Below are 55,457 nucleotides of genomic sequence, written 5' to 3'. Positions count from 1 at the left end.
GCGCGCCGAGCTCGCCCCGCGCGCGCTCCCCGCGCCGCCGCCACGCAGTCGCGGCCCGCCCCTGGCGATCTGAATCCGCCCCTGACCGCTGCGCCTTCCGCCCACGCCTGAACGCCTTCTTGAAGCGCAGGCGCGGCGCCTGGCGCGCGCTCGACCGATTCCAGATTTCCAGAGAAACACCATGACTCATCCTCCGCTGCGCGTGCTCGCGCTGTCCCTGTCGCTCGCCTATCCGCTGCTGCACGCCCTGCCCGCACGCGCCGACGACGCCACGCCCTCCTCTTCCACCGCGACCGCCGACGCGGCCTCGGCCGCCGCCGGCCAGGCGCTGCCCACGGTCCAGGTCCAGGGCGCGCGCAGTCGCCTCGACGCCGCGCGCAATGGCCTGTCGCCCGACACCGGCAGCACGATCTACAAGTTCAGCAAGGCCGACATCGGCCGCCTGCCGCAAGGCGACGACACGCCGCTGAACCAGGTCCTGCTGCAGGCGCCCGGCGTGGTGCAGGACTCCTACGGCGGCCTGCATGTGCGTGGCGACCATGCCAACCTGCAGTACCGCATCAACGGCGTCGTCATTCCGGAGGCGATCAGCGGCTTCGGCCAGACCCTGGAGACCCGCTTCGCCAACAGCATCAGCCTGCTCACCGGCGCCTTGCCGGCCCAATACGGCTACCGGACCGCCGGCATCGTCGACATCACCACCCAGGGCGTCGGCGACGACGACAAGCCCTTCGCCGGCAGCGCCGGGATCACGCTGGGCACCCAGCGCTCGCGCGAACTCGACCTCTCGGTCCACGGCACGCAGGGACGGCTCAGCTATGAGTTCAGCGGCTCCTTCCTCGGCAACGACCTGGGCATCGAGAACCCGACACCTTCGCGCGACGCGCTCCACGACCGCACGCACCAGGGCAAGGCCTTCGGCCTGGTCTCGTACCTGCTGGGCGACGACAGCCGCATCACCGCGATGGCCGGCGTCACCAACAACCGGTTCCAGATTCCCGACTCGCCGGGGCAGTCGACCGCCTTCGCGCTGGACGGCACGCCGGACAAGGACTCGAGCACGCTCGACGCGCACCAGCGCGAGCGCAATCGCTTCGCGGTCGTGAGCTACCAGAGCGCGATCGGCGACACGGTGGACTACCAGGTCTCGCTGTTCCACCGCTATACCGACGTGCATTACTCGCCCGACACGGTCGGCGACCTGCAGTACCTGGGCGTCGCCGCAGACATCCTGCGCCGCAACGAGGCCAACGGCGTGCAGGCCGACTTGAGCTGGCGCCTGGACAGCGCGCACACGCTGCGCAGCGGCCTCTTCGCCCAGCGCGAGCACGCCAGCACGCGCAACGACGCGCTGGTCTTCCCCGCCGACGACGACGGCAACCCGACCAGCACCACGCCGATCAGCATCGCCGACAGCGGCCGGCTCGGCGGCCACCTGTGGGGCGCCTACCTGCAGGACGAATGGAAGCTGGACCGCACGCTGACCTTGAACTACGGCGCGCGCTACGACCAGGTCGACACGGTCACGAAGGAACATCAGCTCAGCCCACGCGTGGGTCTGGTCTGGGACGCGACCCCGGCGCTGCGCCTGCATGCCGGCTATGCGCGCTACTTCACGCCGCCGCCGACGGAGAAGATCGACACCACCTCGGTCAGCGCCTTCGCCGGCACGACCAACGCGCTGCCGTCGGATGCCAACACCGCGGTGCGCTCGGAGCGTTCGAACTACTACGATGCCGGCGCGGTCTGGCAGGTCACGCCCAAGCTCACCCTGGGCGTGGATGGCTACTACCGCGCGGTGCAGCACCTGCAGGACGAGGGCCAGTTCGGCAACGCGCTGATCTACTCCGCCTTCAATTACGCGCATGGCCGCATCTACGGCGTGGACCTGACGGCGAACTACAAGGAGAAGGACTGGTCCGCCTACGCCAACCTCGGCACCACGCACGCGCGGGCCAGGCAGGTCGAGACGGGCCAGTTCAACTTCGAGCAGGACGAGCTCGACTTCATCGCCAACCACTGGGTGCACCTGGACCACGAGCAGAAGCTGAGCGCCTCGGCCGGGGTCAACGTCCGCGTCGGCGATGGCTATGCGGTCGGTGCCAGCGCGCTGTTCGGATCCGGCCTGCGCAACGGCTTCGCCAACACCACGCACCTGCCGTCGTACACCACGCTCAATGCCGACCTCAGCAAGCGCCTGGACCTCGGTGGCGGCGGTCCGGTGGAGGCGCGGCTGTCGGTGGTGAACCTGTTCGACAAGGTCTACCAGCTGCGTGATGGCTCGGGCATCGGCGTCGGCGCGCCGCAGTACGGCCAGCGCCGCACGGTCTACGTCAGCCTGACGAAGGAGTTCTGAGCACGCGCGAGGGATGACGCCGCCGGCGCCGGCCCTGTCGCCTGGATCGGGCGAAGGTGGTCCGGCGCACGGCGGAGCGATCGTCATCGCGGTACGCTGCGGCGCATGACTGCACCGCCGCCCGATCACACAGACCGCACGGACCAAGACCCGCCACGAACGGAAGCCGGCTCACCGCAAATCGACGAGCCGCCCTCCGCCGTGTGGGACCGCCGCTACGCCGCCCATCCGTTGAGCCGCCAGGAGGCATGGCTCAGCGGCTGGCAGCACCGCCTGCCGGGCGTGCGTCGCGCGCTGGACATCGGCTGCGGCGATGGTTGGGAGACGGCGGCCCTGCTGGAACTGGGCGTCGACGTCACCGGCATCGACATTTCGGCCGAGGCGCTGGCGCGCTGCCGCCGACAGTCGCCGCGGGCACGTCACCTGCTGGCGGACGTGCGAACGATGCCAATGCTGCGCGATGGCGAGTTTGACCTGGCTGTCGCGCAGCTGTCGCTGCATTACTTCGATCGCGAGGACACGCGCCGCGCGCTGTGCGAGATCGCCCGCGTGCTGGCCCCGGACGGCAAGCTGATCGGCTGCGTGAACGCGGAGGACGACTGGCACTACGGCGCGCCGGACGATGCCTCGAGCTGGGCGCTGACGCCGGTGGACGGCGTCGCCAAGCAGTTCTTCACCCGCGCGAAGCTGGAGGAGGTGCTCAGCGCCTGCTTCGAGATCGAGCACCTCGACAAGCGCACGCTGAGCCGCTACGGCAAGCCCAAGTCGGTGTGGGAGTTCTTCTGCCGCCGCAAGCGCGATCACGGCGAGGCGGATCCGCTGCCCTCGCCCGCGATCGGCCCCTGACGGCGCGGCGGCCCCCCCGGGTCACTCAGGGTCGCGGCGAGCCCGCCGACGCGCCGAACCACTCCAGCCGATAGGTCTCGCGGTAGGACAAGGCGTCGTCGATGCCGGCCGATGCGGACAGCCCCTGCAGCAGCGCGGTCGTCACCGCGATCGGCTGCGCGACGCGACCACTGGCGGGCTGACCGGCGAAGGCCCGCCGCAGTTCGTCCGCCAGTTGCCAGCCTTGCAGCCCGGTCGGCTCGGCGATCGTGGCGAACTGCATCGACCGGCCCGATCGGATGCGGCTGAGCGCGGTCCGCGAGCCATCCCCGGCCGCGATGCCGACGATGTCGGGGCGCCCCATCGCGCGCAGCGGAAAGCTCAGCGAATCCATGTAGACGTCGTTGATCGCCAGCACATGGGTCCAGCGCGCGCCGTGGCGTTGCTGCAGCCGCGTCAATGCCGCGGGCATCGCGCGCGAGGCATCGGAGATCGGCAGGTCCTCGACGCCGAGCACCTCGCACCGCGCGCAGCGCTGCAACACCTCGACCATGCGCCGCGTCTTGACGTTGGCGATCTCGAAGCGGCTGTCGCTGAAGATCACCACGCCCACGCGCGCGCGCTCGGACTGGATCACCAGTTCCACCGCCTTCTCGGCGACGGCCGCCGGTTCCGTCGTGACGTTGGCGCGGAGCAGCGGCGTGACGCCCGGGCGGGCGGCCGCATGCCAGCCGACCAGCATCGGCCTGGCGGCGCCGGCCTCGGTCGGCATCAGGTCGGTGATGTCGGTTTCGTTGAAGCCGCCCAGCACGATGCCCTCGGCATCACCGGCGACCGCGCGCTCGAAATGCGCCCGCACCTGGGCGCGCTCACCGCTGCCGTTGCTGACGGTGAGCGTCCAGCCCAGTTCCCGGCAGGCCTCCTCGAATCCGCGGAAGACGGCGGCGATGCCGCCGTTGCGGAAGTCCTGCGCGATGAAGGTCACCCGACGCGGCGCTTCCTTGTTCCCTACCGGCGAGGCGGTCGGGCCCGACGACGCCTGCGCCACGGCGGCCAGCGCGAGGCCGGCCCCCCACGCGATCGACATGGCGCGACGGCGCAACCCGGCGAAGCGGCGGACATTCATCGATGCTGTCTCCTCGGGGGGCGATCTTGCTCCCGTCGACGCCGTCGCGCCATCGGGCAAGCGCGGGGGGCCGCGCGCCCCTCGAGCGAGGCCCGGTCACCGTGCCAAGGGCCGCGCCGCGACCTCGTTCCGGACCGGACTCAGGCCGGAACTTCCGCGCGGCGCTTGTACAGCGCCAGCAGGCCGTCGACGAAGTCCCGCCCCAGGAATTCCGAGACTGCCACCGCATAGCCGTTGAAGCTGGAGGTGACGCGGAAGTGGGCCTCGATGTCCAGCCGCGTGCGGCCGGCCGACAGCGGCGTCAGGATGAAGCGCGCATCAACAGCCCGTACAGCGCGCCCAGCAGCACCGCCAACCAGCCGCTGAGGCCCCAGGTGCGCGGGTTGCGCGTGACCGTGGCCATCGTCGGGGCCGGTGGAGATCCGCCGGCGTCGGGCGCCGGGGACTCGTGCCTGTCTTGCATCGTTCATTTCCTCCCGCGGCGCATTCTGCCCAGCCGAAGCCCCTGCAGCCGACTCCGGCAAATCTTTTTGCTTGCCATTAATTCGCACACAAAGTAAATTTCGTTCCCATGGCACGCACCTCCACCTCCAAGCGACAGACCGCGACCGGCACGCCCGCCGTCTGCGTCCCGCAGCAGATCGACGAGCAGCTCTGCTTCGCGATCTACTCGACGATGCTGGGACTGAACAAGGTCTACCGCGATCTGTTGAAGGACCTCGAGATCACCTATCCGCAATACCTGGTCATGTTGGTGCTGTGGGAACGTGATGGCCTGACCGTCGGCGAGATCGCGGAGCGGGTCTTCCTCGACTCCCCGACGGTGACGCCGCTGCTCAAGCGCCTCGAGGCGGCCGGCTTGGTCAGCCGCGATCGTTCCCCGCAGGACGAGCGTCAGGTGCTGATCACGCTGACCGCCGCGGGCCGTGCCCTGCGCCAGCGCGCGAGCCACCTGCCCCAATGCATCGTCGATGCCTCGGACACCGACCTGGCCGAACTCATCGACCTGCGCGACCGCCTGCTCGCACTGCGCGAGCGGATGGCGCGCAAATCCGGCTGAAGCCGCCCTTGTCACTGCCATCCCTCCCATCAACACGCCTGTCATTTAATTCGTACACAAACTATTAGCAAGCAATCAGACCTCGATCGCTTGCCCCTGCTTCCCCACCACCCCATCGCGCCTGTCGCAATACCCTCAAGGAGCCCCACCATGAATGCCTTCTCCACCCTCGCCCGCCAATCGCGCCGTCAGCTGCTCGCGCTCTCGACGCTGGCCATCGCCGCCGCTGGCGCGGTCGCCACGCCCGCGCTCGCCGCTGGCGCCAAAGTGGCACCCGCTCCGGTCGCGAGCGCTCAGCCGTCCGGCAGCTTCATCACGACCAAGGACGGCGTGCAGCTGTATTACAAGGATTGGGGCCCGAAGAACGGCCAGCCCATCGTCTTCAGCCACGGCTGGCCGCTGAACTCGGACAGCTGGGAGTCGCAGATGATCTTCCTGGCGGACCAGGGCTATCGCGTGATCGCCCATGACCGCCGTGGCCACGGCCGCTCCAGCCAGCCCTGGGACGGCAACGACATGGACCACTATGCCGACGACCTGGCCGCGGTGATCGAGACGCTGGACCTGAAGAACGCGGTGCTGGTGGGCTTCTCCACCGGCGGCGGCGAGGTCGCCCGCTACATCGGCCGCCATGGCACCGCGCGCGTGGCCAAGGCGGTGCTGGTCTCGGCCGTGCCGCCGATCATGGTCAAGTCCGACAAGAACCCGAACGGCGTGCCCAAGGAGGTGTTCGACGGCATCCGCGCGGCGCAACTGGCCAACCGCTCGCAGCTCTACAAGGACATTCCCTCGGGCCCGTTCTACGGCTTCAACCGCCCCGGCGCCAAGGTCTCGCAGGGCCTGATCGACAACTGGTGGTTCCAGGGCATGCAAGGCGGCCACAAGAACACCTTTGACTCGATCAAGGCCTTCTCCGAGACCGACTTCACCGAGGACCTGAAGAAGTTCGACAAGCCCACGCTGGTCATCCATGGCGACGACGACCAGATCGTGCCGATCGACATCTCCGGCCGCGCGTCGGCGAAGCTGATCAAGGGTGCGAAGCTGATCGTCTACCCGGGCGCGCCGCATGGCTTGACCGACACGCACAAGGAGCGCGTCAACGCCGATCTGCTGGCCTTCATCCGCCAGTGAGCACCGTCGCGGCCTGAGCGGCCGCCGCCCTTCCCCCACCTTCGGGGGAAGGGCCACGCGGGATTTCGGCTCGCGTGACGTTTGGTACGCTCGGTGATCTTTCCGATGGACGGCGCCGCAAGGCGCCGGCTCGTGGACCTCGCCGATGCCGATCCCCCCTCCCCCCTCCTTGTCGCTGCCGCGCGTTCACGTGCTCGAACTCCAGGCCAGCGACGAGGACCTGCTGCAGCGGTTCTATGAACGGAACCCGCTCTACTTCGAGCAGGTCAACGGCGCCCCACCCCGTCCCGACGAGGCCCGCGAGGAGATCCGCGACCTCCCCCCCGAAGGCTGGAGCTTCAGCGCCAAACGGTTGCTGGGTTACGCGAACGACCAGGGCGAGCTGGTCGCGATGGCTTCGCTGGTGTCCGACCTGATGGCGCCGCGGGTCTGGCTGGTGGGGCTGTTCATCGTCGCCACCGAGTTGCATGGCTCGCCGGCCGCGCGCGAGATCTACGCCGAACTCGAACGCTGGATGCGGCGCCGCGGCGCCGCCTGGGTGCGTCTGGGGGTGGTCGTGGGGAATGGCCGCGCCGAGCGCTTCTGGGAGCGCCAGGGCTTTTCCGAGGTGCGCCGGCGCGACGGCATCAGCATGGGCCAGCGCGTCAACTCGCTGCGGGTGATGGTCAAGCCGCTGGATGGCGGCCGCATCGCCGACTACCTCGAGATGGTGCCCCGCGACCGCCCCGGCGAAGCCTGAGGCGCGGCGGCGATCGCAATGAAACAGGGCCCCAGCGGGGCCCTGTGCCGTTGATGGCGGCGAGACGGGCTCGCCGCGATGCCGTTCACTCGCCGAGGTAGGCGGCGCGCACCTTCGGATCGTTGAGCAGCGCCTTGCCGTCGCCCTTCATCGTGATCGCGCCCGACTCCATCACATAGCCGCGGGTGGCCAGTTCCAGCGCGCGGCTGGCGTTCTGCTCCACCAGCAGCACCGTCACGCCCTGCTGGTGGATGTCGTTCACCACCTCGAAGATCTTGTCGACCATGATCGGCGACAGGCCCATCGACGGCTCGTCCAGCAGCAGCAGCTTGGGACGCGCCATCAGCGCGCGGCCCATCGCCAGCATCTGCTGCTCGCCGCCGGACATCGTGCCGGCGAGCTGGTTGCGACGCTCCTTCAGCCGCGGGAACAGGCCGAAGACCTTCTCGATGTCGGCCTGGATCTCGTTGTCGTTGCGGATGAACGCGCCCATCTGCAGGTTCTCGGTGATGGTCATGCGCGTGAACGTGCCACGGCCTTCCGGGACCATCACCAGGCCCTGCTTGGCCAGGTTCCATGCGCCCTGGCCCTTGATGGACTGGCCCATGAACTTGACGTCGCCGACCGCCAGCGGCTGCAGGCCGGTGATGGCCTTGAGCGTCGTGGTCTTGCCCGCGCCGTTGGCGCCGATCAGCGAGACCAGCTCGCCCTGGCGCACGTCGAAGTCCACGCCCTTGACCGCCTGGATCCCGCCGTACGCGACCTTGAGGCCCTCGACCTGGAGGAGGATGTTGTCTGCCATCTTTTCGATCTCTTTCGTCGGTCGATCAGGGCGCCGCGTGGGCGTCGTGCGCCGCATGGGCGCCCAGGTAGGCCTCGATGACCTTCGGGTTGCGCTGCACCTCGGCGGGCGTGCCCTCGGCGATCTGCTTGCCGTAGTCCAGCACCGTGACGCGGTCGCACAGGCCCATCACCAGCTTCACGTCGTGCTCGATCAGCAGGATCGTGCGGCCATCGTTGCGGATGCGGTCGATCAGCTCGCGCAGCACGACCTTCTCGGTCGCGTTCATGCCCGCGGCGGGCTCGTCCAGCGCGATCAGCTTGGGATCGGTCGCCAGGGCGCGGGCGATCTCCAGCCGGCGCTGGTCGCCGTAGGACAGCGTGCGGGCCTTGAAGTCGGCGTGACGCTCGATGCCGACATAGGCCAGCAGTTCGCGGGCGCGGGCGGTGATCTCGGCCTCTTCCTTCTTGAAGCCGGGCGTGCGGAACACGGCGCCCATCAGGCCCGAATGGGTGCGCACATGGCGGCCGACCATCACGTTCTCCAGCGCGGTCATCTCGGCGAACAGCCGGATGTTCTGGAAGGTGCGCGCGATGCCGGTCTTTGCCACCTGGTGCACGGCCTGCGGCTTGTAGGCCTGGCCACCCAGCTCGAAGGTGCCGCCATCGGGCACGTACAGGCCGGTGATCACATTGAAGAAGGTCGTCTTGCCGGCGCCGTTGGGACCGATCAGGCCATAGACCTGGCCCTTCTTGATCTCGATGCCCACATCCGACAGCGCCTGCAGGCCGCCGAAGCGCTTGGACGCGCCGGCCACTTTCAGTACGGTTTCAGTCATTCTTTCTGGCTCCTGGCACGGATCAGGCGTTGATGGCGCTGCCGGTGTTCGCGGGCGGCTGTGCCCCCGGGGGCAGCGGCCGCGACTTGCCGTGCTCCGGCGACGGCCACAGGCCGCGCGGACGCATGAGCATGATCACGATCATCGCCAGCGCGATCAGCAGCTGGCGCAGGATGGCCGCGTCCAGGCGGCCGTCGGTCATCTCCTGCAGCGGACCGGCCACGTAGCGCAGCACTTCCGGCAGCGCGGCCAGCAGCAGCGCGCCCAGGATCACGCCCGGGATGTGGCCGATGCCGCCCAGCACGACCATCGCGACGATCATCACCGACTCCTGCAGGCTGAACGATTCCGGCGAGACGAAGCCCTGGAACGCGCCGAACATCGAGCCGGCCACGCCGCCGAAGGTCGCGCCCATGCCGAAGGCCAGCAGCTTCATGTTGCGGGTGTTGATGCCCATGGCCTTGGCGGCGATCTCGTCCTCGCGGATGGCCATCCAGGCGCGGCCGATGCGGGAGTTCTCGAGCCGGTAGCAGATCACCACCGAAGCGATCACCAGCGCCAGGAACAGGTAGTAGTACATCGACACCGAGTTGACCTCGATCCCGAAGAAGGTGTGGTTCTGGCTGAACTGGAAGCCCAGGAAGTGCACGCCGTCGATCTGGCCGATGCCGCGCGGGCCGTTGGTGATGTTCAGCGGGTACTCCATGTTGTTCAGGAACACCCGGATGATCTCGCCGAAGCCCAGCGTCACGATGGCCAGGTAGTCGCCGCGCAGCTTCAGCGTCGGCGCACCCAGCAACACGCCGAACAGCCCCGCCAGCAGCGCCGCCAGCGCGATCGCCAGCAGCAGCGGCAGATGCAGCCCGTTGGGGAAGGCCGCGGCGATGTGCTCGAAGTTCTCCGCCAGGTGCGGGCTGTTGAGCAGCGCGAAGAGATAGGCACCCACCGCGTAGAACGCGACGTAGCCCAGGTCCAGCAGGCCGGCATAGCCCACGACGATGTTCAGGCCCAGCGCCAGCAGCACGTACAGCAGCGCCAGGTCGATGATGCGCACCGGCCCGTTGCCGAAGGACTGCGCGAACAGCGGCAGCACCAGCAGCAGCACGCCGGCGATCAGGAAGGTGATCAGCTTGGATTTGTTGTGCATGTGAGGCTCCTCAGGCGCGATCGGCGACGCGTTCGCCCAGCAGGCCCGACGGACGCAGCGTCAGCACCAGGATCAGCGCGATGAAGGCGAAGATGTCGGCGTAATGGCTGCCCAGCACGCCGCCGGTCAGGTCGCCGAGGTAGCCGGCGCCGATGGCTTCGATCAGGCCCAGCAGCACGCCGCCGACCATCGCGCCGGCGAGGTTGCCGATGCCGCCCAGCACCGCGGCGGTGAAGGCCTTCAGCCCGGGCATGAAGCCCATCGAGTGCTGCACGGTGCCGTAGTTGGCCGCCCACATCAGGCCGGCCACCGCGGCCAGCGCGGCGCCGATGATGAAGGTCAGCGAGATGACCGCGTCAGGCTTGACGCCCATCAGCGCGGCCACCCGCGGGTTCTCGGCGGTGGCGCGCATCGCGCGTCCCATCTTGGTGTGGTTCACCAGGAACAGCAGGCCACCCAGGATCACGACCGTGGTGACCAGGATCAGCACCTGCGTCACCGTGATCACCGCGCCGCCGATCTGGATCGGATCGGTGGGCAGCAGCTGCGGGAAGGGCTTGGGATTGGGTTTCCAGATGATCATGGCCAGCGTCTGCAGCAGCAGCGACATGCCCATGGCGGTGATCAGCGGCGCGAGTCTGGGCGCGTTGCGCAGCGGCCGGTAGGCGATCTTCTCGATCGCGAAGTTGAGCAGCGTGCAGACGACGATCGCACAGGCCAGCGCGATGATCATCAGCAGCCAGCCCGGCAGGCCCAGGCCGGCCAGCGCCGTGACGACGGTCCAGCTCACCAGGGCGCCTGCCATCAGCACCTCGCCGTGCGCGAAGTTGATGAGGTTGATGATCCCGTAAACCATCGTGTAGCCCAGCGCGACGAGGGCATACATGCTCCCGAGCACCAGCCCGTTGATGATCTGCTGAAAAAGTATCTCCATAAGGCCCCAGCATGTTGTTGGACACGGCTCGCGCCGCGTGACGGCGCTTGCGGGTGCAACCCGCGTGCCAATCCGTCCGTTTCAAGGGTATTCACCGACGCGGGCGCCCCTGTGCGCACCCGCCGGGCGTGTCTCCCCAGTCTCGGCGACGCAACGAAGTGCGGAAATCCGCACAAACCGCCTAGCCAGCCGGGCGAATCCTCGCCAGTCACAAAAAAGCCGGTGCGCCGGGTGCAAGGCGCGCGCCAACTTGGGCACACTGGGCGGCGATTTTTCGTCTCCCATGGAACCGGTCGTCACCTCCTCCTTCGCCACCTCCTCCGCCCGCCAGCGGCTGGCGCACTTCCTGGGCCGGCCGACCTTCTATCTCTATCTGACCGGCGTGCTGATGCTGCTGGGGCTGCTGCTGGGCCACCGCCTCAGCGAGCGCGCCAGCCTCGACCAGCTCAGCGCCCTGGCCACCGAGCGGCTGGAGCTCTACGCCTCCAACCTGCAGACCGAGCTGGGCCGCCATGCCTACCTGCCCAGCCTGCTGGCCATCGACAGCGACGTCACCCAGCTGGTCGAGCATCCCGACGACGAGGCGCTGCGCAAGTCGGCCAGCCTGGTGCTGGCGCGGGTGAACGTGCGCGCGGGCACGACGCAGATCTTCGTCGCCGACCCCGAGGGCCGCGTGCTCGCCTCCAGCGAACCGCTGACGCCGCCGCTGCGCCTGCAGCAGGCCATCGAGCAGGACCGCCACCACTTCTTCGCCTCCGACGCGGGTCAGGCGGGGCTGAGCGGTTCGACCAACTTCTTCCTGCTGCATCCGCTGCGCCGCAACCAGCAGCTGCAGGGCGTGATCGTGGTCAAGCTGAACCTGGCGCCGCTGGAATCGACCTGGGTCGACCTGGGGCTGCGCTCGCAGGGAGAGCGCATCCTGGTCTCCGATGACCAGGGCGTGGTGATCATGAGCTCGGTCGAGGACTGGCGCTATGCGGTGCTCAACCGCGCCGACGCGTCCGAGCGCGACCGGCTGCAGGCCAGCGCGCGCTATCCGCGCGTCGGTCCGGACCTGGGTCTGCCCGGCGCGCTGGAGGCCTACAACAGCCTGCTGGTGCGGGCGCCGGCCCCCGCCAGCACGACGCTGCTGGCGCAGGAGCGCCAGCTGCTGCCGCTGGGCTTGCGGCTGCTGGCGCTGTCCGACCTGTCCGAGGTGCGGCGCCAGGCGCGGCTGGCGGCCTGGAGCGGCGCGGCCTTCGGCGCGGCGATCGGGATGCTGCTGCTGTACCTCGCGTCGCGCCGGCGCGCGCTGCGGCAGCTCTTCCATGCGAAGACCGAATTGCAGAACGCGCATGCGCAGCTGGAGCGCATCGTCGATGAACGCACGGCGGAACTCCGCCAGATCAACGAGGAACTGCTCGAGCAGATCGCGCAGCGCCGCCAGGCCGAGGGCGAGCTGCTGCAGACCAGCAAGCTGGCGGTGCTGGGGCAGATGTCGGCCGGCCTGTCGCATGAAGTGAACCAGCCGCTGACCGCCCTGCGCGCGCTGGCACGGAATTCGCAACGGCTGCTGGAGGCCGGCCGCCTGCAAGCGGTCGCGGACAACCTGCAGACGATGGACGACATGGTCGAACGCATGGGCCAGATCACCCGCCAGCTCAAGAGCTTCGCCCGCAAGGCGGAGCCGGCGCGCACGGCCGTGTCGCTGCTGGCCTGCGTGAACAACGCGCGGCTGCTGCTGGAGCACCGCACCCGCGCGCTGGACCTGCCGGTGGAGGTCGACGTGCCGCCCGGGCTGAGGGTCAGCGCCGAGTCCAACCGGCTCGAGCAGGTGCTGGTGAACCTGCTGGGCAACGGCATCGACGCGATCGCGTCGGAGCCGCCGCCCGACGGCCCCGGGGACCCGCGCCGCCTGCGCGTGGCCGCGGTGCCGGCGGAGGACGGCCGGCGGGTGCTGGTGCAGGTGCAGGACACCGGACCGGGCCTGAGCGAGGCGCTGCTGCCGCGGCTGTTCGAGCCGTTCTTCACCACCAAGCCCGCCGGCGAAGGCCTGGGGCTGGGACTGGTGATCTCGTCCAAGATCGTCCACGAGTTCGGCGGCGCGCTGCGGGCGCACCGGCTGGACCAGGGCATGAGTTTCGAATTCGACCTGGAGGTCGACACCTGGCAGGCCGAGGAGGGTCAGTATGTTTGAGGGCTACAAGGTCGTGTTCGTCGAGGACGACCTGCCGGTGCGGGTCAGCCTGACCCAGACGTTGGAGCTCGAGGGGCTGAGCGTCGTGCCCTGCCGCTCGGCCGAGGAGGCGCTGCCGCATGTGCAGCCCGGCGCGCAGGTGATCGTCATCACCGACGTGCGGCTGCCCGGCATGGACGGCCGCGCGCTGCTGGCGCATGTCCAGGCGACCGATCCCCAGATCCCGGTGATCCTGATCACCGCGCACGGCGACGTGAACATGGCCGTGCAGGCGATGCGCAACGGCGCCTACGACTTCATCGAGAAGCCCTTCGCGCCGGAGCGGCTGCTGGACACCGCGCGCCGCGCGCTGGACCTGCGGATGCTGCGCCACTCCGCGGACGAACTGCGGGCGCAGCTCTCGGCCGCCAGCGGCATCGAGGCGGCGCTGCTGGGCAAGTCCCCGGCGATGCAGCAGCTGCGGCGCCAGGTGCTGAACCTGGCCACCACCTCGGCCGACGTGATGATCCTGGGCGAGACCGGCACCGGCAAGGAGCTCGTCGCGCGCTGCCTGCACGACCAGAGTCCGCGCCGCGACCGGCACTTCGTCGCCATCAACTGCGGCGGCCTGCCGGAGGCGCTGTTCGAGAGCGAGCTGTTCGGCCACGAGTCCGGCGCCTTCACCTCGGCCGGCAAGCGCCGCATCGGCAAGATCGAGCACGCCAACGGCGGCACCCTGCTGCTCGACGAGATCGAGACCATGCCGGTGCCGCTGCAGATCAAGCTGCTGCGGGTGCTGCAGGAGCGGCGCGTGGAGCGGCTGGGCTCCAACGAGGAGCAGGTCATCAACGTGCGCTTCATCGCCGCGAGCAAGGCCGACCTCAAGGAGATGGGCGAACGCGGACAGTTCCGCAGCGACCTCTACTACCGGCTCAACATCGCCACGCTGGTGCTGCCGCCGCTGCGCGAGCGCCGCGAGGACATCCCGCTGCTGTTCGAGCACTTCGTCGCGCAGGCCTGCAAGCGCTACGAGCGCGAGGCGCCCGAGCTCACGCCGGACAAGCTGCGCGAATTGATGGCCCACGACTGGCCCGGCAACGTGCGGGAGATCCGCAACGCGGCCGACCGCTTCGTGCTGGCGCTGGACGACCTGGACTCCACGGCCGCGATCCAGGCGGTGCCCAACCTGGCCCTGGCGCGCCAGATGGAGATGGTCGAGAAGGCGCTGATCGAGCAGGCGCTGCGCCGCTCAGGCGGCAAGGTGCCGGCGGCGATGGAACTGCTCGGCACGCCTCGCAAGACGCTGTACGACAAGCTGCATCGGCACGGCATCCAGCTCGACGACTTCCGCTGAAGCCGTCCCCGGTCAGGCGGCCTGCCTGGCCGCCTGCTGCGCCTTGTCCAGCACCGCCTTGAGCTGCTGGATGGTGGCCGGCTTGACGAGATAGGCGCTCGCGCCGCGTCGGATCGCCTCGGCCGCGTCCCCCGGATCGGAGGTGCCGGTGAGCATGACGACCGTCATCGGCCCGGCGCTGAGCGCCTCGCTGACGAAATCCATGCCCTGCCCGTCCGGCAGCGCGCGGTCCAGGATCAGCGCGTCCGGGCGGCGCGCGGCGATGCGGGCCCGCGCCTCCGCCAGGGTCGCGGCGGTGGCGGCGGTGTAGCCCTCCAGTTCCAGCAGGATGGCCAGCGTCTCGCTGGATTCGAGGTTGTCGTCGACGATGACGGCGTACGGTTGCATGGCAATCCCTGCGGCAAGAGGTCCAAGGGGGAAGTTCCGCCGGCGCGCCGGAGAGCGACGCTCGGCGGGCGGGCATGGGGCCTCCATGGCAATTCCCGTTCCCCCGCACTCCGCGCCGCACCGAGGAACGAACGGCCGTGCGGGCAACCACCGGGATGGGGGGGTCGCGCGCACGCGGGGGGCCGGGACGGATCTTTGCCCTGCGCCTTTCTGCCCATAATCCGCGGCTTCGCGGCCGGGTCCGGCCCTGCCGCCGTCCCTGCCGTCCGAGCGCCCGCCTGCCCGCCGAGTTCCATGACGACAACCGACGCCCCGATCGCCACTGAGTTGCTGCCCCGCCTGCGCCGCTGCACCGCTCCCCTGCACGACGAGATCGAGGCGCTGCTCCGGCTGGGGGCGCCGATGCCGCTCGCGCGCTACGGCCGCATCCTGCGCGGCTTCCATGAGTTCCTCCAGTTGTGGGAGCAGCGCGTGCGCCATGCGCTGCCCGAGTCGCTGCGGCCATGGTTCGACGCCCGCAGGCGCGCCCCGTTCGCCGCACGCGACCTGACGGCCCTGGCGCTGCCGGACGACCCCGCGATGCGGGCCGCGGCGCGGGCCTCGCAGCACCGGCTGCGGCTGGACACCCCGGCGGCGGCGCTCGGCTCGCTGTATGTGCTCGAGGGCTCCGCGCTCGGGGGCCAGGTCTTGACGCCGATGCTGCAGGCCCGGCACGGCCTGACCCCGGAACACGGGACCGCCTACTTCCACGGCTTCGGCGCCCGCACCGGAGCGATGTGGCGGGAATTCCGCCAGCTTGCCGAGGCGCAGGCCGGCGCCGATGAGGCGGACCGGGCCGCCGCCTGCCGAGCGGCCGTCCAGACCTTCCAGGCGCTGATCGAGACCTTCGCGCCGGTCGGCCACGCGGCATCGGACCTGCCGACCGCAACGGCCACATCACCGGACACGGGCGCCGCCGGCGCGACTGCGCGATGAACGCGGACGGCGCCGCCATGACCCCCGCCCTGTCGCCAACGACGACATCGACATCGACGCCGACGTCGATCGACCGCCAGATCGCGCAGTGCGCGAGCGAGCCGATCCGCATCCCCGGCGCGATACAGCCCCACGGCTGGCTGGCGGCGGTCGACTGGCGCGACGGCGCCCTGGTTGCCTACAGCGAGAACTGGCGCGCGTTGCTGCCGGATTCGGCCGACCTGCTGCCGGCGCGGATCGAGGGCGCGCTCGATCCGGTGCGTCCGGCCCGCCATGCCTGGGTCGACGGCGAGGGCCCGGTGTCCTGCGGCACGCTGGTGATCGGCGGGCGCCGCCTGCATGTGTCGGGCCACCGGCTCGGCGAGCGCGCCTATTTCGAGCTCGAGCCCGACGTCGAGGACAGCGGCAACCGGGCGCCGATCTACAGCCTGGCCCGGCACCTGGTGCCGATGATGCAGCGCACCGCCGCGGTGGACGAGCTCTGCCGGGTGGTGGTCGCGGAGATGAAGCGCCTGACCGGCTTCGGCCGCTGCCTGGCCTACCGCTTCGACGCCGAAGGCCATGGCGAGGTGCTCGCCGAAGCGCTCGACGGCGGTTACGACGCTTATGCCGGCCACCGCTTCCCGGCCTCGGACATTCCGCCTCAAGCGCGCGAGCTCTACCGCATCAATCACATCCGCCTGATCGCCGACGCCCATTACCAACCGGTGCCGGTGCGCTTCGTCGACGGCCGAGACGGCACGGCGCTGGACATGTCGCAAGCCGCGCTGCGCAGCGTGTCGCCGGTCCATCTCGAGTACATGCGCAACATGCGGACGCTGGCGTCGATGTCGGTGTCCATCATCGTGCGCGGGCGGCTGTGGGGGCTGGTGTCCTGTCATGACCATGCGCCGCGCCAGCTGTCCTGGCAGACGCGCATGGCCTGCGAGCACCTGGGGCAACTGCTGTCACTGCAGATCGAGGCGAAGGAAGAAAACGAGCAGGTCACCGAGCAGCTGCGCCTGCGCCAGTTGACGCTGGCGATCGTCGCGCACCTGTCGGACAGCGATGCGACGCTGCAGCGCCTGGTCGAGGAACCGGGGCCGCTGCTGCGACTGGGCCGCGCCACCGGCGCGGCGGTGATCCTGAACGACAGCTGCTGGTCGGTCGGCGAGACCCCGGACCGCGAGACGCTGCTGGCGCTCGGCCAGTGGCTGGCCAACCGCGTCGATCCGGTCTGGCACAGCGACCGGCTGGCGCAGGACACGCCGCCATCGCTGGCCGGGGCGCTGGCAGGCACCGCCGGCCTGCTGGCGATCTCCATCTCCCGGCTGCATCGCCACCACATCGTCTGGTTCCGCCCGGAGATCGTGCAGACCGTGGTCTGGGCCGGCAACCCCCGCAAGACGCCGGCGACGGACGGCGATGCGCGGCTGCATCCGCGGCGCAGCTTCTCGAGCTGGAAGGAACAGGTCGGCGGCCGGTCCCTGCCCTGGACGTCGGGCGAAGTGCACGCGGTGCAGGAGTTGCGGCAGGCGTTGATCGGCGTGGTGCTGCGCCGCGCCGAGGAGATGGCCGAGGTCGCGATGGAACTCGGCCGCGTGAACAAGGAGCTGGAAGCCTTCTCGTACACGGTGTCGCATGACCTGCGCGCGCCGATGCGTCACATCGCGGGCTTCGTCGACCTGGTGCTGGAGATGGAGGGCCAGTCGCTGTCGGCGCGCTCGCAGCGCTACCTCGCGCATGTGAAGGAGGCCTCCGCCCACGCCGGCCAGCTCGTGGACGCGCTGCTGGACTTCTCGCGGATGGGACGCTCGGCGATCAAGCATGCGTCCATCCATACCGGTCCCTTGATCGACGACCTGGTGGCCGAGCAGAACGCGATGAACAAGGATCGCCGCATCGAATGGGTGATCCAGCGCCCGCTGCCGCGGCTCTGGGGCGACCCGGTGCTGCTGCAGGTGGCGATCCGCAACCTGGTGGCCAACGCGGTCAAGTACACCCGGCCGCGCGAGCTGGCGCGCATCGAGATCACCGCCATCGAGGACGAGACCGGCGTGGGCCTGAGCATCGCCGACAACGGCGTGGGCTTCCAGATGAAGTACGTCGGCAAGCTGTTCGGCGTGTTCCAGCGGCTGCACCAGAGCGAGAGCTTCGAGGGCACCGGCATCGGCCTGGCCAGCGTGCGGCGGATCGTCGAGCGGCATGGCGGCCAGGTCGACGCCTGGGGCGAGCCGGAGCGCGGCGCGCGCTTCAGCTTCACCCTGCCGACGCGCGCGATGCAGGAGGCTCAATCCCCCCCCGGCAGCACGGCGGCGGTCGACGCCGACGCCCTCGATCCCCTCCCGTCCGGCGGCGCAGCGGCGCCTCGTGCCGCCGATTCCCTCTCTCCTGATTCCTGAAGTCGAACGCCATGCTCAAGCCCATCCTGCTTGTCGAAGACGACGCCCGCGACCTCGAGCTGACGCTGGTCGCGCTCGAACGCAGCCAGCTCGCCAACGAGGTGATCATCGTGCGCGACGGCGCCGAGGCGCTGGACTACCTCAACCGCGAAGGCGCGCACGCCGACCGTGCCGAGGGCAATCCGGCGGTCATCCTGCTCGACCTGAAATTGCCCAAGGTCAACGGGCTGGAAGTGCTCAAGGCGGTGCGCGCCACCGAGACGCTCAAGAGCATCCCGGTGGTGATGCTGACCTCGTCGCAGACCGAGTCGGACGTGGTGCAGAGCTATGCGCTGGGGGTGAATGCCTACGTGGTCAAGCCGGTGGACTTCAAGCAGTTCGTCGCGGCGATCGCCGACCTGGGGGTCTTCTGGGCGGTGCTGAACGAGCCGCCGCCCGGCTCGCTGCGCGCCGCGCGGCGCTATGAATGAACCGATGACCGATTCCGCGCCCCTCCCCCCGCCCGGCGCGCCGACGAGCGCCGCGCCCGGCGTCGCGGCCGACACGCCGCCGCTGGAGATCCTGCTGCTGGAGGATTCCACCTTCGATGCGGAACTGCTGCTCGCCTCGCTGGAGACCACCCATCCGCGGGCGCGCGTGACCTGGGTGAAGGACGAGCCGGGGCTGCTGGGCGCGCTGGAGACGCAGCGCTTCGACCTGATCCTGTCGGACTACCAGCTCCCGGGCTTCACCGGCGCGGAGGCGCTGGCGCTGGCACAGCGACTGGTGCCGGGCACGCCCTTCATCTTCGTGTCCGGCGTGATCGGCGAGGAGAACACGGTGGAGCTGCTCAAGCGCGGCGCCACCGACTACGTCATGAAGGGCCGCCTGGCCCGGCTGCCGGTGGCCATCGACCGTGCGCTGCGCGAGGTGCGCCAGCGCGATGCCCAGCGGCAGGTCGAGGCGCAGCTGCGCGAGGCCGATGCGCTGTACGCGCGGGTGGTGGATTCGCTGCAGGACCATGCGGTCATCCTGCTGGACGCCGAGGGACGGATCCGCGACTGGAACCGGGCCGCCGGCACGATCTTCGGCCATGCGCTGGAGGCGGTGCGCGGCATGTCGGCCGAGATCCTGCTGACGCCGGAGGACCGCGCGGCGGGCGTGCTCGAGAACGAACTGGCGCTCGCGCTGACGCAGGGCGCGGCCCGGGACGACCGCTGGCTGATGCGCCAGGACGGCAGCCGGCTGCGCGCCGAGGGCGTGGTGACGCCACTGTTCAGCGCGTCGGGGGCGCCCACCGGCTTCTCGAAGATCATCCGGGACTCCACGCCGGCCTACGAGGCGCAGCAGGCGCTGCGCCAGGGCAAGGAGGAAGCGGAGCGTGCCAACGAGCTGAAGGACCAGTTCCTGGCGGTGCTGTCGCATGAGCTGCGCTCGCCGCTGAGCGCGATCACCGGCTGGGCGGACATCCTGGCCAATTTCTCGGACGCCCATCCGCTGCTGGGCAAGGCCTCGGCGGTGATCCGGCGCAACGCGCAGCTGCAGGGTCGGATGATCAACGACCTGCTCGACATGAGCGCGGTGGCCGCCGGCAAGCTGGTGCTGCAGACGGCACCGCTGGATCTGTCGGCGCTGGCTTCGGAGTCGGTGCTGGGCGCGCTGCACGAGGCCCAGGGCAAGGGCGTCGCGCTGAACTGCCTCGCCCCCGAACCGGTGTGGATCGCCGGCGACGCGCAGCGGCTGGCGCAGGTGCTGACCAACCTGATCGGCAACGCGATCAAGTTCACCGACAGCGGCGGGCGCGTGGAGGTGCAGGTCGAGGTGATGGACGGCGAGGCGCTGCTGCGCGTGCGGGACACCGGGCGCGGCATCTCGCCGGAGTTCCTGCCCTTCGTCTTCGACCGGCTGCGGCAGGAGGATGGCTCGTCGACGCGCAAGGTCGGCGGCTTGGGGCTGGGCCTGGCGATCGCGCGCGCGATCGCGCAGTTGCACAAGGGCCGCATCAGCGCCTCCAGCCCCGGCCCCGGCGGCGGCGCCTGCTTCGAGCTGCGCCTGCCGATGCTGGCCGACCAGGCCCTGCCGCCGCCGCCGTGCGCGGCGCCGGTCGAACTGTCGGAAGAGACGCTGTCGGGCGTGCGGGTGCTGCTGGTCGACGACGAGGAGGACGCCCGCGAAGTGGGCCAGGTGGCGCTGAGCCGCCTGGGCGCGAAGGTCAGCGTCGCCGGCAGCGCAGCGGAGGCCTTGTCGCGCCTGGCGGGCGGCGAGCGCTTCGACCTGCTGGTGTCCGACATCGGGATGCCGGAGATGGATGGCCGCTCGCTGATCCGTGCGGTGCGGCAGCTGCCGGGCGGCAGCGCCGAGGAGTTGCCAGCGCTGGCGCTGACGGCCTTCGCCATGGTGGCCGACCGGCAGGAGGGGCTCGCAGCGGGGTTCCAGGGTTATGTCGCCAAGCCGATCGAGCTGGGGGCGCTGACGCGCGCCATCCAGGAAGCGCTGGGGCGCACGGGCGCCGGCGACTGATGCTCAGCGCCGTGGGCCGGCCGCGGCCAAGGCGCGACGCTTGCGCGGACGCAGCGGCTCCGCGGCTTCGCGCGACTGAAGTCCCGGCCGGTGCCGCGCTTGTACACCCATGTACTCGGCTCGGCTGACGCGGCCGCATTTGTAGAGGTCCCAGTACAGGGCCCGCATCTGCAGGTCGGCAATGTTCAAGCGCTTATGCATCACAGTCCATTTCAGAGAGTTCACCAACGGCGACATGGTCGTCTCGCGCGCCTGCGTCAAGTGACAGAAAGAGCCTCGCGGCGCGCCGGCAGTCGCGCTCATCGCGCGGGCTGAGGTTCGCCATGTCGTGCTTGGCATAACCGTAGACGAAGAACCAATGGTTCGACAGATGGTTCGCGACGAGCGTCCGAAAACCTCCACGCTTTCCTTGACCGTTCCGCGCAATGCGCTTCTTGAGCAGTCCACCGCCAAGATCGGCATCGATCAGTCCTCGTGCCATCTCCGCGGCGGCACGGCAAAGATCCGCGTCGACCAAGCCCTCAGCCTTCATCCAACGGCGAAACGCACGTACCGCATACACACCCACGACGACCTCCGCGCATCGCTGCAATGAAGGTCAGTGCCAGGCCTTGCCATAGCGCGAGTCGTCCTGAAGTCGGCCCGCCGTTGGGGGACCTGCGGTTCGCGCCGGAAACGAGAAAGGGCCATGCCCTTGCGGACACGGCCCTGTGAAGCGGCTCGCGGCGGATCAGAAGCGCTGCGACTGCATGAAGTCGTCGAAGCCGGCTTCCGCGAAGCGGAACCAAAGGTTCTGGTCGCGCCGGAAGTTGGCGTAATCCTCGTACACCTTCTTCCAGTTGGGGTTCTTCGCCGACAGCTCGCTGTACAGCGCCATCGACTCCTTGAACGCGAGGTCCATCGCGTCCTTCGGGAAGCGCATCAGCTTGGTCTTGGCCGCCACCAGCTGCTTGAGCGCCTGCGGGTTCAGCACGTCGTACTTGGCCTGCATGTCCACATGGGTGTAGGCCGAGGCCGCCTCGACGATCGCCTTGTACTCGGCCGACAGCCCCTCGTAAGCCTTGGTGTTGATGTAGAAGTCGACCTGCGGGCCGCCTTCCCACCAGCCGGGGTAGTAGTAGAACGGCGCGACCTTGTTGAAGCCCAGCTTCAGGTCGTCATACGGTCCGACCCACTCGGCCGCATCGATCGTGCCCTTCTCCAGCGCCGAATAGAGTTCGCCCCCCGGCAGGTTCTGCGGCACGCCGCCCATGCGCTCGATCACCCGGCCGGCGAAGCCGCCGATGCGGAACTTCAGGCCCTTGAAGTCAGCCGCCGACTTGATCTCCTTGCGGTACCAGCCCGCCATCTGCGCACCGGTGTTGCCGCCCGGGAAGTTGATGATGTTGTAGTTCCGGTAGAACTCGCGCATCAGCTTCAGGCCGTTGCCGTGGTAGGTCCATGCGGTCATCTGCCGCGAGTTCAGCCCGAACGGGATCGACGCGCCGATGGCGAAGGTCTCGTCCTTGCCGAAGAAGTAGTACGGCACCGTGTGGGCGATCTCCACCGTCGCGTTCTGCACGCCGTCGACGACGCCGAACGCCGGCATCAGTTCGCCGCCCGCATGCACGCTGATCTGGAACTTGCCGCCGCTGAGTTCGCTGACCTTCTTGGCGAAGACCTCGCCGCCGCCGTAGATCGTGTCGAGCTGCTTGGGGAAGCTCGAAGCCATGCGCCAGCGGATGTTGGCCTGCGCATGCACGATGGCCGGTGCCGCACCGGCGGCCAGCACGCCGGCCAGGCCGGCATTCTTGACGAAGGAACGACGCTCCATGAAGTCTCCTGTTTCGCTGCTTTCGTTGGTATGGACCGCCCTCCCGGGGCGGCCTTGGGCGAACGCAGGATTAACCACCGCCGGGCTGGCGTCAACCTGACAAGCCCGGGGGAGATCCAGGACAGCCGCGCGAAAAAACAGAAGCGGCGCCGGGGCGCCGCTTCATTGGGGAACCAGGAAGCCGCTCGGGCCGCTTCAGATCACTTCAGGTCACTTCAGGCGCCGGCCAGCTTCATGCGCTCGATCAGGATCGACCCCACCGTCTTGCTGCCCAGCGTGTAGACATCGGCGCCGATGCCGACGATCTGCTGGAACATCTCCTTGACGTTGCCGGCGATGGTGATCTCGTGGACCGGATGGGCGATCACGCCGTTCTCGACCCAGTAGCCGCTCGCGCCGCGCGAGTAGTCGCCGGTCACGTAGTTCACGCCCTGGCCCATCAGCTCGGTGACGAACAGGCCGGTGCCCAGCCGGCGCAGCATCGTCGGCAGATCGTCGCCGGGCGCGGTGGCCCTGCTGCGCATCGTCAGGTTGTGCGAGCCGCCCGCATGCCCGGTCGTGCGCAGGCCCAGCTTGCGCGCCGAGTAGGTCGACAGGAAGTAGCCCTTGAGCACGCCGGCCTCGACCACGGTGCGGGCCCGGGTCGTCACGCCTTCATCGTCGAAGGGCGAGCTGCCCTTGCCCTTGAGCACATGCGGGTCCTCGACCACCTCCACATGCGGCGCCAGGACCTGCTGGTCCAGGCTGTCGAGCAGGAAGCTCGCGCGGCGGTAGAGCGCGCCCCCGCTGGTGGCCTGCACCAGCGCGCCCAGCAGGCCGGCGGCGACCGGCGCCTCGAACAGCACCGGCACGTTCGCCGTCTTGACCTTGCGGCCCTTGAGACGGGCCAGCGCTCGCTCGGCGGCGTAACGGCCGATCGATTCGGGCGAGGACAGGTCGGCCGCATCGCGCATCGAGCTGTACCAGGCGTCGCGTTCCATGCCGGCACCGCGGCCCGCGATCGGCGCCACCGAGACCGAATGCCGCGAGCTCGCGTAGCCGCCGCGGAAGCCGCGCGAGTTGCCGGAGAAGAAGTGCGACTGCTGCGCCGAGACGGCCGCGCCTTCCGAATTGGTGATGCGCGCATCCGTCTTCAACGCCGCGTCCTCGCAGCGCAGCGCCAGTTCGGCGGCCTGCTCGGCGGTGATCGCCCAGGGATGGAACAGGTCCAGCGCCGGTCGCGCGGCTTCGTCCAGCGACAGGTCCTGCTCGTCGGGCAGGCCGGCGAATTCGTCCTCGGCGGTGAAGCGGGCGATGTCGTAGGCGGCGCGGACCGTGTCCCTCAGCGCCTGCGGCGAAAAGTCCGAGGTGCTGGCATTGCCTCTGCGCTGGCCCAGGTAGACCGAGATGCCCAGCGACTTGTCGCGGTTGCGCTCGACGTTCTCGAGCGAGCCACGCCGCACGGACACCGACATGCCGCTGCCCTCGGACACTTCCGCGCCGGCGTCGCTGGCGCCCAGGCGCTTGGCCTCGGCGAGGACGTCCTCGATCAACTGGCGGAAATGGTCCTGGCTGTAGGCGAATCCTTGCTCGGCTTGACTCATGAATGCGGTCTCTGTGAAAGCAGCGCGGCCTGGGGAGATCCGAGGCCGCGGCGGGGTGGCGACTATCATACGGGCGCTGTGCCCCGCCCCTTCCGGCCGGGGCTTCTCGCTTTCTTCCCCCCATGCACCCCGATCACGACGACCACGACGACCGCGCGGACTTCGACGACTTCGAAGACGACCGCCCCAGCAAGAGCCAGCTCAAGCGCGACATGGACGCGCTGCAGGCGCTGGGCGCCGAACTGCTGACGCTGCCCGAGAAGCGCGTGGCCGCACTCGACCTGCCGGAGTCGCTGATGGACGCGATCAAGGAAGGCCGCCGCATCGTGGCCGGCACCGCCCGCAGCGGCAAGAAGCGCCATCTGCAGCTGATCGGCAAGCTGATGCGCCAGGTCGACCCGGCGCCGATCCGCGAGGCCGTCGCCGAGTTCAAGCTGGGCCGCGCGCAGGACTCGCTCGAGCTGCACCAGGCCGAGCGCTGGCGCGAGCGGCTGGTCGAGGATGACAACGCGCTGCAGGGCTTCATCGACAGCTTCGACGCGGTCGACGTCCAGCAGCTGCGCAGCCTGATCCGCGCCGCTCGCAAGGACCGCGCGCAGGCGGTCGAGCAGCGCAACGGCCGCGCGTGGCGCGAGCTGTTCCAGTTCATCAAGTCGCACCTGCTGGCCGCCAAGGGCGGAGCGCGGGACGACGACGCTGACGACGGCGACGGCCACGGCGAGGGCGACGATGAGTGACGCCGCGCCGGTCGGCGCCGCCGTGCTGCCGCCGCCGGAGACGGTGCGGATCGGCATCGTCTCGATCAGCGACCGCGCCTCCAGCGGCGTCTATGAGGACAAGGGCCTGCCCGCGCTGCAGGACTGGCTGCGTTCGGCGCTGATCAATCCGATCGAGTTCCAGCCGCGGCTGATCCCCGACGAGCGCGAGCAGATCGCCGCCACGCTGCGGGACCTGGTCGACACGGCCGGCTGCGACCTGGTGCTGACCACCGGCGGCACCGGTCCGGCGGTCCGCGACGTCACACCCGAGGCGACGATGGACGTCGCCGATCGGGTGATGCCGGGTTTCGGCGAGCAGATGCGACAGATCTCGCTGCACTTCGTGCCCACGGCCATCCTCTCCCGCCAGGTCGCGGTGATCCGCGGCCGCGCGCTGATCATCAACCTGCCGGGCCAGCCCAAGGCGATCGCCGAGACGCTGGCGGGCCACGCCGCGGCCAGCGGCATCTTCGCCGCGGTGCCTTACTGCATCGACCTGATCGGCGGCCCCTATCTGGAAACCCGCGACGCGGTCTGCGCCGCGTTTCGTCCCAAGACCGCGCAACGCCCGCCGCGTCCCGCCTGACCGCAACGGCGGCCGCCTCCCACCGCCGCCGACGCTTCAACCGCTTCCACGAGAAGCCCCAACGAGAAACGACACCCCATGAAGATCACCAAGGACACCATCGCCACCGTCGAGCTGAAGGTCGCCAACAAGCTCGGCCAGGTCATCGAGAAGACCGACGAGCCGATGGCGCTGCTGATCGGCGGCTACGGCAACACGCTGCCGGCCATCGAGACGGCGCTGGAAGGCCAGGAGAAGGGCTTCGCCACCACCATCGAGCTGACGCCCGAGACCGGCTTCGGCGAACGCGACGAGAGCCTGCTGATCACCATCCCGAAGAAGGACTTCCCGCCCGGCGTGAAGGTCGGCGGTCAGCTGCAGATCCGCCAGGCCAAGGAAGGCGAGGAAGAGCCGGCCGCGGACGACGGCTTCCACGTCTTCACCGTGGTGAAGATCAAGGGTGACACCGTGCACCTGGACGGCAACCACCCGCTGGCCGGCCAGCACCTGAAGGTCAGCGTCAAGGTCAAGGACGTGCGCGCCGCCACGCAGGAAGAGATCGAGCACGGCCACGCCCACGGCGATCACGGCCATCACCACTGAGCGGCGCGCAAACGCGGGCCTTCGCCCGCGTCACGCCGTCACTTCACCAGCCGCGTCAGCTCCGCCGCATCGAAGTGCTCGCCCTGCTGCGCGCCTTGCGGCACGCAGTCGCGGCGCTCTTCCTCGGACAGCTTCGCGATCGCCTGCCACAGCAGCGCGATCTGGTGCTCGTGACCGGCGGCGTTGTCGATCAGGCCCTTCATGGCCTGCGCGACCGGGTCGTCGCCCTGCGTCACGCCATAGGCCGAGAAGCCCATGCGGGCCGCGGCCTCCTCGCGCTGCGCATCGACCTTCGCTTCGATGATCCGGGCCGGATTGCCGACGGCGGTCGCGCCCGGCGGCACCGGCTTGGTCACGACCGCGCCGGATCCGACCCGCGCGCCCTCGCCGACGGTGAAGCCGCCGAGGATGCAGGCGTTGGCGCCGACGATCACGCCGCGCTCCAGCGTCGGATGCCGCTTGGCCCCCTTCACCAGCGAGGTGCCGCCCAGGGTCACGCCCTGGTAGATCGTGACCTCGTCGTGGATCTCGGTCATCTCGCCGATGACGATGCCCATGCCGTGATCGATGAAGACACGCCGGCCGATGGTCGCGCCGGGGTGGATCTCGATGCCGGTCAGGAAGCGGCCGAGGTGCGAGGTGAAGCGTCCCAGCCACCGGAAACCGCGGATCCAGAACCAGTGCGCGCAGCGATGCACCATCAGCGCATGCAGACCCGGGTAACAGGTCAGCACCTCCCAGGCCGAGCGGGCGGCGGGGTCGCGTTCGAGGATGCAGGCGATGTCTTCGCGAAGACGCTGGAACATGGTGGGGGAACCCGATGCGAGCCCGCGAGGAGCTCGGGTGATGAGGGTCGGCCAGTTTAGCGGCGGGCCTCAACCTTGCCCGCCTCAGGCCTTATGGGGAAGCGCGTCGGGCTACTCGTCCCCCCCGAGCGCGGGAGGCGTGTCCACCGCGGGACGGGTCTTCTCGATCGCGCGGGCGATGCCGCGCAGGATGTGGACCTCTTCCTGCGTCAGCCCGGCGCGGTTGAAGAGCTGGTTCAGCCGCGGCATCAGCTTCTTCGGCGCCGCGGGATCCAGGTAGCCCAGGTGAACCAGGCTGCCTTCGAGATGGGCGAGCAGGCCCTGCACCGCCCGCGCGTCGGCCAGTTGCGGGTCGGCGGTGCGGGCCGCGACCTGGTAGCCGCCGAGCGCCTGGCGCCAGTCGTAGGCCAGCAGCTGCACGGCCTGGGCCAGGTTCAGCGAGCCGTAGTCGGGATGGGTCGGGATCGACAGCACCGCATGCGCGCGATAGACGTCCTCGTTGCTCATGCCGTAGCGCTCGGACCCGAAGAGGAAGGCCACCCGATGGGCGACGCCGGCGGGGTCGGCGAGCCGTGCGAAGAGCTCCCGCGGCCGGTGGGTCGGCGGACCGAAATCGCGCGGCGTCATCGCGGTGGCGCAGACGAAGGTGCAGCCGTCCAGCGCCTCCTCCAGCCGGTCGACGATGCGGGCGCGGGCGAGGATGTCGGCGGCGCCGCTGGCCATCGCGACGGTCTCCTCCTGGCTGAGCACGTCCGCAAAGCGCGGGCGCACCAGGACCAGGTCCCGGAAGCCCATCACCTTCATCGCCCGGGCGGTCGAGCCGACATTGCCAGGATGGCTGGTCTCGATCAGCACGAAGCGTGTCGGATCGGACGCCACGGCGGTTGCGTTCAGGCCGGAGTCAGCCGAGGGCATAGGGGAAACCACGAGTCTGTGCCAAAATCGCGCATTATCCGCGCCGGACGTTGGTCGACATCGACGTCCGGCGCTTGCTCTTTCCCTTCGCCAGTCCACTTCTTCCACAGGAATCGTCCCGCATGACGCAAGCCGCCCTCCATCCCATGCTCAACGTCGCCATCAAGGCGGCGCGTACCGCCGGCGCGATCATCAACCGCGCGTCGCTGGACCTGGACATCCTGAAGATCAACACCAAGTCGCCCAACGACTTCGTGACCGAAGTGGACCAGGCCGCCGAGCAGGCGATCATCGAGACGCTGCTGCAGGCCTACCCCGACCACGGCATCCTGGCCGAAGAATCCGGCCGCGAACACGGCGCGAAGCACTCGGAATTCCAGTGGATCATCGACCCGCTGGACGGCACCACCAACTTCATTCACGGCCTGCCCTTCTATTGCGTGTCGGTGGCGCTGGCCCACCGCGGCGTGGTGCAACAGGCCGTCGTCTACGACCCGACCCGCAACGACCTGTTCTACGCGACGCGCGGCCGCGGCGCCTTCCTCAACGACAAGCGCATCCGCGTGTCCAAGCGCACCCGCATGAGCGACGCGCTGATCGGCACCGGCTTCCCGTTCCGCCGGGGCGACAACTTCAAGCGCTACCTGAAGATGTTCGAGGAAGTCTCCCAGCAGGTGGCCGGCGTGCGCCGCCCGGGTGCGGCGGCGCTGGACCTGTGCTACGTGGCGGCCGGTCACTACGACGGCTTCTTCGAGACCGGCCTGAACCCCTGGGACGTGGCCGCAGGCTCGCTGATCATCACCGAGGCCGGTGGCCTGGTAGGCAACTTCACCGGTGAGCCGGACTTCCTGCACCAGCGCGAGATCGTCGCCGGCACGCCGCGCATCTACGGTCCGCTGGTGCAGATCCTGGCGCCCTACTCCCGCGTCATCTCGCAGGACGAGCTGGACGCCGACGCGGCCGCCGCCGAGACACCGGCCGACAAGCCCGCCCCCCGGAAGAAGGCCGCCGCGGAAGGCGAAGCCCCCAAGAAGCGGGGCCCGGTGCGGATCAAGAAGAGCGACGACAGCGCGGAAGCCTGATGCCATCGGCCTGAACGGCCGCCGCGGCGTTCCTGACGCCGTCCCAGCAAAGCCCTCCCCTGGAGGGCTTTGTCGCTTTTGGCGCAAGTGGACGAGGCCGCGCCGCCGCGGCCGGGCCTAGCATGGACGCCTGCATCTCGCCGCGTCCGGCCATGCCCTACACTCCCTTCCCAGCCACCCACCGCGACGCCCTCCGACCGAGGGCGTTGTCCATTTCCCTCCTCCGATGAGCAGCGCCGCGACCGACGATTTCAGCCAGCACACGCCGATGATGCAACAGTACTTCCGCATCAAGGCCGACCATCCCGACACGCTGGTCTTCTATCGCATGGGGGACTTCTACGAGGTCTTCTTCGACGACGCCCGCAAGGCCAACGCGCTGCTGGACGTCACGCTCACCACGCGGGGCCAGAGCGGTGGCGAGCCGGTCGTCATGGCCGGCGTGCCGGTCCATGCGCTCGAGTCCTACCTGGGCAAGCTGATCCGGCTCGGCGAATCGGTGGCGATCGCCGAGCAGGTCGGCGAGGTCGGCGCGACCAAGGGGCCGGTCGAGCGCAAGGTGGTGCGCGTCGTCACGCCCGGCACCATCACCGATTCGGAACTGCTGGCCGACAAGCAGGACGCGATCCTGCTGTCGCTCTCGACGCAGGGCAAGACCATCGGCCTGGCCTGGCTGTCGATGACGCAAGGCGAGATCGGCCTGGCGCAATGCGGCGAGCGCGAACTCGGCGCTTGGCTGGCGCGCCTGTCGCCGGCCGAAGTGCTGGTCGACCGCGAGAAGCATCCGCAGGCGGTGCTCGCCGCGCGGCTGCCAATCACCAATCGCCAGGCCTGGCACTTCGACGCCGCGCTCGGCCTGCGCAAGCTCTGCACGCAGCTCGGCGTGGCCAGCCTGCAAGGCCTGAACGCCCAGGACCTGCCCGCCGCGCATGCGGCCGCCTCCTGCCTGCTGGCCTATGCCGAGAGCACCCAGGGCAGTCGCGCGCTGACGCATGTGAAGCGGCTGCAGGTGCTGCGGGCGACCGACCTGCTGGACCTGCCCCCCGCCACCCAGCGCAACCTCGAGCTGACGCAGACGCTGCGCGGCGAAACCTCGCCGACCCTGCTGTCGCTGCTGGATACCTGCCGCACCGGCATGGGCAGCCGCGCGCTGCGTCACTGGCTGCTGCATCCCCAGCGCGAGCGCGCCACGGCCCGCGAGCGCCAGGACGCGATCGCCGAGCTGCTGACGACCGGCTTCGAACCGCTGCGCGAGGCGCTGCGGCAGGTCTCCGACGTCGAGCGCATCGCCGCGCGCATCGCGCTGCGCCAGGTGCGTCCGCGCGAACTGGCCGGCCTGCGCGCCACGCTGCAGATCCTGCCGGAACTGGCGCAGACGGTGCCCTCCGGCGCCGCGCTGCTGGATCAGTTGGCCGAGGGCCTGCGCGCTTCGCCGCACATCGCCGAGTTGCTGACACGGGCCATCGCCGAGGAACCGGCCGCGCTGATCCGCGAAGGCGGCGTCATCGCCAAGGGCTTCGACGAGGAGCTCGACGACCTGCGCGCCGTCCAGACCAACTGCGATGATTTCCTGATCGCGCTGGAGACCCGCGAACGCGCCCGCACCGGCATTGCCAACCTGCGGGTCCAGTACAACAAGGTGCATGGCTTCTACATCGAGGTCACCAACAGCGGCTTGGAGAAAATCCCGGCCGACTACACCCGCCGCCAGACGCTGAAGAACGCCGAGCGCTTCATCACGCCGGAACTCAAGGCCTTCGAGGACAAGGCGCTGTCGGCGAACGAGCGCGCGCTGGCGCGCGAGAAGATGCTGTACGAGCTGGTCATCGACCAGCTGTCCGAGGAAATGCAGGCGCTGGGCCGGCTGGCGCGCTCGCTCGCCGCGCTGGACGTGCTCGCCGGACTGGCCGAGCGCGCCGCCACGCTGAACTGGTGCCGCCCCGAGTTCGTCTCGCATCCCTGCATCGACATCCAGGGCGGTCGTCATCCGGTCGTCGAGGCGCGTCTGCGCGAGACCGGCGCCGGCGAGTTCATGGCCAACGACTGCCGACTCGACGCCCGCACCAAGCTGCTGGTCATCACCGGCCCGAACATGGGCGGCAAGAGCACCTTCATGCGGCAGGTCGCGCTGATCGCGCTGCTGGCGGCCATCGGTGCCTATGTGCCGGCCACCGCCTGCCGGCTGGGACCCATCGATGCGATCCACACCCGCATCGGGGCGGCGGACGACCTGGCCAATGCGCAGTCGACCTTCATGCTGGAGATGACCGAGGCCGCCGCGATCCTGCACGCCGCCTCGGAGCAGTCGCTGGTGCTGATGGACGAGATCGGCCGCGGCACCTCGACCTTCGACGGCCTGGCGCTGGCCGGCGCGATCGCGACTCACCTGCACGACAAGTGCCGGGCGTTCACCCTGTTCGCGACCCACTATTTCGAGCTGACCGAATTCCCGGCCAAGCACCCGCAGGCGGTCAACATGCATGTGTCGGCGGTCGAGAGCGGCGAGGACATCGTCTTCCTGCACGAGATCCAGCCCGGCCCGGCCAGTCGCAGCTACGGCGTGCAGGTCGCGCGGCTGGCGGGCATGCCGTCGCCGGTGGTGCGGCAGGCCCGCGCCGCGCTCGAAGCCCTGGAGGCTCGCGCCACCGAGGGCGAGACGCAGATCGACCTGTTCGCCCCGCCGCCCGAGCCGGCGCCGGGCACGGCGGCCGCGGAACCGTCCGAGCTGCTCGACGCGCTGCGGGACCTGGACCCCGACGCGCTCAGCCCGCGCGAGGCGCTCGCCGCGCTCTACCAGCTCAAGACGCTGGCCGCGACCCGCGCCTGAGTCGCCGTCCGCCGCGCCAGCCCGCTCCATGGAATCGACCCGGACCCTCGTCTTCTCGCATGCCAACGGCTTTCCGTCAGGCTGCTACCGCGTGCTCTTCGACGTGTGGCGCGACGCGGGCTGGACGGTGCACGCGCTGCCGCGCATCGGTCACGATCCGCGTTATCCGGTCACCAGCAACTGGCCGCACCTGCGCGACGAGCTGCTGCAGTTCATCCAGGAACAGGTGAAGCCGACCGGACCGGTGATGCTGGTCGGGCATTCGCTCGGCGGCCTGCTGTCGCTGCTGGCGGCCTGCCGCAAGCCGGCGCTGGCCCAGGGGCTGGTGATGCTCGATTCGCCGGTCATCGACGGTTGGCGGGCGCACAGCCTGCGGGTGGCGAAGTCCGCCGGCTTCATCAAGAAGGTGTCGCCCGGCAAGATCTCGCACCAGCGCCGCTACGAGTGGCCCAGCCGCGAGGACGTGCATGCGCATTTCGCCGCCAAGGGCAAGTTCGCACGCTGGGATCCGCGCGTGTTGAAGGACTACATCGACAGCGGTTTCGACGACCATGCCGACGGCCAGGTGCGACTGGGGTTCACCCGCGAGATCGAGACCCGCATCTACAACACGCTGCCGCACAACCTGCCGCGCATCCTCAGAAGCCACGCGCCGAAGTGCCCGGTGGCCTTCATCGCGGGCACGCAATCCGAGGAACTGCGCCAGGCCACGGCTGCCGGCTCCAAGGCACTCGCCAAGGACCTGTTCCGCTGGTTCGAGGGCACCCACCTCTACCCCTTCGAGCGCCCCGAAGAGACGGCCCGGCTGGTGCTCGAGCTGATCGGCGAGATGAAGGGCAAGGCGGCGTCGCTATAATCGCGCTTTACCACCACGGCGTTTTGAGGTCCGGTACGATGCATCCGGACGCAATCAGGCGCTGCAAGACAATGACCAAGTACGTCTTCGTCACCGGCGGTGTCGTGTCCTCCCTCGGCAAGGGCATCGCATCGGCCTCTCTCGCGGCCCTTCTCGAGTCCCGCGGCCTCAAAGTCACCCTGATCAAGCTGGATCCCTACATCAACGTGGATCCAGGCACGATGTCCCCGTTCCAGCACGGCGAGGTCTTCGTCACCGACGACGGCGCCGAGACCGACCTGGACCTGGGCCACTACGAACGCTTCATCACCACGCGGATGAAGCGCTCCAACAACTTCACCACCGGCCAGATCTACATGTCGGTCCTGGAGAAGGAGCGCCGCGGCGACTACCTCGGCAAGACGGTCCAGGTGATCCCGCACATCACCAACGAGATGCAGGAGTTCATCCGCCGCGGCGCCGGTCACGGCACCGCCGACGCGGTGGACGTGGCGATCGTGGAGATCGGCGGCACGGTTGGCGACATCGAGTCGCTGCCCTTCCTGGAAGCCGCCCGCCAGATGAGCCTGAAGATGGGGCCGACGAACGTCGCGTTCGTGCACCTGACCTACGTGCCGTGGATCGCCGCCGCCGGCGAGCTCAAGACCAAGCCCACCCAGCACACCGTGCAGAAGCTGCGTGAGATCGGCATCCAGCCCGACGCGCTGCTGTGCCGCGCCGACCGCCGCGTGCCCGATGACGAGCGCGAGAAGATCTCTCTGTTCACCAACGTGCCCGAGTACGGCGTGATCTCGATGTGGGACGTGAACACGATCTACAAGGTCCCGCGCGTGCTGCACGAGCAGGGCCTGGACCAGCTGATCTGCACCAAGCTGCAGCTCAACACCAAGTCCACCGACCTGAAGCGCTGGGACATGCTGGTCAACGAGGTCGAGAACCCGAAGACCGAGGTGACGATCGCGATGTGCGGCAAGTACACCGACCTGTCGGACAGCTACAAGTCGCTGAACGAAGCGCTGCGTCACGCCGGCATCCACAACCACGCCCGCGTCAACATCGAGTACGTCGACTCCGAGACGCTCGATGCCGAGCACGTCAAGCAGCTCGACAAGTACGACGCGATCCTGGTGCCCGGCGGCTTCGGCAAGCGCGGCGTCGAGGGCAAGATCCTCGCCGCCCAGTACGCCCGCGAGCACAAGACGCCCTACCTCGGCATCTGCCTGGGCATGCAGGTCGCGACCATCGAATACGCGCGCCACAAGGCGCAACTGGAGGGCGCGAACTCGACCGAGTTCGAACCCGACGCGCCGCACAAGGTGATCGCGCTGATCGACGAATGGCAGGATGCGGACGGCTCGATCCAGAAGCGCACCGCCCAGTCGGACCTCGGCGGCACCATGCGCCTGGGCGCGCAGAGTTCGGACGTCAAGCCGGGCACGCTGGCCTATGAGATCTACGGCCCGGTCGTCAACGAGCGCCACCGTCACCGCTACGAAGCCAACGAGCAGTACCTGGACCAGCTGCAGGACGCCGGCCTGGTGATCTCGGCGATCACCCAGCGCGAGAAGCTGACCGAGATCGTCGAGCTGCCGCGCAATGTGCACCCGTGGTACATGGGCGTGCAGTTCCACCCCGAGTTCAAGTCGACGCCGTGGGACGGCCACCCGCTGTTCATCGCGTTCATCAAGGCCGCGCTGGAACATAAGGCCAAGGCCGGCCACGAGGTCAGCGCCCCCGCCGCGGCCTGAACGCTCCGGCCCGCGTCGCCCCGACCGTCCTCAACGACCGAGACCCCGCCCATGCCCGCCTTCATCATTGCCGACGTGACCGTGACCGATGCCGACCAGATGGCCAAGTACCGCGAATGGAGCACGAAGGCGATGCAGGAGCATGGCGCCGAGGTGCTGGTGCGTGGCGGCACGATCGAGGTGCTGGAGGGCGACTGGACGCCGAGCCGGCTGGTCGTGCTGAAGTTTCCCGACCGCGCGACGGCCCGGCGCTTCTACGATTCCGAGACCTACCAGCATGCGAAGTCGCTGCGCGAGCACGCCGGCGTGATGCGCATGGTGGTCGTGGACGGCATCTGATCCCGGTCATGCCCCGCACGAGCCATCGCGCCAGTTCCCCGTCCAGACGGGCGACACGGCCCGGTGGCTTTTTTTCGCCTGGCGTTCTGCGCCGACGGCTGGCCCCCACGCCTCCCCCTGTTCGTCCCCCTTTCATGCCGCAGGTTGTTCAGCACAGGTAACCCGTTGCTGGCACCATGCGCGCCGACAAGTTTTTTCACTTCTGGAGACTGTTCCCATGAGCGCCATTGTTGACATCGTCGGCCGAGAGATCCTCGACAGCCGCGGCAACCCCACCGTGGAATGCGACGTGCTGCTGGAGTCCGGCGTGATGGGCCGTGCCGCCGTGCCGTCGGGCGCGTCGACCGGTTCGCGCGAAGCCATCGAACTGCGTGACGGCGACAAGTCGCGCTACCTGGGCAAGGGCGTGCTCAAGGCCGTCGAGCACATCAACACCGAGATCTCGGAAGCGGTGCTGGGCCTGGACGCGTCGGAGCAGGCCTTCCTCGACAAGACCCTGATCGACCTGGACGGCACCGAGAACAAGAGCCGCCTGGGCGCCAACGCGATGCTGGCCGTGTCGATGGCCGTGGCGCGCGCCGCCGCGGAAGAGTCGGGCCTGCCGCTGTACCGCTACTTCGGCGGCATGGCCGGCAACCAGCTGCCGGTGCCGATGATGAACGTGATCAACGGCGGTGCCCACGCCAACAACTCGATCGACCTGCAGGAGTTGATGATCATCCCCGTGGGCGCGCCGTCGTTCCGCGAGGCGCTGCGCTGGGGCGCGGAGGTCTTCCACGCGCTGAAGAAGATCATCGACGCCAAGGGCATGTCCACCGCCGTCGGCGACGAGGGCGGCTTCGCCCCCAACGTCGAGAACCATGAGGCCGCGATCCAGATGATCCTGGAAGCGATCGACAAGGCCGGCTACACCGCCGGCGAGCAGATCGCGCTGGGCCTGGACTGCGCCGCCAGCGAGTTCTACAAGGACGGCAAGTACGTGCTGGAAGGCGAAGGCGGCATCCAGCTGACGGCCGAACAGTGGACCGACATGCTGGCCACCTGGGTCGACAAGTACCCGATCATCTCGATCGAGGACGGCATGGCCGAAGGCGACTGGGACGGCTGGAAGCACATCACCGAGAAGCTGGGCAACAAGGTGCAGCTGGTGGGCGACGACCTCTTCGTCACCAACACCAAGATCCTGAAGGAAGGCATCGACAAGGGCATCGCCAATTCGATCCTGATCAAGATCAACCAGATCGGCACCCTGACCGAGACCTTCGCCGCCATCGAGATGGCCAAGCGCGCCGGCTACACCGCCGTGATCTCGCACCGTTCGGGCGAGACCGAGGACTCGACCATCTCCGACATCGCCGTCGGCCTGAACGCCGGCCAGATCAAGACCGGCTCGCTGTCGCGCTCGGACCGCATGGCCAAGTACAACCAGCTGCTGCGCATCGAGGAAGACCTGGGCGACGTCGCCGTGTACCCGGGCCGTGCCGCGTTCTACAACCTGCGCTGAGCATTGGCGCGGACGCCGCCCCGTCGAGGGTCGGCCACCCAAGGGGCGAGTCCATCGGGCTCGCCCTTTTTCGTTGCCGGATGCGTCGGGAACGCCACGGATCCCCGTGAATCCGGGGCTCGTGCGGGCGCCCTGGGCACGTGCCGTCGTGCGAGGCGGCTACACTCGCGGCCTGTGAAAGCCCTGGCCATCGTCCTCACCGCCTTCCTTGTCGCCATCCAGGCCCAGCTCTGGTTCGGCAAGGGCGGTCTGGCCCGTGGCGTCCAGCTGCGCGCCGAGCTGCGCGAGCAGGCCGAGGCCAACGAGAAGGCCCGTGCGCGCAATGCGCAACTGCAGGCCGAGCTGCTCGACCTGCGCGAAGGCCTCGAGATGGTCGAGGAAAAGGCCCGCATGGAACTGGGCATGGTCAAGCCGGACGAGGTCTTCGTCCCGCTGCGCCGCTGAACTTCCACACTTCCTGCATGCTCTCGCGGATGGATGCGCTGCTCGGGCCGTTGACGGCCGTCCTCGATCAATCGCTCAACCGGGCCCTCTCGCCTGCATTCACCGCGCTGGGCAGTCCCATCAGCTGGCTGGAACTGGTGGCCTTCGTGCTCGCGATCTGGATGGTCGTGTGCAACATGCGGGTGCAGGTGCTGGCCTGGCCTCTGGCGCTGACCAGTTCGCTGCTCTACTTCCTGCTGTTCTGGAGCGGCAAGCTCTACGGCGAGGCCTCGCTGCAGCTGCTCTTCGCCGCGCTGGCGCTGTGGGGCTGGTGGCAGTGGCTGCGCGGCCGCACCGCTGAAGGCGACACGCTGCATGTGCGCACGCTCGGCCCGAAGGGCCGCGTCACGGCGTTGCTGGTCACGCTGGCCGCCTGGCCGCTGCTCGGGCTGTTCCTGCAGCACCGCACCGATTCCCCCCTCCCCTATTGGGACGCCCTCCCCACGGTGGCCAGCATCACCGGCCAATGGCTGCTGGGCCGCAAGTACCAGGAGAACTGGCCCGTCTGGGTGATGGTCAACCTGGTCAGCATCGGGCTCTTCGCGCTGAAGGGCTACTGGCTGACGGTGGTGCTGTACGCGGTGTTCGTGCCGATGTCCGTGGCGGGCTGGCGCGCCTGGCAGCGACAGCTGCGGCCGGCGACGGTCGCCGCCTGATCCGGCGGCCACCCGTCGTCGCCCTCGCAGGCCCTCCCCATGACGCTGCACATCGCCCTGGTCGGCGCCGAGAGCACCGGCAAGAGCCAGCTCGGCATGGCCCTGCTCGATGGTCTGCGGTCGCAGACGCGGCTGCGCTGCGCGCTGGTGGGTGAATACCTGCGCGAATGGTGCGACCGCGAGGGCCGCACGCCGCGCCCCGACGAGCAGCGAGCGATCGCCGAGGAGCAGTGGCGCCGCGCCGGGGCCGCCGCCGTCGACCACGACCTGGTCCTGCACGACACCACGCCGCTGATGACCGCGGTCTACAGCGAGCAGCTCTTCGATGACCGCTCGCTCTACCCCTTCGCATTGCAGGTCCAGGCCCGCATGGACGCGACCCTGCTGATGGCGCTGGACCTGCCGTGGGTCGCCGACGGCCTGCGCGATGGTCCCCATGCGCAGCAGCCCACCGATCGCCTGCTGCGGCGCGCGCTGCGCGATGCCGGCCTGGGTTACAGCCTGGTGAGCGGCAGCGGGCCCGAGCGGCTGCAGCAGGCGCTGAACGCGCTGGGGCCGGTGCTGCGCCCTCACCTCGGGCGCGCGGACGGTCTCTTCGGCCGGTTGCTCCAGCGCGGGGAGAGCCTGGGCGGCGACTGGTCCTGCGAGCTCTGCGACGACCCCGCCTGCGAGCACGCCAGCCGCACCGCCGCGCGTCAGGCCAGCGATCCAGGGCGCGATCCCGCGTCGGACTGAACGCGGCGCTCACGGCATCGCCACAGGGTCGAGGCACAATCCGCCGTTTCGCGGTCCGCAAACATTTGCGAGCTCGCCATTCCACGGTAATCCGGCGTTCCAGGAGCCTGCCCCGATGAATCGTCCTTCCGTGCGCCGCCCGCTGGGCGCGCTGTCGATGCTGCTGAGCGCGGCGCTGCTCGCCGCCTGCGGCACCCTGAGTTCGACCGGCCCCCAGGCGCCGCTGCCGCCGTCGCTCGAAGCGCCCACGGCGCCGGCCAAGGCCGCCACCGGCTCGGTCGCGGTGAAGGTGCTGGCGATCAACGACTTCCACGGCAACCTGCTGCCCCCGGCCGGCGGCATCAAGCTGCCCGACCCGCACAACCCCGACAAGACCATCACGCTGGAAGCCGGCGGCGCCGAGCGCATGGCCACGGTGGTCGCACAGATCAAGGCGAAGAATCCCAACCACGTGTTCGTGGCCGCGGGCGACCTGGTGGGCGCCAGCCCGCTGCTGTCGGCGCTGTTCCATGACGAGTCGACGATCGAATCGCTGGGACTGATGGGGCTGGACATCTCCTCGGTGGGCAACCACGAGTTCGACCAGGGCATCACCGAGCTGCTGCGCAAGCAGCGCGGCGGCTGCCATCCCAAGGACGGCTGCAAGGGCCCCACCGAGTTCAAGGGCGCGAAGTACCAGTACCTGGCCGCCAGCACCATCGACGAGAAGACCGGCCAGTCCGTGCTGCCCGCCTACGCGATCAAGCGCTTCGACGGCGTGCCGGTGGGCTTCATCGGGCTGTCGCTCAAGGGCACGCCGGAGCTCGTCAGCCCGACCGGCATCCGTGGCCTGCGCTTCGACGACGAGGCCGACACCATCAACCGCATCGTTCCCGAGCTCGAGCGCCAGGGCGTGCACGCCTTCGTCGTGCTGATCCACGAGGGCGGCTATCCGAGCGGCGGCATCAACGACTGCCCGGCGATCTCCGGCCCCATCGTGGACATCGTCAAGAAGCTGGACAAGCGCGTCGGGCTGATCGTCTCTGGCCACACGCACCGCGCGTACAACTGCCGCATCGACGGCCGCCTGGTCACCAGCGGCGACAAGTACGGCACGCTGGTCACCGAGATCGACCTGACGCTGGACCGCGCCACCGGCACCATGACCGAGGCCCGTGCCAACAATGTCGTGGTGCGTCCGGAGACCGCCAAGGACCCGCGCCAGACGCTGCTGATTACCAGCTACCAGCAGGTCGCGCAGCCGCTGATCGAGCGCCCGGTGGGGTTCCTCGCGCAGGCGCTGAGCAAGGACGGCGAGGACCGCAGCGACGGCGGCGGCACGACGATGGGCCAGCTCGTGGCCGATGCGATGCTCGCGGCCACGCGCGCGCCGGAGAACGGCGGCGCGCAGGTCGCCTTCCAGAATGTCGGCGGCGTGCGCACCGGCCTGATCCATCGTCCGGACGACAGCGTCACCTTCGGCGACCTGTTCGCGGCGCTGCCGTTCTCGAACGCGCTGGTGGTCGTGGAAATGTCGGGCGTCCAGTTGCAGCGCGTGCTCGAGGAACAGTGGTGGGCCGGCGACGCGAAGTGGCTGCCGCTGCAGACCTCCCAGGGCTTCAGCTATCGCTGGGACAAGCGCCGTCCGGTCGGCTCGCGGGTGGTGCCGGGCAGCATGATGCTCGAGGGCCGCGCGATCGCGCCCGACCAGAAAGTCCGGGTCGCGATCAACAGCTTCCTGCAAGTCGGCGGCGACAGCTTCAAGACGTTCACCGAAGCGCGCTTCCTGCAGACCGGGCCGATGGACGTCGACGCGCTGGAGGCCTACTTCAAGGCGCAGGGCACGCAGCGGGTGAAGGCCACGGCCCTGGACCGCGCGGTGCGCGTCGATCAGCCCTGAGGCACCCGCAAGCCGGGGCCGGCCCGCAGGGCGATGTGAGGCTCACTGGACCTGCCGGGAGCCGGGGGCCTGGTTCTGCGGGTCGGTGAACAGCTCGCCGACATCGACCGCGTCGAAGACGTAGTGGTTGCCGCAGAACTCGCAGCCGATCTCGACGCCGCCGAGCTCCGCCAGCACCTCGTCCACTTCCTGGCGACCCAGGCCCAGCAGCATGCGGCCGACGCGCTCGCGCGAGCAGGTGCAGGCGAATCTCGGGTACTGCGGATCGAAGCGGCGCACCGTCTCTTCCCAGAACAGCCGGCGCAGGATGGTGTCGCTGTCCAGCGTCAGCAGTTCCTCGGCAGTCAGCGTCGCGGCCAGCATGCTGATGCGGTTGTAGGCCTCTTCCATCTCCTCGCGCACGACGCCGGAACTGGCGCCCGCCTCGAGGTTGCCCTCGCCCTCGATCGGCAGGCGCTGGATCAGCAGGCCGGCCGCGAGCTGGTCGTTGGCCGCGAGCACCAGCGTGCTCTCGAGCTGCTCCGACTGGCGCATGTAGTGCTGCAGCACATCGCTGAGCTTTTCCAGCGGCTGGCCGTCCGGGCCGCTCAGCGGCACGACGCCCTGATAGGGCTGCTGGCCGGGCAGGCGGTCCTTCGGATCGAGCGTGATCGCGCAGCGGCCCTGGCCGTGGACATTCAGCATCTGCTGCAGCGTGGCCTGGTCCGGCACGTCCTCGCGCGTCTTGGCCGTCGAGCGGAAGCTCATGTCCGGCTGGACCTCGACCACGGCCAGCTTCAGCGGTCCGTCGCCCATCACCTGGAAGATCAGCGCGCCGTTGAACTTGATGTTGGCCTGCATCAGCACGCCCGCCGCCGTCATCTGGCCCAGCAGGTCGCGCACCGCCGGCGTCAGCGGCTCCTTGCGCCGGCCCAGCAGTTCCTTCCAGCTCTCGTCCAGGCGGACCAGCATGCCGCGCACCGGCAGGCCTTCGAAGAGGAACTTGTGGAGCTCGCTCGGCGCGGGCTTGGTGGACGTGGTCATGGGACTCCTTTGAATTCGGGGGATCTGGGGGCGGATTGCGGATCGTCAATGCGGACGAGTTCCTCGGCGTAACGCCGCCCGTTGCGCACGTAATGGGCGGCGCTCATCGCCAGCCCCTGGATCTGCTGCGGGGTGAGCTCGCGCACGACCTTGGCCGGCGAGCCCATGATCAGGCTGCCATCGGGGAAGACCTTGCCCTCGGTGACCAGCGAGCCGGCGCCCACCAGGCAGTTCGCGCCGATGCGCGCGCCGTTGAGCACCACGGCGCCGATGCCGATCAGCGCGTTGTCCCCGACCGTGCAGCCGTGCAGCATCACCTGGTGGCCGACGGTGACGTTGCGCCCGAGCCTGAGCGGCATGCCGGCGTCGGCGTGGAGCACGCTGCCGTCCTGGATGTTGCTGCCCGCGCCGATGGTGAGGTGGTCGCTGTCGCCGCGCAGCACCGCGTTGAACCAGATGCTGACGTCGTCCTCGAGCGTGACGCGGCCGATGACCTGCGCGCTTTCGGCGATCCAGACGCCGGCGCCGAGTTCCGGCGTGTGTTCGCCGAGGCGGTAGACGGCCATGCGTTTCTCCAAAAGGGATAATTCTACGAATGGAACTTCGAACCCGCGCGCTGCAGGTCCTTCTGATCGCGGACCCGCAGGCCAAGGCGGCAGCGGCCCGGGCGCTGCACGCCGCCACGACGGCTGCGATGGCCCCGATCGCCTCGCCGTCCGCCCCGACCGCCGGCGCTGGCGCGCCCATCGCTGCTGTCCCCGCGGTCTCGCTCGACACCACCGCCGTCCTCGTCCCCGACGCCGAACCGCCCGGCCGTCCGGCGCGGCCGCGACTGGTGGCCGCGCTGCAGGTGGCCTCGCGTTCGCCGTACACGCCGGAAGGTCGCGCGGCGCTGCTGCACGCGATCGCCCACATCGAGTTCAACGCGATCAACCTGGCGCTGGACGCGGTCTGGCGCTTCGCCGACCTGCCGCGCGCCTACTACCTCGACTGGCTGCAGGTCGCGGCCGAGGAGGCGCTGCACTTCAGCCTGCTCGACGAGCACCTGCGCAGCCTGGGTCGCGCCTATGGCGACTTCGACGCGCACGACGGCCTGTGGACGATGGCGATGCGCACCGCCGGCGATGTGCTCGCCCGCATGGCGCTGGTGCCGCGCACGCTGGAGGCGCGCGGGCTGGACGCGACGCCGCCGCTGCAGGCCAAGTTCGCCAAGGCCGGCGATGCGCGCGCGGTGGAGATCCTCGACGTGATCCTGCGCGACGAGGTCGGCCATGTGCGCATCGGCAACCACTGGTACCGCCACCTGTGCCGCGAGCGCGGCCTGGATCCGGTGGCGCTCTACCCCGAGTTGGTCGAGCGCTTCGAGGCGCCGAAGCTGCGCCCGCCCTTCAACCTCGAGGCCCGCGGCGCCGCTGGCTTCAGCGACGAAGAACTGGCCTATCTCCGCTCATGAAGGCTGGCGCGAAGCTGCGCCCCGGCCGGCCCCACGCGATCGTCGACACTCCCGACCCATGACCCGCATCCAAGCCAACCTGCTGCTGACCCTCATCGCGATGATCTGGGGCTCGGCCTTCGTCGCCCAGGCCCACGGCATGGAGAGCATCGGGCCGATGATGTTCACCGGCATCCGTTTCCTGATCGGCGCGCTGGTGGTGCTGCCGCTGATCGTGCGGGAGCGCCGCACGCCCGGCGCGACGGTGCTGCGCGGCGGCGATGGGCTCAAGATCATGGGGCTGGGCGCGCTGCTGACGACCGGCGCGGCGCTGCAGCAGATCGGCATCCAGTACACGACCGTCACCAACGCCGGTTTCCTGACCGCGCTGTATGTGCCGCTGGTGCCGCTGCTGGGCTGGCTGCTGCTGCGCCATCTGCCGCACTGGTCGGTATGGCCGGGCGCGCTGGCGTGCCTCGTCGGTGCCTTCCTGCTCTCGGGCGCGCATCAACTCGACATCGGCCTGGGCGACGCCTGGGTGATCGCCTCCGCGCTGCCCTGGGCGGTGCATGTGCTGCTGGTGGGCGGGGTCGCGGACCGGATGAACGCGCCGTTCACCGTCGCCGGCGGCCAGTTCCTGTTCTGCGGCGTGGTGGCGCTGGCCTGGGCGCTGTGCTTCGAGTCCTGGAGCTGGGCCGGCATCCAGGCCGCCGCCGGGCCGATCCTCTACACCGGCGTGCTGTCGGTGGGCATCGCCTTCACCGGCCAGGTGGTGGCGCAGCGCTATGCCCACGCGGCGGACGCCGCGATCATCCTGTCGTCCGAGACCCTGTTCGCCGCCGTCTTCGGCTACCTGATGATGGGCGACCGGCTCGACGCCGCCGGCTTGCTGGGCTGCGCGCTGATCCTCGGCGCGATGCTGCTGATCCAGCTGCTGCCGATGCTGCGCGTGCTGCGGCCGCGCGCGGCCTGAGCGCCGCCGGCCCGGCTCAGTCCAGCGGAAACGCGCTGGACTTCTTCACCGTGCGCAGCACCAGCATGGAGTTCGCCTTGGCCACACCGGGCAGCTGCATCAGCACATGGGTGTGCAGGCGCTCCAGGTCCTCGGCGTCCCGATAGGCGAAGCGCAGCAGGTAGTCGTTGCTGCCGGCGACGTAGAAGCAGTCCAGGATCTCCGGCGCATCCTTGACCGCCTGTTCGAAGGCGGCCAGCGCGGCCGGCGTCATCCGCTCGACGTTCACGATCGTCCAGCTCGTCCCCGGCTTGCCGATCGCCTTCGGGTTGAGCAGCGCGACCACGCGATCGATGACGCCACTGTCCTCCAGCCGTTTCACCCGCCGCAGGCAGGCCGACGGTGACAGATGGACCTGCTGGGCCAGGTCCTGGTTGGAGATCCGCGCGTCGCGCTGCAGGACCGCGAGGATCGCGCGGTCGATCGCATCCAGTTGCACTTCCTTGATCATGGACGGCATTGTGTTCGACGAACCTGCCTTCTGGCCGCATGGGATTGCGTCGTTGCGGGTTTACCCGCCGCCGGAACGCTCACCGATTGCGCGCCGGCTTGCCTAGACTGCCCCGATCGATCACCCGCGCCCAGCGCGCCGCCCCGGGAGCCCCGCCATGTCCACCCCCGCCCGTCCCGACCTCGACGCCTACTGGATGCCGTTCACCGCCAACCGGCAGTTCAAGCAGTCGCCCCGCCTGCTGACGCGCGCGGACGGCATGTATTTCACCGATGACCAGGGGCGGCAGATCCTCGATGGCGTCGCCGGCCTGTGGTGCGTGAACGCGGGTCACAACCGGCCGCGCATTGTGCGGGCGATCCAGCAACAGGCGGCGGAGCTGGACTTCGCCCCGCCTTTCCAGATGGGCCATCCCAAGGCCTTCGAGCTCGCCTCGCGGCTGGCCGACATCGCGCCCGCCGGCATGAACAAGGTCTTCTTCACCAACTCCGGCTCGGAGTCGGTGGAGACCGCGCTGAAGATCGCGCTCGCCTATCACCGCGCGCGGGGCGAGGGCCAGCGCACCCGGCTGATCGGCCGGGAGCGCGGTTATCACGGCGTCAACTTCGGCGGCATGTCGGTCGGCGGCATGGTCGCCAACCGCAAGATGTTCGGGACGCTGCTGGCCGGCGTCGACCATCTGCGCCACACCCACGACATCGCCCGCAACGCCTTCAGCGTCGGCCTGCCGGCTCGTGGCGCGGAGCTGGCCGACGACCTGGAGCGCCTGGTCGCGCTGCACGACGCGTCGACGATCGCGGCGGTGATCGTCGAGCCGGTGGCCGGCTCGGCGGGGGTGCTGATCCCGCCGCAGGGCTATCTGCAGCGCCTGCGCGAGATCTGCGACAGGCACGGCATCCTGCTGATCTTCGACGAGGTCATCACCGGCTTCGGCCGCACCGGCAACGCCTTCGCCGCGCAGACCTTCGGCGTGACGCCCGACCTGATGACCGTCGCCAAGGGCCTGACCAACGGCTGCGTGCCGATGGGCGCCGTCCTCGCGCAGCAGCGCATCCACGACGCCTTCATGACCGGGCCGGAGCACGTGATCGAGTTCTTCCACGGCTACACCTACTCGGCGCATCCGCTGGCCTGCGCGGCTGGCTTGGCCACGCTGGACACCTATGCCGACGACGGCCTGCTCACGCGGGCGTCGGAGCTCCAGGGCTACTTCGCCGAACAGCTGCATGCGCTGCGCGGCGAGCCGCATGTCATCGACGTGCGCAACCTCGGACTGGTCGGCGGCGTCGAACTCTCGCCGCGCGCCGGGGAGCCGACCCGTCGGGCCTTCGAGACCTTCCTCGACTGCTGGCAGCAAGGCGTGCTGATCCGCACCACCGGCGACATCCTGGCACTGTCGCCGCCGCTGATCGCGGAGCGGGAGCACCTCGACCGCATGATCGACGCGATCCGCGTGGCCTTGCGTCGCCTGAAGTAACCCCGCCCCGGTCGCGACGTCGCCGCCGCGGCCTCGGGCATCATCCCGCACCATGTCCAGCGCCACGACCGACCCGCATGCCACGCCCGCCGAGGCGCTCCCCCCGTCCGAGCGCCTCGGTCATCCCGGCCTTCGCGACCATCACGGCCACCACGTCCCGTGGCTCTCCTACCTGAGCCTGGCCGCCAGCACCAGCGTGATCGGCAGCTACGTCGGGCTGTCCAAGCTGCTGGTCCTGGTCTTCCCGGTCTTCCTGCTGGCCTTCCTGCGCTTCGGCATGGCCGCCGTGTTCATGCTGCCGTGGCTGCGGCGCGGACCGGCCGAGGCACCGCTCTCCGGCCGCACCCGCTTCCTGCTGTTCCTCGAATCCTTCTTCGGCAACTTCCTGTTCTCGATCTGCCTGCTGTTCGGGATGAAGCACAGCTCGGCCGTCGTGGCCGGCGTGATCATGGCCGGCATCCCGGCGACCGTCGCGCTGATGAGCTGGCTCTTCCTGCGCGAGCGCATCGCCCCGCGCACGCTGGCCGGCATCGCGATGGCCGTCGGCGGCATCGCGCTGGTCGCGCTCAGCAAGCACGGCGACAGCGCGGGCGCGCAGACCTCCGGCTGGGGCGCGCTGCTGCTCGTCGGCGCGATGTGCTGCGAGGCCAGCTACGTCGTCATCGGCAAGCGGCTGACCGCCGATCTGCCGCCGCGTCGCATCAGCGCGCTCATCAACCTCTGGGGCCTGGTGCTCGTCACACCGCTGGGCCTGTGGCAGGCCATGGACTTCGACTTCGGCGCCGTCGCGGTGAAGGACTGGGGCCTGCTGCTCTTCTATGCGATCGCCGCCAGCACCATCACGGTCTGGCTCTGGATGAAGGGCCTGCAGCACGTCAGCGCCGCCAAGGCCGGCGTGTTCATGGTGTTCCTGCCGGTGTCGACCGCGCTGGTGGGGCTGGTCTTCCTCGGCGAGCGCATGAACGCCATCCAGCTGGTGGCCTATGCGCTCGCGCTCGGCGGCGTGATGCTGGCCACCTGGCCCGCCCGAGCGCCGCGCTGACCGCGCCGCCCGCCCCGCCGGTCCCGCCGCTCCAAGAGGCGCTGCCTCGCGGCCCTCGCTCTTGCACGACCAGACCAGTCGGACCATCGAGCGCCACCGGTCTTTGTCTAGTTTTACTACCAATGTAATACCATTTAGGGATTCACCCGCTAAGATGGGTAGATCGAAGTTGCCCGGGGCACTTGCTTCCGGACCGCCACATCCCTGCCGATGAACGCGAACGCCCCTGCTCCGGCCCTCACGCCCCCGCTTCCCACCGTCGCCGCCGCCACCGCCAGCCAGGCGGACTGGGAATCCTGGATCGGCAGCTGGTATGCCCTCCTGAGGCAGTCGCCGCGTACCGGTGTCAGTCCTTTGGCGGCGTCGGCCGCCCCCGTCCGCACCGGCCACGCCACGCAGCGCCCCCCGCTGGTCCTGGTGTTCGCCCCCCATCCGGACGACGAATGCATCGTCGGCGCGCTGCCGCTGCGGCTGCGCCAGGAAGCCGGCTGGCGGGTGACCAACATCGCGGTGACGCTGGGCAGCAAGCAGCAGCGCCGCGCCGAGCGCTGGACCGAACTGGGCGCCGCCTGCGACGTGCTGGGCTTCGACCTGCGCCTGCTCGCCGCCGACGGCTTCGAGCAGGTCAAGCCTGAAGCCGCCGCCGCGCGCACGCCGCTGTGGCAGGAGCAGGTCCGGCTGGTGGCCGAGCTGCTGGCCGCCGAGCGGCCCGCGCTGATCCTGGTCCCCCACGCGGGCGACGGCATTCCCACCCACATTGGCGTGCACCTGCTGGTCAGCGAGGCACTGGCGCGGGCCAGGCTCAGCACCGTGTTCGCGCACACCGAGTTCTGGGCCACCCAGCCCGCTCCGACGACGCTCGTCGAAACCGGCCAGCGCGATACCGCGCGGCTGGTGCGGGCGCTGGCCTGCCACCACGGCGAGGTCGCCCGCAATCCGTATCACCTGCGCCTGCCGGCCTGGATGGCCGACAACGTGCGCCGCGGCGGCGAGCTGCTGGCCGGCGCGGGCGAGGCGCCGCCGGACTTCGCCTTCGGCACGCTGTACCGGCTGACGCGCTGGGTCGACGGCGCGCCTGTCGGCGACCTGCCCAACAGCCATTGGTCCTGCGAGACGCCGCTCGACCCGGCCGCCCTGCTCGGCGCCTGAGCGCTCCCCGATCCACGGCGGAGCCGGCACCGAAGCCTCGCCGTCCCGGGACGAGCTCGTTCACAGCCACAACCTGCGCTCATCCCCGCCGCCGTTTTCGGCATGCGCGGGGCGCACGCCGGAGCGCCGGGCGGGCCTATGCTTCGCGCTTCCCCTCGTCGAGCCCCTCCTTCCCGCCATGAGCGACGCCACCACCGCCCACCCGACCCACCTCCGCGTCCACCAGTTCGCCGGCCTGCAACCCGGCCCCAAGCTGCTGGTGACGGCCGCGGTGCACGGCAACGAGGTCGCGGGCGTCGGCGCGATCCAGCGGGTGATGGCGATGCTGGACGAAGGCGCGCTGACGCTGCGCAAGGGCACGCTGACGATGATCCCCATCGTCAATCCGCTCGCGCATCGCCTGCAGCGCCGCGAGGGCGAACGCAACCTCAATCGCAACCTGCGGGTGAATCCGATCCCGCAGGACTTCGAGGACCGCATCGCCAACCGCCTGTGCCCGTGGATCGCCGCCAGCGACGTGATGCTGGACCTGCACAGCTTCAACAACCCCGGTCCGGCCTTCGCGATGCTCGGCCCGCGCGACAACGACGGCGATCTCGAGCCCTTCCGCCACCAGGCCGCCGAGAGCGCGCTGGCGCTGGCGGTGGGCACCTCGCGCATCGTCGAGGGCTGGCTGTCGACCTATGCGCTCGGCCTGACGCGCCGCGCCGAGCGGGCCGGCGACGGCTCGCGCCGCATGGCGCTGCAACAGGACCCGCATTACGGCGTGGGCACCACCGAATACATGCGCAGCACCGGCGGCTACTGCATCACCCTGGAGTGCGGCCAGCATGCCGACCCGCAGGGGCCGGAGGTCGCCTTCAAGGCGATCCTGCGCACCCTGGTGCTGCTGGGCATGGTCGCGCCGGAGGCCGTCGAGCCGGCCGATCCGAAGCGGCCGGTCGAGCTGCTGCAGCTCTACGAGGTGGTCGACCGCGACAGCGTCGACGACCGCTTCGAACGCCAGTGGGCCAGCTTCGATCCGATCGCCGAGGGCCAGCGCATCGGCACGCGCGCCGACGGCACGCCGGTGCTGGCGCCTTTCGGCGGCCGCATCGTGTTCCCCAACAACAACGCCGAACCGGGTCACGAGTGGTTCTACCTGGCAAAGCCCAGCGACCGCGTGTTGGCTTGAGCTTCTGGCTAGAGTCGCCGGCATGAACGACACCCCCGCCCCGACCGCCACCGCCCTGCCTCCGCTGCGCATCGACTTCGTCTCCGACGTCGCCTGCCCCTGGTGCGCCGTCGGGCTGAAATCGCTGGAAACCGCCCTCACCCGCTTGCCGGACGTGGCCGTGGACCTGCACTTCCAGCCCTTCGAACTCAACCCCCAGATGGCCCCGGAGGGGGAGGACATCGAGGAGCACCTCAGCCGCAAGTACGGCTCCACGACCGAGCAGCGCCAGCAGATCCGCGCGCATCTGCGCCAGCGCGGTGCCGAGGTGGGATTCACCTTCACCGAGGGCGCGCGCAGCCGCGTCTGGAACACCTTCGACGCGCACCGGCTGCTGCACTGGGCCGGCCTGCAGTCCGCGCAGGCGCAACGCGACCTGAAGCTGGCGCTGCTGACGGCGTACCACACGAACGGCCGGAATCCGGGGGATCGCGAGACGCTGCTCGCCGCGGTCCGCGAGATCGGCTTGGACGCCGCCGAGGCCGCCCGCGTCTTCGACAGCGGCGAGTTCGCCGACGACGTGCGCGAGACCGAATCGCTGTGGCTGGGCCGCGGCATCAGCTCGGTGCCCGCCGTCGTGATCAACGAGAAATACCTGATCCAGGGCGGCCAGCCGCCGGAGGCCTTCGAGCAGGCGCTGCGCCAGATCGCGGCCGAGCAGCGCGAAGCCACGGCCTGACGGGTCCGGGCGATTCGCCCCGCGGAACGGCCCGGTCGATCCACGCCGTCAGGAATGCGCACCGGTTGGCAAGGGGGTTGATCCGCGTCCGGACCGGCCGCCGGATTTGAGACAATCCGCCCATCGTTTGAACGGGGCCATGCGTCGTCCGCTTGGCCCCGTTGTCATTCCTGGCGCTTTCGCGCGCCGTCACCGCCTGACGCAGTTTCAAGATGTTCAAGAACCTGATCGTTTACCGCCTGTCCAACGACTGGCAGCCCAATGCCGAGAAGCTCGAGGACGCCCTCGAGAACGAGCGCTTCGCGCCCTGCGGCGCCACCGAAGCCCTCTCGGCCGGCTGGGTGCCGCCGCGCGGCGAGCCCGGCGCCCGGCTGCTGGAAGAGATCGACGGCCACTGGCTGCTGAGCCTGCGCATGGAGAAGCGGGTGCTGCCCGGCTCGGTGGTGCGGGAGAAGGTCGAGGAGATGGTCGAGCGGATCGAGCTCGAGACCGGCCGCCGGCCCGGCAAGAAGCAGCAGCGCGACATGAAGGAGCAGGCCACGCTGGAGCTGCTGCCGCGCGCCTTCACGCTGCAATCGCACCTGCGGGTGTGGATCTCGCCCAAGCAGGGCCTGCTGATGGTGGATGCGGGTTCGATCGGCAAGGCCGACGAGCTGATCACGCTGCTGGTGAAGGCGGATTCGTCGATCAACCTGCACCTGCTGCAGAGCGCCGAGTCGCCGGCGGCCTGCATGGCGGCGTGGCTGATGGACGGCGTGCCGCCGAAGGACTTCGTGATCGACCGCGATTGCGAGCTCAAGGCCGCCGACGAGATGAAGGCGGCGGTGCGCTACGCCCGCCACAACCTGGACACCGACGAGGTCAAGGCCCACCTGACCAGCGGCAAGATGCCGACGCGCCTGGCGATGACCTGGAAGGAGCGCGTGTCCTTCACCCTGACGGACACGATGCAGATCAAGGGCATCAAGTTCCTGGACGTGGTCTTCGACGGGCGGGACAAGCCGGCGAAGGACGAGGCCTTCGACGTGGACGCGGCGCTGGCGACCGGCGAGCTCGCGCAGCTGATCCCCGACATGATCGAGGGCCTGGGCGGCGAGCTGGACTTCATCGGCCAGTCGGCCAAGATCGCGGCGGAGCATGCGCCGGGCGGCGCGAAGGCGCCGGCGGCGGCCTCGACCTCGCCTGCGAAGGATGAGGACCTGGCCACCGAAGCGGCGCCGTGGGAGTGAGGGACCGCGCGCCGCGGTGACCCTCATCCCTCAGAACAGGTCTTGCTGTTCGCCCGCCTGCTGACCGGTGGCCCGCGCCTCGATCGCCAGGATCTTCAGCTTCGTCGCCACGCCCCCCGCGGCGGAAAAGCCGGTGAGGTTCGCCGCCTTGCCGGCCGACGGCGCGCCCATCACGCGGTGGCAGGGCACGATCGGCGCGAACGGGTTGTGGCCCTCCGCGCGGCCGACGGCGCGCGCCGCGCCGGGATGGCCGAGCCGCGTGGCGACCTCGCCATAGGTGAGCGTCTGCCCGACCGGAATGCGCCGCGTCAGCGCCAGCACCTCCCGGTCGAAGGCCGGCACCGCGCTGTCGTCGAGTTCGACCTCGAGCAGGTCGCGCGCCTCGCCCGCGAGCAGCGCCCGCACGCCCTCGCAGGCCGCTTGCACCGCCACGGGGAGCCGCTCGAACGCGGTCACCTCGCGGGCCGCCGGGAAGCGCACCCACATGCGATCGCGGGTCAGCGACGGCGTCTCCTCGGGCAGTGGCGAGCCGACGACGCCACGCTCGGTCCACGCGATGCCGCAGTGGCCGAGCGCCGTCGGATAGCAATGAAAGAAGACCTGGGGCGCCATGACGCGATCCTGATCCGCCGCGCGGTCAACCCGTGGCAGGAGCGGCCCCGACGGGCGGCTTGAACGCAGGATGCTGGCTAGCGATCTCGGCGGCCTGCAGCCGGGCCTCGGTGGCCAGGCGGGCCACTTCGCGCGGCGCCATCGCCTTGAGCTTGTGGTCGGACCATACCTGGCGCCAGCGGCGCGCGCCGGGCAGGCCGTTCCACAGGCCCAGCGCATGGCGCATCGCCTGCGACCACGGCCGCCCCAGCGCGACCTGCCGGTCCAGGTAGGCGAGCCACTGTTCCTCGACCTCCTCTCGTCGGGTGACGAGCGGCTGGGCCTCGCCGAAGAAGCGCTGGTCCCACTGCGCCATCTGCCAGGGCTCGTGATAGGCCTGCCGGCCGATCATCACGCCATCGACGTGGTTCAGTTGCTCGGCGATCTCGTCGTCCGCCTTCAGGCCGCCGTTGATCGCGATCGTGAGCCGCGGGAACTCGCGCTTGAGCCGATGGACCAGTTCGTAGCGCAAGGGCGGGATGTCGCGGTTCTCCTTGGGCGACAGCCCCTGCAGCCAGGCATTGCGCGCATGGACGATGAAGACCTCGCAGCCGGCGTCGGCGACCTGGCCGACGAAGTCCCGGACGAACTCGTAGCTCTCGATCCGGTCAATGCCGATGCGGTGCTTGACGGTGACCGGAATCGAGACGGCGTCGCGCATCGCCTTGACGCCGTCGGCGACCAGCGCCGGCTCGGCCATCAGGCAGGCGCCGAAGGCGCCGCGCTGCACCCGCTCGCTGGGGCAGCCGCAATTGAGGTTGACCTCGTCATAGCCCCACTGCTCGGCCAGCCTGGCGCAGGCGGCCAGATCGGCGGGCTCGGAGCCGCCGAGCTGCAGGGCGACCGGATGCTCCTCCTCGTTGAAGTCGAGGTGGCGCGGCTGGTCGCCATGCAGGATCGCGCCGGTGGTCACCATCTCGGTGTAGAGCAGCGTGTGGCGCGTCAGCAGCCGGTGCAGGAAACGGCAATCGGCTGTCGTCCAGTCCAGCATGGGAGCGACGGACAGGCGCCAAGGGGAAAACATCGAGGACATGGCGGCGGATTATCCCGGAGCGCGGAGATCGACCGGCTTCGACGATGCGCCCGCGCGCCGGGGGCGGCGCTGTCCGTCGTACCATGCCGACCGCTCATGTATCCGTTCCCTCGCCCGTTCCGGAGCCCCTGGCGTCTCCGCGGCTCCGTCCTCGCGCTGCTGATCTCGGCGGGGCTCGTCCTGCCGCCAGCCCAGGCCGCCCGCGAGACGCCACCGGCCCCGACCGCACCGGCGAAGGCGAAGGCGGCGAAGACCACGAAGTCCGCCACCCCGCCCCCCACGAAGACGTCCGGCGCCCAGCCGCGGAAGGCAAGGTCGTCGACGAAGACCCTCAAGACCGCGCAGGCCGCGAAAACAGCGAAAACAGCGAAGACCCCGAAGGCCTCGAAGGCCTCGGCACCCGCGAAGGACGCCAGGCGCTCGAAGGCGACCGGAGCCACCCAGTCGGGTGGCGCCTCGAGCGTGGCGATGGTGGCGGCGACCGCACCGGCCGCCGCGCTCGCGCCGGCGGTGAACGCCGAGGCCACCGACATCGACGATCTGCGCGCGCGACTGGCCGCCCGCACGCTGCTGCTGATGCGGCGCGTCCAGGTCGACGACGTGTCGATCGAGGTCTGGTCCCACACGATGCCGCGCCGGTTCTACGTCGCTGTCCTGCAGCAGGGCGAGGTGCGGCGCACGCTCGTGTCCTCCGACGAGGCCGAGGCCTGGCAACGCTTCGACAGCTTCCGACGCATCGCCGCCGCTGGCGAGGTGGGGCGGCCGGTGCTGCTCGGCCGGATGGCCGATGCGACCGAAGCGGCGCTTCCCGAGCCGCTGCTGCCGGCGGTGCCGCTGACGCCGATCTCCGACGGACCGGACCTGCGCTTCTTCGGCAGCGCGGTGGAGACCCTGCGCCGGCAGCGTTTCGGCGACGAGGTGGTGCGCCTGGTCTGGAGCGCGGAGACGCGGGAGTATTTCGCCGCGCTCACCCGCCACAGCACGGTGGTCATGATGCTGCGCAGCCGCGACGCGGACGATGCCACCCGCGCCTACGACAACTTCCGGCGCCAGGCCGAGGCCCGCGCCGCGCTGCTGCCGGCCGCGAGTTCATCGGCGTCGGCGTCGCCTGTGGCCGCCACCGCCACCGCCACCACGACCATGACCGCTGCTGCTGCTGCTGCTGCTGCTGCTGCGTCGTCACCAGCATCGGCAGCCGCCCGCTGACGCATCGCCAGCGGAAGCGGCGATCAGCCCTTGCGTCGCTGTGACGCGATCAGCCCCACGAAGACGAGGCCCGCAGCCACGCTCGTATGCCCGCTGTAGCTCACCAGCCCCAGGCCCCATCCCTGGGCGCCGACGACGATCGCCAAGCTCGCGATCAGCAGGGCCCAGCCGGTGATCCGCAGCAGGCGCGTCGCGTCGGGCGACAGCGCCCGCCCCAGGACGTCCTGCTGCGCGCGCTCCGTCGCCATCGCCAGCGCGGCGAACGCACCGACGCAGATCAGCAGACTCGCGAGATGGGTCATCATCGCGCCCCCTCCACCGCCGCCGCGGCGTCGGACGCCGGTCGCGACGATGTGCCGGTGGTCCTCGCCCGGCCGGCCTGAGTCCCCTTGGGTCGATGACGCGCGACCCGCATCGCCAGTCCGGCGAGCAGCGCCGCGAATGCCAACCCCACGAGTTCCACGCCGGCGAAAATCCCGTCGCCCTGCGCCAGGCTGCGCCACAGCGCGCGATCCGTCGTCAGCGCATTGAGCACCGGCAGCAACGCCAGCGCCGCGGCGCCCAGCCCGAGCAATTCGATCCAGGCGCGCCGGGGCGGCCGCAGCACCGCATGCGCCAGCGCCAGTGCCCAGACGATGAAGACCACATGGACCTCCCACTCGCCACGCCGGACCAGGTCCAGCGGCAGCAGCCGGTTGGCCCATAGCATCGCCGTCATCGCCAGCGGCAGGCCGGCGATCGCGGCGATGTTGAGCCGCTCGACGATCCGGAAGCCCAGGTGCGGCCGCTGCGGATCGGCCAGCTTCTGACGCCGCTTGACCGTCCACATCACCAGGCCGCTGCCCACCATCGCGGTGCCGGCCAGGCTGACGAGGAAATACAGCCAGCGCGTCGCGCCGTCGCCGAAGCGCCCCAGGTGCAGCCCGACCATCACGCCGCGCGTCTCGGCCGCCGCGCCGACGTCCAACTTCTCCTCGACCAGCCGGCCGGAGACGCCATCGAACAGCAGGTACTGCGGGCTCATCGACAGCCGCCCGCCCTCGCCCCGCGTGATCGCCACGCGCGCCACCGCATCGCCCGGATTGACCGCGGTGACCCGCGCCACGCTGCCCGGGCCCCAGCGGCGCTCGGCCTCGCGCACCATCGCCTCGATCGACGCCAGCGGCGCCGCCTCGCCGGACGGCTTGGCCGGCTGGAGGAAGGCATTCATCTCCGAGGTCAGCTGCCGCTTCATCGCCGGCGAGTTGATGCCGGCCATCTCGGGCCAGGGCATGTAGAGCGTCATCAGCGTCACCAGCCCGGTGTACGTGATCATCAGGTGGAAGGGCAGCCCGAACACCGACAGCGCGTTGTGCGCGTCCAGCCAGGAGCGCTGGCCCTTGCCCCAGCGGAAGGTGAAGAAGTCGCTGAAGATCTTCTTGTGCGTGATCACGCCGCTGACGATCGCCACCAGCATGAACATCGCCGCCAGCCCCGCGAGCCAACGCCCCCAGGGCACCGGCATGTAATGGAACTGGAAGTGGAAGCGATAGAAGAATTCGCCGCCCAGCGTCTCGCGGGCCGCGACCTTCAGGCCGGTCTGCGGATCGAAGTTGGCATCCTTGAAGGCGCGCTTGGCGCCATCCTTCGGCGGCACGCGCCAGAACGCGTTCGCGACCTGATGGCGCTCGTCGGGCAGACGCAGGCTCCACTGGGTCGTGCCTGGCGCGACGGTCTCCAGCGTCCGGGCGATGCGCCCGGCAACGACGGCCGGCTCGGGCCGGTCGGCCTGGTGCGCGATCTCGGGGCGCATCCACTGCGACAGCTCTTCCTTGAAATAGCTGACCGTCCCGGTGAGGAACATCGCGAACAGGAACCAGCCGAGCAGCAGTCCGGTCCAGATGTGCAGGTCGGACATCGTCTGCCGGATGCCGCGCGGTCGGGCCGGGACGCGCTGGCCGACACCGTCGGCGGCGTCGGGGGCGACGTCGCGCTCGACGCGAGGGGTGGCGTCGGGCGCGCTCATGGCGAGACGGCC

General features: G+C 69.7%; 53 protein-coding genes (1 of these 53 running past the window's edge). 34 read left to right on the top strand and 19 right to left on the bottom strand.

What is annotated here, in order from left to right:
• The 3 genes from CS062_RS09330 to CS062_RS09320 form a co-directional block, all read left to right on the top strand.
• Positions 1-73, top strand: partial view of a hypothetical protein gene (locus CS062_RS09330; RefSeq protein ID WP_099861375.1) — the 3' portion only. It extends 290 nt beyond the left edge of the window; 73 of the gene's 363 nt are visible here — the last part of the coding sequence; the start codon falls outside the window, past its left edge; the stop codon is at positions 71-73.
• 108 nt (positions 74-181) lie between these two features.
• The gene (locus CS062_RS09325) at positions 182-2,356 is read left to right on the top strand and encodes a TonB-dependent receptor (protein ID WP_099861374.1); all 2,175 of its coding nucleotides are present in this window, start codon (positions 182-184) and stop codon (positions 2,354-2,356) included.
• A gap of 201 nt (positions 2,357-2,557) precedes the next feature.
• A complete protein-coding gene (locus CS062_RS09320) occupies positions 2,558-3,202 on the top strand; it encodes a class I SAM-dependent methyltransferase (RefSeq protein WP_158238725.1) in 645 nt (214 codons plus the stop codon).
• Between the two features lie 25 nt (positions 3,203-3,227).
• On the opposite strand, the gene CS062_RS09315 is transcribed toward CS062_RS09320, so the two are convergent.
• Both CS062_RS09315 and CS062_RS25765 read right to left on the bottom strand, forming a co-directional pair.
• Positions 3,228-4,307: a substrate-binding domain-containing protein gene (locus CS062_RS09315; protein WP_099861372.1), complete on the bottom strand. Its 1,080-nt coding sequence runs from the start codon at positions 4,305-4,307 to the stop codon at positions 3,228-3,230.
• A 140-nt stretch (positions 4,308-4,447) separates the two neighbouring features.
• Positions 4,448-4,777, bottom strand: coding sequence for a hypothetical protein (locus tag CS062_RS25765; protein ID WP_143742299.1), 330 nt, complete (start codon positions 4,775-4,777; stop codon positions 4,448-4,450).
• Between the two features lie 101 nt (positions 4,778-4,878).
• Between CS062_RS25765 and CS062_RS09310 the strand changes: the two genes are divergently transcribed.
• The 3 genes from CS062_RS09310 to CS062_RS09300 all read left to right on the top strand — a co-directional run bounded on the left by CS062_RS09310 (position 4,879) and on the right by CS062_RS09300 (position 7,240).
• On the top strand, positions 4,879-5,367 hold the full coding sequence (locus CS062_RS09310) for a MarR family winged helix-turn-helix transcriptional regulator (protein WP_099861371.1): 489 nt from the start codon (positions 4,879-4,881) through the stop codon (positions 5,365-5,367).
• 150 nt (positions 5,368-5,517) lie between these two features.
• Complete coding sequence (locus tag CS062_RS09305; RefSeq protein ID WP_099861370.1) at positions 5,518-6,501, top strand: alpha/beta fold hydrolase; 984 nt, start codon at positions 5,518-5,520, stop codon at positions 6,499-6,501.
• 169 nt (positions 6,502-6,670) lie between these two features.
• A complete protein-coding gene (locus CS062_RS09300) occupies positions 6,671-7,240 on the top strand; it encodes a GNAT family N-acetyltransferase (RefSeq protein ID WP_158238724.1) in 570 nt (189 codons plus the stop codon).
• A gap of 85 nt (positions 7,241-7,325) precedes the next feature.
• On the opposite strand, the gene CS062_RS09295 is transcribed toward CS062_RS09300, so the two are convergent.
• From CS062_RS09295 to CS062_RS09280, 4 genes are read right to left on the bottom strand one after another with little or no spacing between them, the layout of a single operon-like run.
• Positions 7,326-8,042, bottom strand: coding sequence for an ABC transporter ATP-binding protein (locus CS062_RS09295; RefSeq protein ID WP_099861404.1), 717 nt, complete (start codon positions 8,040-8,042; stop codon positions 7,326-7,328).
• A 25-nt stretch (positions 8,043-8,067) separates the two neighbouring features.
• Positions 8,068-8,859, bottom strand: coding sequence for an ABC transporter ATP-binding protein (locus CS062_RS09290; RefSeq protein WP_099861368.1), 792 nt, complete (start codon positions 8,857-8,859; stop codon positions 8,068-8,070).
• A gap of 22 nt (positions 8,860-8,881) precedes the next feature.
• The gene (locus tag CS062_RS09285) at positions 8,882-10,006 is read right to left on the bottom strand and encodes an ABC transporter permease subunit (protein WP_099861367.1); all 1,125 of its coding nucleotides are present in this window, start codon (positions 10,004-10,006) and stop codon (positions 8,882-8,884) included.
• A gap of 10 nt (positions 10,007-10,016) precedes the next feature.
• Positions 10,017-10,940: a branched-chain amino acid ABC transporter permease gene (locus tag CS062_RS09280; RefSeq protein WP_091723702.1), complete on the bottom strand. Its 924-nt coding sequence runs from the start codon at positions 10,938-10,940 to the stop codon at positions 10,017-10,019.
• A 283-nt stretch (positions 10,941-11,223) separates the two neighbouring features.
• Between CS062_RS09280 and CS062_RS09275 the strand changes: the two genes are divergently transcribed.
• On the top strand, positions 11,224-13,116 hold the full coding sequence (locus CS062_RS09275) for a sensor histidine kinase (RefSeq protein ID WP_099861366.1): 1,893 nt from the start codon (positions 11,224-11,226) through the stop codon (positions 13,114-13,116).
• Positions 13,109-14,449, top strand: a complete 1,341-nt coding sequence (locus tag CS062_RS09270) for a sigma-54-dependent transcriptional regulator (protein WP_099861365.1) — start codon at positions 13,109-13,111, stop codon at positions 14,447-14,449. The genes CS062_RS09275 and CS062_RS09270 overlap by 8 nt, the downstream gene beginning before the upstream one ends.
• A gap of 12 nt (positions 14,450-14,461) precedes the next feature.
• On the opposite strand, the gene CS062_RS26150 is transcribed toward CS062_RS09270, so the two are convergent.
• The gene (locus CS062_RS26150; RefSeq protein WP_158238723.1) at positions 14,462-14,836 is read right to left on the bottom strand and encodes a response regulator; all 375 of its coding nucleotides are present in this window, start codon (positions 14,834-14,836) and stop codon (positions 14,462-14,464) included.
• A 294-nt stretch (positions 14,837-15,130) separates the two neighbouring features.
• On the opposite strand from CS062_RS26150, the gene CS062_RS09260 reads away from it, so the two are divergent.
• Genes CS062_RS09260 through CS062_RS09245 form a run of 4 tightly spaced genes read left to right on the top strand, consistent with a single transcriptional unit; the run spans position 15,131 to position 20,691 of the window.
• Positions 15,131-15,811: a biliverdin-producing heme oxygenase gene (locus tag CS062_RS09260; protein ID WP_099861363.1), complete on the top strand. Its 681-nt coding sequence runs from the start codon at positions 15,131-15,133 to the stop codon at positions 15,809-15,811.
• Between the two features lie 17 nt (positions 15,812-15,828).
• Positions 15,829-18,192, top strand: coding sequence for an ATP-binding protein (locus tag CS062_RS09255; RefSeq protein WP_099861403.1), 2,364 nt, complete (start codon positions 15,829-15,831; stop codon positions 18,190-18,192).
• Between the two features lie 11 nt (positions 18,193-18,203).
• Entirely contained in the window at positions 18,204-18,662 is a 459-nt protein-coding gene (locus tag CS062_RS09250) for a response regulator (RefSeq protein ID WP_099861362.1), read from the top strand.
• 4 nt (positions 18,663-18,666) lie between these two features.
• The gene (locus CS062_RS09245) at positions 18,667-20,691 is read left to right on the top strand and encodes an ATP-binding response regulator (protein ID WP_158238722.1); all 2,025 of its coding nucleotides are present in this window, start codon (positions 18,667-18,669) and stop codon (positions 20,689-20,691) included.
• A 193-nt stretch (positions 20,692-20,884) separates the two neighbouring features.
• Here the strand turns inward: CS062_RS09245 and CS062_RS09240 are convergent, their stop codons facing one another.
• The 3 genes from CS062_RS09240 to pmbA all read right to left on the bottom strand — a co-directional run bounded on the left by CS062_RS09240 (position 20,885) and on the right by pmbA (position 24,087).
• Positions 20,885-21,259 carry a type II toxin-antitoxin system RelE/ParE family toxin gene (locus tag CS062_RS09240; protein WP_199174205.1) on the bottom strand — a complete coding sequence of 125 codons (375 nt, stop codon included), beginning with the start codon at positions 21,257-21,259 and terminating at the stop codon, positions 20,885-20,887.
• 162 nt (positions 21,260-21,421) lie between these two features.
• Positions 21,422-22,504 carry a TRAP transporter substrate-binding protein gene (locus CS062_RS09235; protein WP_099861359.1) on the bottom strand — a complete coding sequence of 361 codons (1,083 nt, stop codon included), beginning with the start codon at positions 22,502-22,504 and terminating at the stop codon, positions 21,422-21,424.
• Positions 22,505-22,719: 215 nt separating this feature from the next.
• Positions 22,720-24,087, bottom strand: coding sequence for a metalloprotease PmbA (pmbA, locus tag CS062_RS09230; protein ID WP_099861358.1), 1,368 nt, complete (start codon positions 24,085-24,087; stop codon positions 22,720-22,722).
• Positions 24,088-24,209: 122 nt separating this feature from the next.
• Between pmbA and yjgA the strand changes: the two genes are divergently transcribed.
• From yjgA to CS062_RS09215, 3 genes are all read left to right on the top strand, one after another.
• Positions 24,210-24,824: a ribosome biogenesis factor YjgA gene (gene yjgA, locus CS062_RS09225; RefSeq protein WP_099861357.1), complete on the top strand. Its 615-nt coding sequence runs from the start codon at positions 24,210-24,212 to the stop codon at positions 24,822-24,824.
• Entirely contained in the window at positions 24,817-25,431 is a 615-nt protein-coding gene (gene mog, locus CS062_RS09220) for a molybdopterin adenylyltransferase (RefSeq protein ID WP_099861356.1), read from the top strand. The genes yjgA and mog overlap by 8 nt, the downstream gene beginning before the upstream one ends.
• A gap of 78 nt (positions 25,432-25,509) precedes the next feature.
• Positions 25,510-26,013, top strand: coding sequence for an FKBP-type peptidyl-prolyl cis-trans isomerase (locus tag CS062_RS09215; protein ID WP_099861355.1), 504 nt, complete (start codon positions 25,510-25,512; stop codon positions 26,011-26,013).
• A 38-nt stretch (positions 26,014-26,051) separates the two neighbouring features.
• Here CS062_RS09215 and cysE read toward each other — a convergent pair whose 3' ends face one another.
• Together cysE and CS062_RS09205 are read right to left on the bottom strand one after the other, a co-directional pair.
• Positions 26,052-26,819 carry a serine O-acetyltransferase gene (gene cysE / locus CS062_RS09210; protein ID WP_099861354.1) on the bottom strand — a complete coding sequence of 256 codons (768 nt, stop codon included), beginning with the start codon at positions 26,817-26,819 and terminating at the stop codon, positions 26,052-26,054.
• Positions 26,820-26,930: 111 nt separating this feature from the next.
• Positions 26,931-27,734 (bottom strand): RNA methyltransferase, encoded by an 804-nt coding sequence (locus tag CS062_RS09205; protein WP_099861353.1) that lies wholly within the window; start codon positions 27,732-27,734, stop codon positions 26,931-26,933.
• 122 nt (positions 27,735-27,856) lie between these two features.
• On the opposite strand from CS062_RS09205, the gene CS062_RS09200 reads away from it, so the two are divergent.
• The 10 genes from CS062_RS09200 (at position 27,857) to CS062_RS09155 (ending at position 39,843) form a co-directional block, all read left to right on the top strand.
• Complete coding sequence (locus CS062_RS09200; protein ID WP_099861352.1) at positions 27,857-28,816, top strand: inositol monophosphatase family protein; 960 nt, start codon at positions 27,857-27,859, stop codon at positions 28,814-28,816.
• Between the two features lie 226 nt (positions 28,817-29,042).
• Positions 29,043-31,643 (top strand): DNA mismatch repair protein MutS, encoded by a 2,601-nt coding sequence (mutS, locus tag CS062_RS09195; protein WP_233217996.1) that lies wholly within the window; start codon positions 29,043-29,045, stop codon positions 31,641-31,643.
• Between the two features lie 28 nt (positions 31,644-31,671).
• A complete protein-coding gene (locus tag CS062_RS09190; protein WP_099861351.1) occupies positions 31,672-32,499 on the top strand; it encodes an alpha/beta hydrolase in 828 nt (275 codons plus the stop codon).
• Between the two features lie 71 nt (positions 32,500-32,570).
• Positions 32,571-34,247 (top strand): CTP synthase, encoded by a 1,677-nt coding sequence (gene pyrG, locus CS062_RS09185; RefSeq protein ID WP_099861350.1) that lies wholly within the window; start codon positions 32,571-32,573, stop codon positions 34,245-34,247.
• Between the two features lie 51 nt (positions 34,248-34,298).
• Positions 34,299-34,586 (top strand): DUF1330 domain-containing protein, encoded by a 288-nt coding sequence (locus CS062_RS09180; protein ID WP_099861349.1) that lies wholly within the window; start codon positions 34,299-34,301, stop codon positions 34,584-34,586.
• A gap of 217 nt (positions 34,587-34,803) precedes the next feature.
• Positions 34,804-36,090, top strand: a complete 1,287-nt coding sequence (gene eno / locus CS062_RS09175) for a phosphopyruvate hydratase (RefSeq protein ID WP_099861348.1) — start codon at positions 34,804-34,806, stop codon at positions 36,088-36,090.
• A 174-nt stretch (positions 36,091-36,264) separates the two neighbouring features.
• Positions 36,265-36,534, top strand: a complete 270-nt coding sequence (ftsB, locus tag CS062_RS09170; RefSeq protein ID WP_091723656.1) for a cell division protein FtsB — start codon at positions 36,265-36,267, stop codon at positions 36,532-36,534.
• 29 nt (positions 36,535-36,563) lie between these two features.
• A complete protein-coding gene (pnuC, locus tag CS062_RS09165) occupies positions 36,564-37,229 on the top strand; it encodes a nicotinamide riboside transporter PnuC (protein ID WP_099861401.1) in 666 nt (221 codons plus the stop codon).
• Positions 37,230-37,268: 39 nt separating this feature from the next.
• The gene (locus CS062_RS09160; protein WP_099861347.1) at positions 37,269-37,964 is read left to right on the top strand and encodes an AAA family ATPase; all 696 of its coding nucleotides are present in this window, start codon (positions 37,269-37,271) and stop codon (positions 37,962-37,964) included.
• 115 nt (positions 37,965-38,079) lie between these two features.
• On the top strand, positions 38,080-39,843 hold the full coding sequence (locus CS062_RS09155; RefSeq protein WP_099861346.1) for a bifunctional metallophosphatase/5'-nucleotidase: 1,764 nt from the start codon (positions 38,080-38,082) through the stop codon (positions 39,841-39,843).
• 42 nt (positions 39,844-39,885) lie between these two features.
• Here CS062_RS09155 and hslO read toward each other — a convergent pair whose 3' ends face one another.
• Together hslO and CS062_RS09145 are read right to left on the bottom strand one after the other, a co-directional pair.
• Positions 39,886-40,866 (bottom strand): Hsp33 family molecular chaperone HslO, encoded by a 981-nt coding sequence (hslO, locus tag CS062_RS09150; protein ID WP_099861345.1) that lies wholly within the window; start codon positions 40,864-40,866, stop codon positions 39,886-39,888.
• The gene (locus CS062_RS09145; RefSeq protein ID WP_099861344.1) at positions 40,863-41,432 is read right to left on the bottom strand and encodes a gamma carbonic anhydrase family protein; all 570 of its coding nucleotides are present in this window, start codon (positions 41,430-41,432) and stop codon (positions 40,863-40,865) included. The genes hslO and CS062_RS09145 overlap by 4 nt, the downstream gene beginning before the upstream one ends.
• 29 nt (positions 41,433-41,461) lie before the next feature.
• Between CS062_RS09145 and CS062_RS09140 the strand changes: the two genes are divergently transcribed.
• On the top strand, positions 41,462-42,319 hold the full coding sequence (locus CS062_RS09140; protein WP_099861343.1) for a ferritin-like domain-containing protein: 858 nt from the start codon (positions 41,462-41,464) through the stop codon (positions 42,317-42,319).
• A 58-nt stretch (positions 42,320-42,377) separates the two neighbouring features.
• A complete protein-coding gene (locus CS062_RS09135) occupies positions 42,378-43,271 on the top strand; it encodes a DMT family transporter (protein WP_099861342.1) in 894 nt (297 codons plus the stop codon).
• Positions 43,272-43,287: 16 nt separating this feature from the next.
• On the opposite strand, the gene CS062_RS09130 is transcribed toward CS062_RS09135, so the two are convergent.
• Complete coding sequence (locus CS062_RS09130) at positions 43,288-43,761, bottom strand: Lrp/AsnC family transcriptional regulator (RefSeq protein WP_233217994.1); 474 nt, start codon at positions 43,759-43,761, stop codon at positions 43,288-43,290.
• Between the two features lie 157 nt (positions 43,762-43,918).
• Here CS062_RS09130 and aptA point away from each other — a divergent pair, with 157 nt between their 5' ends.
• The 6 genes from aptA to CS062_RS09100 all read left to right on the top strand — a co-directional run bounded on the left by aptA (position 43,919) and on the right by CS062_RS09100 (position 50,550).
• Positions 43,919-45,238, top strand: a complete 1,320-nt coding sequence (gene aptA / locus CS062_RS09125) for an omega-aminotransferase AptA (protein ID WP_099861340.1) — start codon at positions 43,919-43,921, stop codon at positions 45,236-45,238.
• Between the two features lie 52 nt (positions 45,239-45,290).
• Positions 45,291-46,280 (top strand): DMT family transporter, encoded by a 990-nt coding sequence (locus CS062_RS09120; RefSeq protein ID WP_099861339.1) that lies wholly within the window; start codon positions 45,291-45,293, stop codon positions 46,278-46,280.
• Positions 46,281-46,490: 210 nt separating this feature from the next.
• Positions 46,491-47,429, top strand: a complete 939-nt coding sequence (locus CS062_RS09115; protein WP_099861338.1) for a PIG-L deacetylase family protein — start codon at positions 46,491-46,493, stop codon at positions 47,427-47,429.
• Between the two features lie 178 nt (positions 47,430-47,607).
• Positions 47,608-48,603 carry a succinylglutamate desuccinylase/aspartoacylase family protein gene (locus tag CS062_RS09110; RefSeq protein ID WP_099861337.1) on the top strand — a complete coding sequence of 332 codons (996 nt, stop codon included), beginning with the start codon at positions 47,608-47,610 and terminating at the stop codon, positions 48,601-48,603.
• Positions 48,604-48,625: 22 nt separating this feature from the next.
• Positions 48,626-49,321, top strand: coding sequence for a DsbA family oxidoreductase (locus tag CS062_RS09105; protein ID WP_099861336.1), 696 nt, complete (start codon positions 48,626-48,628; stop codon positions 49,319-49,321).
• Between the two features lie 212 nt (positions 49,322-49,533).
• Complete coding sequence (locus CS062_RS09100; protein WP_099861335.1) at positions 49,534-50,550, top strand: recombination-associated protein RdgC; 1,017 nt, start codon at positions 49,534-49,536, stop codon at positions 50,548-50,550.
• Positions 50,551-50,580: 30 nt separating this feature from the next.
• On the opposite strand, the gene CS062_RS09095 is transcribed toward CS062_RS09100, so the two are convergent.
• Positions 50,581-51,162 (bottom strand): methylated-DNA--[protein]-cysteine S-methyltransferase, encoded by a 582-nt coding sequence (locus CS062_RS09095; RefSeq protein ID WP_099861334.1) that lies wholly within the window; start codon positions 51,160-51,162, stop codon positions 50,581-50,583.
• Between the two features lie 25 nt (positions 51,163-51,187).
• Complete coding sequence (gene dusA, locus CS062_RS09090) at positions 51,188-52,234, bottom strand: tRNA dihydrouridine(20/20a) synthase DusA (protein WP_099861333.1); 1,047 nt, start codon at positions 52,232-52,234, stop codon at positions 51,188-51,190.
• A 468-nt stretch (positions 52,235-52,702) separates the two neighbouring features.
• On the opposite strand from dusA, the gene CS062_RS09085 reads away from it, so the two are divergent.
• Entirely contained in the window at positions 52,703-53,440 is a 738-nt protein-coding gene (locus CS062_RS09085; protein ID WP_099861332.1) for a hypothetical protein, read from the top strand.
• 23 nt (positions 53,441-53,463) lie between these two features.
• Here CS062_RS09085 and CS062_RS09080 read toward each other — a convergent pair whose 3' ends face one another.
• Together CS062_RS09080 and CS062_RS09075 are read right to left on the bottom strand one after the other, a co-directional pair.
• Positions 53,464-53,745 (bottom strand): DUF3325 domain-containing protein, encoded by a 282-nt coding sequence (locus CS062_RS09080; protein ID WP_233217993.1) that lies wholly within the window; start codon positions 53,743-53,745, stop codon positions 53,464-53,466.
• On the bottom strand, positions 53,742-55,457 hold a 1,716-nt coding region (locus CS062_RS09075), incomplete at its 5' end, for a PepSY-associated TM helix domain-containing protein (RefSeq protein WP_438270469.1). The genes CS062_RS09080 and CS062_RS09075, both read right to left, overlap by 4 nt.

It is taken from the genome of Roseateles chitinivorans (assembly GCF_002761755.1).
Taxonomy (GTDB): domain Bacteria; phylum Pseudomonadota; class Gammaproteobacteria; order Burkholderiales; family Burkholderiaceae_C; genus Roseateles; species Roseateles chitinivorans.
Note: the sequence above shows the minus strand (reverse complement) of the source record. Positions and strands in the feature narration are given on the sequence as shown.

Excerpts from the sequence above, each read along its gene's own strand:
- CS062_RS09325 (WP_099861374.1), top strand. The coding sequence starts at position 182 with ATGACTCATCCTCCGCTGCGCGTGCTCGCGCTGTCCCTGTCGCTCGCC.
- CS062_RS09315 (WP_099861372.1), bottom strand. The coding sequence starts at position 4,307 with ATGAATGTCCGCCGCTTCGCCGGGTTGCGCCGTCGCGCCATGTCGATC.
- CS062_RS25765 (WP_143742299.1), bottom strand. The coding sequence starts at position 4,777 with ATGAACGATGCAAGACAGGCACGAGTCCCCGGCGCCCGACGCCGGCGG.
- CS062_RS09310 (WP_099861371.1), top strand. The coding sequence starts at position 4,879 with ATGGCACGCACCTCCACCTCCAAGCGACAGACCGCGACCGGCACGCCC.
- CS062_RS09305 (WP_099861370.1), top strand. The coding sequence starts at position 5,518 with ATGAATGCCTTCTCCACCCTCGCCCGCCAATCGCGCCGTCAGCTGCTC.
- CS062_RS09295 (WP_099861404.1), bottom strand. The coding sequence starts at position 8,042 with ATGGCAGACAACATCCTCCTCCAGGTCGAGGGCCTCAAGGTCGCGTAC.
- CS062_RS09290 (WP_099861368.1), bottom strand. The coding sequence starts at position 8,859 with ATGACTGAAACCGTACTGAAAGTGGCCGGCGCGTCCAAGCGCTTCGGC.
- CS062_RS09285 (WP_099861367.1), bottom strand. The coding sequence starts at position 10,006 with ATGCACAACAAATCCAAGCTGATCACCTTCCTGATCGCCGGCGTGCTG.
- CS062_RS09280 (WP_091723702.1), bottom strand. The coding sequence starts at position 10,940 with ATGGAGATACTTTTTCAGCAGATCATCAACGGGCTGGTGCTCGGGAGC.
- CS062_RS09275 (WP_099861366.1), top strand. The coding sequence starts at position 11,224 with ATGGAACCGGTCGTCACCTCCTCCTTCGCCACCTCCTCCGCCCGCCAG.
- CS062_RS09270 (WP_099861365.1), top strand. The coding sequence starts at position 13,109 with ATGTTTGAGGGCTACAAGGTCGTGTTCGTCGAGGACGACCTGCCGGTG.
- CS062_RS26150 (WP_158238723.1), bottom strand. The coding sequence starts at position 14,836 with ATGCAACCGTACGCCGTCATCGTCGACGACAACCTCGAATCCAGCGAG.
- CS062_RS09260 (WP_099861363.1), top strand. The coding sequence starts at position 15,131 with ATGACGACAACCGACGCCCCGATCGCCACTGAGTTGCTGCCCCGCCTG.
- CS062_RS09255 (WP_099861403.1), top strand. The coding sequence starts at position 15,829 with ATGACCCCCGCCCTGTCGCCAACGACGACATCGACATCGACGCCGACG.
- CS062_RS09250 (WP_099861362.1), top strand. The coding sequence starts at position 18,204 with ATGCTCAAGCCCATCCTGCTTGTCGAAGACGACGCCCGCGACCTCGAG.
- CS062_RS09245 (WP_158238722.1), top strand. The coding sequence starts at position 18,667 with ATGACCGATTCCGCGCCCCTCCCCCCGCCCGGCGCGCCGACGAGCGCC.
- CS062_RS09235 (WP_099861359.1), bottom strand. The coding sequence starts at position 22,504 with ATGGAGCGTCGTTCCTTCGTCAAGAATGCCGGCCTGGCCGGCGTGCTG.
- pmbA (WP_099861358.1), bottom strand. The coding sequence starts at position 24,087 with ATGAGTCAAGCCGAGCAAGGATTCGCCTACAGCCAGGACCATTTCCGC.
- yjgA (WP_099861357.1), top strand. The coding sequence starts at position 24,210 with ATGCACCCCGATCACGACGACCACGACGACCGCGCGGACTTCGACGAC.
- mog (WP_099861356.1), top strand. The coding sequence starts at position 24,817 with ATGAGTGACGCCGCGCCGGTCGGCGCCGCCGTGCTGCCGCCGCCGGAG.
- CS062_RS09215 (WP_099861355.1), top strand. The coding sequence starts at position 25,510 with ATGAAGATCACCAAGGACACCATCGCCACCGTCGAGCTGAAGGTCGCC.
- cysE (WP_099861354.1), bottom strand. The coding sequence starts at position 26,819 with ATGTTCCAGCGTCTTCGCGAAGACATCGCCTGCATCCTCGAACGCGAC.
- CS062_RS09205 (WP_099861353.1), bottom strand. The coding sequence starts at position 27,734 with ATGCCCTCGGCTGACTCCGGCCTGAACGCAACCGCCGTGGCGTCCGAT.
- CS062_RS09200 (WP_099861352.1), top strand. The coding sequence starts at position 27,857 with ATGACGCAAGCCGCCCTCCATCCCATGCTCAACGTCGCCATCAAGGCG.
- mutS (WP_233217996.1), top strand. The coding sequence starts at position 29,043 with ATGAGCAGCGCCGCGACCGACGATTTCAGCCAGCACACGCCGATGATG.
- CS062_RS09190 (WP_099861351.1), top strand. The coding sequence starts at position 31,672 with ATGGAATCGACCCGGACCCTCGTCTTCTCGCATGCCAACGGCTTTCCG.
- pyrG (WP_099861350.1), top strand. The coding sequence starts at position 32,571 with ATGACCAAGTACGTCTTCGTCACCGGCGGTGTCGTGTCCTCCCTCGGC.
- CS062_RS09180 (WP_099861349.1), top strand. The coding sequence starts at position 34,299 with ATGCCCGCCTTCATCATTGCCGACGTGACCGTGACCGATGCCGACCAG.
- eno (WP_099861348.1), top strand. The coding sequence starts at position 34,804 with ATGAGCGCCATTGTTGACATCGTCGGCCGAGAGATCCTCGACAGCCGC.
- pnuC (WP_099861401.1), top strand. The coding sequence starts at position 36,564 with ATGGATGCGCTGCTCGGGCCGTTGACGGCCGTCCTCGATCAATCGCTC.
- CS062_RS09160 (WP_099861347.1), top strand. The coding sequence starts at position 37,269 with ATGACGCTGCACATCGCCCTGGTCGGCGCCGAGAGCACCGGCAAGAGC.
- CS062_RS09155 (WP_099861346.1), top strand. The coding sequence starts at position 38,080 with ATGAATCGTCCTTCCGTGCGCCGCCCGCTGGGCGCGCTGTCGATGCTG.
- hslO (WP_099861345.1), bottom strand. The coding sequence starts at position 40,866 with ATGACCACGTCCACCAAGCCCGCGCCGAGCGAGCTCCACAAGTTCCTC.
- CS062_RS09145 (WP_099861344.1), bottom strand. The coding sequence starts at position 41,432 with ATGGCCGTCTACCGCCTCGGCGAACACACGCCGGAACTCGGCGCCGGC.
- CS062_RS09140 (WP_099861343.1), top strand. The coding sequence starts at position 41,462 with ATGGAACTTCGAACCCGCGCGCTGCAGGTCCTTCTGATCGCGGACCCG.
- CS062_RS09135 (WP_099861342.1), top strand. The coding sequence starts at position 42,378 with ATGACCCGCATCCAAGCCAACCTGCTGCTGACCCTCATCGCGATGATC.
- CS062_RS09130 (WP_233217994.1), bottom strand. The coding sequence starts at position 43,761 with ATGATCAAGGAAGTGCAACTGGATGCGATCGACCGCGCGATCCTCGCG.
- aptA (WP_099861340.1), top strand. The coding sequence starts at position 43,919 with ATGTCCACCCCCGCCCGTCCCGACCTCGACGCCTACTGGATGCCGTTC.
- CS062_RS09120 (WP_099861339.1), top strand. The coding sequence starts at position 45,291 with ATGTCCAGCGCCACGACCGACCCGCATGCCACGCCCGCCGAGGCGCTC.
- CS062_RS09115 (WP_099861338.1), top strand. The coding sequence starts at position 46,491 with ATGAACGCGAACGCCCCTGCTCCGGCCCTCACGCCCCCGCTTCCCACC.
- CS062_RS09110 (WP_099861337.1), top strand. The coding sequence starts at position 47,608 with ATGAGCGACGCCACCACCGCCCACCCGACCCACCTCCGCGTCCACCAG.
- CS062_RS09105 (WP_099861336.1), top strand. The coding sequence starts at position 48,626 with ATGAACGACACCCCCGCCCCGACCGCCACCGCCCTGCCTCCGCTGCGC.
- CS062_RS09100 (WP_099861335.1), top strand. The coding sequence starts at position 49,534 with ATGTTCAAGAACCTGATCGTTTACCGCCTGTCCAACGACTGGCAGCCC.
- CS062_RS09095 (WP_099861334.1), bottom strand. The coding sequence starts at position 51,162 with ATGGCGCCCCAGGTCTTCTTTCATTGCTATCCGACGGCGCTCGGCCAC.
- dusA (WP_099861333.1), bottom strand. The coding sequence starts at position 52,234 with ATGTCCTCGATGTTTTCCCCTTGGCGCCTGTCCGTCGCTCCCATGCTG.
- CS062_RS09085 (WP_099861332.1), top strand. The coding sequence starts at position 52,703 with ATGGTGGCGGCGACCGCACCGGCCGCCGCGCTCGCGCCGGCGGTGAAC.
- CS062_RS09080 (WP_233217993.1), bottom strand. The coding sequence starts at position 53,745 with ATGATGACCCATCTCGCGAGTCTGCTGATCTGCGTCGGTGCGTTCGCC.